The 53462-nt window shown below is 61.4% G+C and carries 41 protein-coding genes, 1 tRNA gene and 1 other RNA gene (1 of these 43 cut by a window edge); 34 read left to right on the top strand and 9 right to left on the bottom strand.

Going from position 1 to position 53462, the window contains the following annotated elements; genetic code table 11:
• Positions 1-350: 350 nt before the first annotated feature.
• Both ACJ8MK_RS20580 and ACJ8MK_RS20575 read right to left on the bottom strand, forming a co-directional pair.
• Positions 351-710: a TonB family protein gene (locus tag ACJ8MK_RS20580; protein ID WP_442518020.1), complete on the bottom strand. Its 360-nt coding sequence runs from the start codon at positions 708-710 to the stop codon at positions 351-353.
• 228 nt (positions 711-938) lie between these two features.
• Complete coding sequence (locus ACJ8MK_RS20575; RefSeq protein ID WP_442518019.1) at positions 939-1841, bottom strand: LysR family transcriptional regulator; 903 nt, start codon at positions 1839-1841, stop codon at positions 939-941.
• 140 nt (positions 1842-1981) lie between these two features.
• On the opposite strand from ACJ8MK_RS20575, the gene ACJ8MK_RS20570 reads away from it, so the two are divergent.
• From ACJ8MK_RS20570 to ACJ8MK_RS20545, 6 genes are all read left to right on the top strand, one after another.
• Complete coding sequence (locus ACJ8MK_RS20570) at positions 1982-3517, top strand: MFS transporter (protein ID WP_442518018.1); 1536 nt, start codon at positions 1982-1984, stop codon at positions 3515-3517.
• 41 nt (positions 3518-3558) lie between these two features.
• Positions 3559-4602 carry an HlyD family secretion protein gene (locus tag ACJ8MK_RS20565; RefSeq protein WP_033653981.1) on the top strand — a complete coding sequence of 348 codons (1044 nt, stop codon included), beginning with the start codon at positions 3559-3561 and terminating at the stop codon, positions 4600-4602.
• Positions 4599-6044: an efflux transporter outer membrane subunit gene (locus ACJ8MK_RS20560; RefSeq protein WP_442518017.1), complete on the top strand. Its 1446-nt coding sequence runs from the start codon at positions 4599-4601 to the stop codon at positions 6042-6044. Before ACJ8MK_RS20565 ends, ACJ8MK_RS20560 begins: the two co-directional genes overlap by 4 nt.
• On the top strand, positions 6025-6798 hold the full coding sequence (locus tag ACJ8MK_RS20555) for a siderophore-interacting protein (RefSeq protein WP_033653985.1): 774 nt from the start codon (positions 6025-6027) through the stop codon (positions 6796-6798). Before ACJ8MK_RS20560 ends, ACJ8MK_RS20555 begins: the two co-directional genes overlap by 20 nt.
• Positions 6799-6819: 21 nt before the next feature.
• Positions 6820-7263 carry a universal stress protein gene (locus ACJ8MK_RS20550; protein WP_033636596.1) on the top strand — a complete coding sequence of 148 codons (444 nt, stop codon included), beginning with the start codon at positions 6820-6822 and terminating at the stop codon, positions 7261-7263.
• Between the two features lie 71 nt (positions 7264-7334).
• Entirely contained in the window at positions 7335-7847 is a 513-nt protein-coding gene (locus ACJ8MK_RS20545) for an Mpo1 family 2-hydroxy fatty acid dioxygenase (RefSeq protein ID WP_101427605.1), read from the top strand.
• Between the two features lie 64 nt (positions 7848-7911).
• On the opposite strand, the gene ACJ8MK_RS20540 is transcribed toward ACJ8MK_RS20545, so the two are convergent.
• On the bottom strand, positions 7912-8082 hold the full coding sequence (locus ACJ8MK_RS20540) for a hypothetical protein (RefSeq protein ID WP_162846235.1): 171 nt from the start codon (positions 8080-8082) through the stop codon (positions 7912-7914).
• A 731-nt stretch (positions 8083-8813) separates the two neighbouring features.
• Between ACJ8MK_RS20540 and ACJ8MK_RS20535 the strand changes: the two genes are divergently transcribed.
• Positions 8814-9980: an MFS transporter gene (locus ACJ8MK_RS20535; protein WP_060424166.1), complete on the top strand. Its 1167-nt coding sequence runs from the start codon at positions 8814-8816 to the stop codon at positions 9978-9980.
• A 32-nt stretch (positions 9981-10012) separates the two neighbouring features.
• Here the strand turns inward: ACJ8MK_RS20535 and ACJ8MK_RS20530 are convergent, their stop codons facing one another.
• Both ACJ8MK_RS20530 and ACJ8MK_RS20525 read right to left on the bottom strand, forming a co-directional pair.
• Entirely contained in the window at positions 10013-10762 is a 750-nt protein-coding gene (locus ACJ8MK_RS20530; RefSeq protein ID WP_060423452.1) for an NAD-dependent epimerase/dehydratase family protein, read from the bottom strand.
• Between the two features lie 93 nt (positions 10763-10855).
• A complete protein-coding gene (locus ACJ8MK_RS20525; protein WP_033636600.1) occupies positions 10856-11719 on the bottom strand; it encodes a LysR family transcriptional regulator in 864 nt (287 codons plus the stop codon).
• Between the two features lie 114 nt (positions 11720-11833).
• Between ACJ8MK_RS20525 and ACJ8MK_RS20520 the strand changes: the two genes are divergently transcribed.
• The 4 genes from ACJ8MK_RS20520 (at position 11834) to ACJ8MK_RS20505 (ending at position 17654) form a co-directional block, all read left to right on the top strand.
• Positions 11834-12592 carry an SDR family NAD(P)-dependent oxidoreductase gene (locus tag ACJ8MK_RS20520; RefSeq protein WP_074027201.1) on the top strand — a complete coding sequence of 253 codons (759 nt, stop codon included), beginning with the start codon at positions 11834-11836 and terminating at the stop codon, positions 12590-12592.
• Between the two features lie 259 nt (positions 12593-12851).
• Complete coding sequence (bglF, locus tag ACJ8MK_RS20515) at positions 12852-14714, top strand: PTS beta-glucoside transporter subunit IIABC (RefSeq protein ID WP_172905248.1); 1863 nt, start codon at positions 12852-12854, stop codon at positions 14712-14714.
• 14 nt (positions 14715-14728) lie between these two features.
• Positions 14729-16132 carry a glycoside hydrolase family 1 protein gene (locus ACJ8MK_RS20510; protein WP_041037251.1) on the top strand — a complete coding sequence of 468 codons (1404 nt, stop codon included), beginning with the start codon at positions 14729-14731 and terminating at the stop codon, positions 16130-16132.
• Between the two features lie 151 nt (positions 16133-16283).
• A complete protein-coding gene (locus ACJ8MK_RS20505; RefSeq protein WP_373681961.1) occupies positions 16284-17654 on the top strand; it encodes a carbohydrate porin in 1371 nt (456 codons plus the stop codon).
• Here ACJ8MK_RS20505 and ACJ8MK_RS20500 read toward each other — a convergent pair whose 3' ends face one another.
• Positions 17655-18254, bottom strand: a complete 600-nt coding sequence (locus ACJ8MK_RS20500) for an HD domain-containing protein (RefSeq protein WP_033636604.1) — start codon at positions 18252-18254, stop codon at positions 17655-17657. It lies immediately after the preceding gene.
• Between the two features lie 97 nt (positions 18255-18351).
• On the opposite strand from ACJ8MK_RS20500, the gene ACJ8MK_RS20495 reads away from it, so the two are divergent.
• The 14 genes from ACJ8MK_RS20495 to dppF all read left to right on the top strand — a co-directional run bounded on the left by ACJ8MK_RS20495 (position 18352) and on the right by dppF (position 33784).
• Positions 18352-18816, top strand: a complete 465-nt coding sequence (locus ACJ8MK_RS20495) for a MarR family winged helix-turn-helix transcriptional regulator (RefSeq protein WP_041037249.1) — start codon at positions 18352-18354, stop codon at positions 18814-18816.
• A gap of 160 nt (positions 18817-18976) precedes the next feature.
• Complete coding sequence (locus ACJ8MK_RS20490; protein WP_016929533.1) at positions 18977-19402, top strand: organic hydroperoxide resistance protein; 426 nt, start codon at positions 18977-18979, stop codon at positions 19400-19402.
• Positions 19403-19628: 226 nt separating this feature from the next.
• Positions 19629-21323 carry a kdo(2)-lipid A phosphoethanolamine 7''-transferase gene (gene eptB / locus ACJ8MK_RS20485; protein ID WP_033650007.1) on the top strand — a complete coding sequence of 565 codons (1695 nt, stop codon included), beginning with the start codon at positions 19629-19631 and terminating at the stop codon, positions 21321-21323.
• Positions 21324-21450: 127 nt separating this feature from the next.
• On the top strand, positions 21451-22041 hold the full coding sequence (uhpA, locus tag ACJ8MK_RS20480) for a transcriptional regulator UhpA (RefSeq protein WP_033636607.1): 591 nt from the start codon (positions 21451-21453) through the stop codon (positions 22039-22041).
• Positions 22038-23582: a signal transduction histidine-protein kinase/phosphatase UhpB gene (gene uhpB / locus ACJ8MK_RS20475; RefSeq protein WP_033650008.1), complete on the top strand. Its 1545-nt coding sequence runs from the start codon at positions 22038-22040 to the stop codon at positions 23580-23582. The genes uhpA and uhpB overlap by 4 nt, the downstream gene beginning before the upstream one ends.
• 95 nt (positions 23583-23677) lie before the next feature.
• Positions 23678-25009, top strand: a complete 1332-nt coding sequence (locus tag ACJ8MK_RS20470; protein WP_041037243.1) for an MFS transporter — start codon at positions 23678-23680, stop codon at positions 25007-25009.
• Between the two features lie 120 nt (positions 25010-25129).
• A tRNA-Pro gene (locus ACJ8MK_RS20465) sits at positions 25130-25206 on the top strand.
• A gap of 36 nt (positions 25207-25242) precedes the next feature.
• Positions 25243-25371, top strand: a non-coding RNA gene (locus tag ACJ8MK_RS20460) — RtT sRNA.
• A gap of 426 nt (positions 25372-25797) precedes the next feature.
• Positions 25798-27489, top strand: a complete 1692-nt coding sequence (locus tag ACJ8MK_RS20455) for a glycosyl hydrolase family 18 protein (RefSeq protein WP_060429061.1) — start codon at positions 25798-25800, stop codon at positions 27487-27489.
• Between the two features lie 601 nt (positions 27490-28090).
• Complete coding sequence (gene dppA, locus ACJ8MK_RS20450) at positions 28091-29698, top strand: dipeptide ABC transporter periplasmic-binding protein DppA (protein WP_019452584.1); 1608 nt, start codon at positions 28091-28093, stop codon at positions 29696-29698.
• 170 nt (positions 29699-29868) lie between these two features.
• Entirely contained in the window at positions 29869-30888 is a 1020-nt protein-coding gene (gene dppB, locus ACJ8MK_RS20445) for a dipeptide ABC transporter permease DppB (RefSeq protein ID WP_033636611.1), read from the top strand.
• Positions 30889-30899: 11 nt separating this feature from the next.
• Entirely contained in the window at positions 30900-31802 is a 903-nt protein-coding gene (gene dppC, locus ACJ8MK_RS20440; protein ID WP_025304838.1) for a dipeptide ABC transporter permease DppC, read from the top strand.
• Between the two features lie 15 nt (positions 31803-31817).
• Complete coding sequence (gene dppD, locus ACJ8MK_RS20435) at positions 31818-32798, top strand: dipeptide ABC transporter ATP-binding protein (protein WP_004934132.1); 981 nt, start codon at positions 31818-31820, stop codon at positions 32796-32798.
• Positions 32795-33784 carry a dipeptide ABC transporter ATP-binding subunit DppF gene (gene dppF / locus ACJ8MK_RS20430; RefSeq protein ID WP_015376237.1) on the top strand — a complete coding sequence of 330 codons (990 nt, stop codon included), beginning with the start codon at positions 32795-32797 and terminating at the stop codon, positions 33782-33784. The genes dppD and dppF overlap by 4 nt, the downstream gene beginning before the upstream one ends.
• Positions 33785-34083: 299 nt before the next feature.
• On the opposite strand, the gene bcsG is transcribed toward dppF, so the two are convergent.
• Genes bcsG through bcsE form a run of 3 tightly spaced genes read right to left on the bottom strand, consistent with a single transcriptional unit; the run spans position 34084 to position 37494 of the window.
• Positions 34084-35739, bottom strand: coding sequence for a cellulose biosynthesis protein BcsG (gene bcsG / locus ACJ8MK_RS20425; RefSeq protein ID WP_442518016.1), 1656 nt, complete (start codon positions 35737-35739; stop codon positions 34084-34086).
• A complete protein-coding gene (bcsF, locus tag ACJ8MK_RS20420; RefSeq protein WP_004934139.1) occupies positions 35736-35939 on the bottom strand; it encodes a cellulose biosynthesis protein BcsF in 204 nt (67 codons plus the stop codon). Before bcsF ends, bcsG begins: the two co-directional genes overlap by 4 nt.
• The gene (gene bcsE / locus ACJ8MK_RS20415; RefSeq protein WP_442518015.1) at positions 35926-37494 is read right to left on the bottom strand and encodes a cellulose biosynthesis protein BcsE; all 1569 of its coding nucleotides are present in this window, start codon (positions 37492-37494) and stop codon (positions 35926-35928) included. Before bcsE ends, bcsF begins: the two co-directional genes overlap by 14 nt.
• A gap of 189 nt (positions 37495-37683) precedes the next feature.
• Between bcsE and bcsR the strand changes: the two genes are divergently transcribed.
• The 9 genes from bcsR to ACJ8MK_RS20370 all read left to right on the top strand — a co-directional run.
• Entirely contained in the window at positions 37684-37875 is a 192-nt protein-coding gene (gene bcsR, locus ACJ8MK_RS20410) for a cellulose biosynthesis protein BcsR (RefSeq protein ID WP_033649881.1), read from the top strand.
• A gap of 3 nt (positions 37876-37878) precedes the next feature.
• Entirely contained in the window at positions 37879-38619 is a 741-nt protein-coding gene (gene bcsQ / locus ACJ8MK_RS20405; RefSeq protein ID WP_049233737.1) for a cellulose biosynthesis protein BcsQ, read from the top strand.
• Entirely contained in the window at positions 38616-41219 is a 2604-nt protein-coding gene (bcsA, locus tag ACJ8MK_RS20400; RefSeq protein ID WP_049233739.1) for a UDP-forming cellulose synthase catalytic subunit, read from the top strand. Before bcsQ ends, bcsA begins: the two co-directional genes overlap by 4 nt.
• Before the next feature lie 62 nt (positions 41220-41281).
• Positions 41282-43588, top strand: coding sequence for a cellulose biosynthesis cyclic di-GMP-binding regulatory protein BcsB (gene bcsB, locus ACJ8MK_RS20395; protein WP_033653999.1), 2307 nt, complete (start codon positions 41282-41284; stop codon positions 43586-43588).
• Between the two features lie 5 nt (positions 43589-43593).
• Entirely contained in the window at positions 43594-44706 is a 1113-nt protein-coding gene (gene bcsZ, locus ACJ8MK_RS20390) for a cellulose synthase complex periplasmic endoglucanase BcsZ (RefSeq protein ID WP_039568333.1), read from the top strand.
• A complete protein-coding gene (gene bcsC / locus ACJ8MK_RS20385) occupies positions 44688-48161 on the top strand; it encodes a cellulose synthase complex outer membrane protein BcsC (RefSeq protein WP_442518014.1) in 3474 nt (1157 codons plus the stop codon). The genes bcsZ and bcsC overlap by 19 nt, the downstream gene beginning before the upstream one ends.
• Before the next feature lie 229 nt (positions 48162-48390).
• Positions 48391-50397, top strand: a complete 2007-nt coding sequence (gene hmsP, locus ACJ8MK_RS20380; protein WP_033636621.1) for a biofilm formation regulator HmsP — start codon at positions 48391-48393, stop codon at positions 50395-50397.
• Positions 50398-50670: 273 nt separating this feature from the next.
• Positions 50671-51957, top strand: a complete 1287-nt coding sequence (locus ACJ8MK_RS20375) for a dicarboxylate/amino acid:cation symporter (protein WP_060428425.1) — start codon at positions 50671-50673, stop codon at positions 51955-51957.
• Between the two features lie 260 nt (positions 51958-52217).
• Positions 52218-53462 carry the 5' portion of a M16 family metallopeptidase gene (locus ACJ8MK_RS20370; RefSeq protein WP_033636624.1) on the top strand. The gene runs 258 nt beyond the window's last position, so 1245 of the gene's 1503 nt are visible here — the first part of the coding sequence; it begins with the start codon at positions 52218-52220; its stop codon lies beyond the right edge, outside the window.

The following is a 53462-nucleotide window of genomic DNA, read 5'->3' as shown; positions in this document are numbered from 1 at the left end:
AAAAAGTATTTTCAAGAGATTAGAGGTATTGAAAACTCACATAATAAGGTAATTTAATGGAATCATACGTTCACAAGTATCTGTAAATCTATAACCCTATATTTCTTTAATTTGAGGTTGTTCCATAATTACATCAAGAGCTTAATACACGTATAGAAATGTGCATAGCCCCACCATAAGTTTATAATAAAATATTATTTGCCATATGGTTACATGAAAAATTCAACTCTTGTGATCGCCAATCAGTATCTCCCAATCTCTTCTGCGATTGCCAGCTCCGGTAAGGGTAATTTGCTTCTTTCCTTTTGTGATAGCACGGCTTGTGTGGGTAGAGAAAATTTAGCGTACGATCAGCGAAACGGAACCCCATTGCCATAGACTGAGTTGTGCGGTTTGGTGGTGAAGTTAAAAGTAAATTCACGATCCTTCACTGGCTGACCGCGTTCAAAGTGCCAGATTTTCATGGCAGTCAGCACCGGCTCGTCAAAGATCCCGGCGGGTTTCGCCTGCATAATACGCACATGGCTGACCGTGCCGTCGTGCTCGATATCATATTTCACCTTGATGATGCCATTGGTGTTTTTCAACAGGGCCTGTTCAGGGTAAACGGGAGCCGTTTTAATGAGAGCTTTGGGGGACGGTGCGGCACCGAGCGCCAGCGCAGGCGTCAAACACAGTAGCAAGGGGGCGACAAATGTATGTTTTCTCATGTCATAATCCATTGGTTAAAAAGATAGCAAATACAATGTAAGACCGTGAGTTCCTCCTAATAGAGCGGAACTCAAGATACTGATTTATTTAACTAATTGAATAATTAATGCTTTCATCGAATATACCGAGTATGCGCACGGCTTCGGCAAAATGCCATGTTACCGGCTTATCTGGCAGGCATATTTGGGTTCTGCCGCGAGCGTCCCTCTCCCCAATACACCACCCCCTCACTCCCGCTGCAAAAAGAACTGCTTGATGGTCTGCCGCAGCCAGCGGTGCGCCGGATCGCGATCCAGGCGCGGGTGCCAGGCCTGCACGATAAACACCGATTCCAGCTCGAGCGGCAGCTCGATCTCCGCCAACGGCAGGTGGATGTTGCTTACTCCCTGCAGCACGTGGCGCGGTAGCGGCAGGATAAAGTCTGATTTCATGGTTAGCATCATCGCCGAATGGAAGCCCGGCAGGGTCAGGGCGACGTTGCGCTGCAGGCCAAGATCGCGCAGCGCGTCGTCGATCGGCCCCTGGGTGCGCCCGCGGCGGGAGACGCTGATATGCGGGTAATGGGTCAGGGTTTCGGGCGTTACCCGGCCGATGATCGGGTGCCCCAGCCGCACCAACGCCTGAAAGGTGCTGGTGAACAGGCTCTGCGTCTTGATTTCCGGGTGCCAGTCGCGTGAGGAACCGATCACCAGATCCACCTTGCCGCTGCGCAGCGCGTCATCCTCGCCGTTGCTTTCGGCGATAAACTTCAGGCCGCTCAGCGGCGCCATGTCCCGCAGCGTCTCCAGCAAGCCGCCTGCCAGCGCGCCGATAAAAATGTCGTTGGCGCGAATGGTGAAGGTTCTGGTCAGCTTGCCGGGCTCGAAGGATTCATTCGGCGCGATCAGCGCGGCGGCCTGCTCGATGATCTCGCCGAGCTGGCGTTTCAACTCCAGCGCACGCGGCGTCGGCACCAGATGCTTACCGGCTCTGACCATGATAGGGTCGTCGAACTGCCGGCGGATGCGCCCCAGAATGCGGCTCATCGCCGGCGCGCTCAGATTCATCTTTTCGGCGGCGCCGCTCACGCTCCCTTCTTCCAGCAGCAGATTCAGCGCATAGATCAGGTTGAAATCAATTTTTTGCGGCATGGCCTCTCCGGTAATGGTGCGCTCTATGGATTGCGTTTTGTGCAACTAGTTAATTACATCATTTCATTTTAAACAATCGAAGTAAGCCCGGATACTGCCCACGACAACAAAGATTGAGGCTGAAACAGCAGGAGTGGGGAATGGTTGAGGTGTCTGTTACGCCGCACCACAAAAATCGATGGCTCGCCAGCGCCGGCGAAATCAACGGCCGCACCTGGCTGGGGTTGTTCGGCGTGTTTTTGGCGGTGATGGCCAGCGGCGTGGGGGAAAACGCCGGCAAGTTCGCGCTGGCGGATATACAGGGCGGCATGCTGCTGAGCTTCGATGCCGGCAGCTGGCTGACCACCTGTTATGTCACCGGCTTTGTGATCGGTTCCGGGTTCACGCCCTGTTTTTGGCCGACCTTTTCGCTGCGCCGGGTGGCGTTGACGATGTGCGGCATTTACCTGGCCGGTGGACTGCTGACGCCCTGGTTGGGAGAACAGTATGGCGCGCTGCTGGCGGTGCGCAGCCTGCAGGGCTTCGCCGGCGGCGCGTTGCCACCGATGCTGATGACGGTGGTGCTGCGTTTTATGCCGCCGCTGATCAAGGTGCTGGGGCTGGGCGCCTATGGCTGGGTCTCCGCCTGGAGCGCCACGCTGGGCGCCACTGCCGCCGCCTTTGCCTTTCACTGGGGCTGGAGCGGGTACTTCTATTGGAACCTGCCGCTGATGGCGATCGCCGCTGTGTGTATCGGCTACGGTCTGCCGCAGGATCCGTTGCGGCTGGAGCGCCTGCGGCAGTTCAACTGGCGCGGCCTGCTGCTCGGCGGCATGGCACTCGGCATGCTGACGATGGGCATCTCACAGGGGGAGCGCCTCGACTGGCTGAACTCGCCGCTGATCTACGTTTTATTGTTGGGCGGCATCGGGCTATTGGCATTATTTCTGATGAATGAATGGTATCACCCGCTGCCCTTTTTCAATTTGCAGCTATTAAGCAAAAGGAATTTGTCTTTCTCCTTAATTACGCTGGGTGGCGTGCTGTTAATTATGGTGTCACTGGTCAATATTACGTCGGGATATTTAGCCGCGATTCAGGGCTATCGTCAGGAGCAAACTTCCGACTTAATGCTGTGGGTGGCGTTGCCGCAATTAATTACGCTGCCGATTGTCGCCATTATTTGCAATACGCCGCGGGTGGATTGCCGCTGGGTGCTGGCGATCAGCCTGCTGTTGATGGCCACCGCCTGCGTGCTGGCCGCCCAGCTGACGCCGGAATGGAACGGCGACACGTTTCGCGTTATCGCGCTGTTGCAGGCGGTCGCTCAACCGATGGCGATCATCCCCCTGCTGATGCAGGCGACCGGCGGGCTGTTGCCGACCGACGGGCCGTTTGCGGCGGCCTGGTTCAACGCGGTGAAGGGTTTCGCCGCCACCGCGGCCGGCGGCGCCATCGCGCTGCTCAGCCGGCAGCGCGGGGACTATCACGCCGGCACGATCGCCGACGGCTTTGGCTCGGCGTACAGCCGCGCATCGGGGTCGGCGGAGCAGTTGGCGCAGCTTGCCGCCCGGCAGGGCCACGTGCTGGCCAGCGCCGATCTTTATCTGTTGGTTGCCGGCCTGGCGTTATTACTGACCGCGCTGATTTTATTTATGCCGACCCGTATTTATCCGCCGCGTTCGGTCGCCGCCTGACATTTTATCATCAGAAATAAATATTAAGTGGAGTCACTTTTATGGCTAACAAGAAAGTCGCCGTCGCCGTATTGGCGGTTACCGTCATTACGCTGGGGTTATTAATCAATAAATTCTTTATTAAAGAAACACAGCAGAATACCAACGACGCCTATATTCGCGCCGATATCTCGCGTATTTCTCCGCAGATTGCCGGTGAAATTGCGCAGGTGTTGGTCAGGGACAACCAGTGGGTCAAACAGGGGGAATTGCTGGCGGTGATCGACCCGCGTGAATTCAACGTCGCGCTGGCGCAGGCGACGGCGCAGGAGCAATCCGCCCGCGCCCGGCAGGACGACGCCAGGGCTAACCTCACCCGCCAGAGTGCGCTGATCGCCGCCGCGCAGGCGGAGCGGCAGGCGGCGCAGGCGGAGCTGGCGTTTGCGCGCCAGGAGCAGAACCGCTACCAGAGAATGGCCAGCAGCGGCGCGGGCTCCCAGCAGGCGGCGCAGCAGGCGACAACGCGGGTGCACACGCTTTCCGCCAATGTGGCGCAGGCGGAGGCGACGCTCAAAGCGGCGCGAAACATGGAGCAGGTGCTGCAAGCCAAGCTGGCGGACAGCGATGCCGAGCTGACGCTGGCGCAGGCCAAGAAAGCGATGGCCGAGCTGAACCTGTCTTACACCCGTATCACCGCGCCGATCGGCGGCGTGGTCGGCAAGAAAAGCCTGCGGGTCGGGGAGTTCGTCAAACCGGGCGATGCGCTGCTGGCCATCGTGCCGCAGGACAAGCTGTACATCATCGCCAACTACCAGGAAACCCAGCTGGAAAACATTGCGCACGGGCAGTCGGTGGACATCCATATCGATACCTTTCCCGGCCAAACGCTGAAAGGGCAGGTGGACAGCATTGCGCCGGCTTCCGGCGTCAGCTTCGCGGCCGTGGCGCCGGAGAACGCCACCGGCAACTTCACCAAGATCGTTCAGCGCATCCCGGTGAAGATCGTGTTTGATAGCAACAAGGAGCACGCCGCCTTGCTGAGCGCCCTGCGCGTCGGGATGTCCGCGGACGTCAGCATCAATACGCTGGACGGAGGCCTGCAATGAACAGAGCCGTGATCCCGCTGCTGTTGATTGCGCTGAGCGGCTGCCGGGCGGTAGGGCCGGACTACGCTCGGCCGCAGAACGCGCTGCCCAATAACTGGGGCGAGCAGGCCGGCGGCGGGGCGCTGCCGGTGGCCTGGTGGTCGATATTCAACGACGCGCCGCTGTCGCAACTGGTGCAGCGCGCGGCGGCCGGCAACCTGGATCTGCAGCTCGCCACGGCGCGCATGCAGCAAAGCCGCGCCCTGCTGGGCGTGACCGAGGCGGCGCTGATGCCGGATCTGAGCCTGGACGGCGCCTATCAGCGCCAGCGCGCCACCTCGGTGGGCAGCATGGATCCGTCCGGCAACGGCGGAGAGGCAGATTATAACCTCTGGCGCGGCGGATTCAGTGCCAGCTGGGAGCTGGACATGTGGGGCAAGCTGCGTCGCGCGTCGGAAAGCGCGCGCGCCGGCTTCGCCGCTTCGCAGGAGAATCGGCGCGCGCTGCTGACGTCGGTGACGGCGGAGGTGGCGAGCGATTATCTGCGCCTGCGTGCCACGCAGCAGCAGCTGGCGGTGGCGCAGGAAAACCGCGCCACGGCGCTGCGCACGCTGCAGCTGACGCAAAGCCGTTATCAAAGCGGCGCGGGCAACGAACTGGATATCGATCAGGCGCAGGTGCAGTTGGCGCAGGTGGATGCCCTGCTGCCGACGCTGGTCGATCGGCAGGAACGCTTGATCAACGCCATCAGCCTGCTGTTGGGCGAGCGGCCTGGCGCGCTGAAAGCGATGTTGTCGCCGACGGGGCCGCTGCCGACGCTGGCGCGCGCGGTGCCGATGGGCGTGCCGTCGGATCTGGCGCTGCGCAGGCCGGATATTCGCGAAGCGGCGGCGCGTTTGCATCAGGCGACCGCCGAGATCGGCGTCGCCACCGCCGACTACTATCCGCGCATCACGCTGACCGGCAACGCAGGCTATCAGGCGCTGGCGCTGGCGGATATGGGCAGTTGGTCCACGCATACCTTCGCCATCGGCCCCACCCTGTATCTGCCGCTGTTCGACGGGGGGAAAATCACCCAGCGGGTGCGCCTGAGCGAATACCGGCAGCAGGAAATGGCCATCGCCTACCAGCAAACGGTGCTGTGCGCCTGGCACGAGATCGACGACGCGCTTTCCGGCTATCGCGCCCAGCAGCGCCGCCAGACGCACCTGGCCGAGGCGCTGGCCGCCAACCGGCACGCGTTTGTGCTGGCGCGCGACAGCTATCTGAACGGCGCCAGCGATTTTATCCATGTTCTGAGCACGCAGCGTGCGCTGCTGGATCTGCAGTCCGCGCAAATTGTTTCTCAGGAGGAGACGGCGATCGCCGTGGTGAATATCTATCGAGCGCTGGGCGGCGGCTGGGAACACACCTACCCGTCTGCGGCGCCACAGGAGAAGGCTGATGCACAACACGCTGAATAAAATTGTCGATGAGATGCTGGAAAGGGACACCCGCCGCAAACGGGAGGCCCGGGTGAGCGCCGTGCGGCAAGTCACCGCCCGGATCCGCCGCATCACGTTGAGCGGCGACGATGTGGATAAGTTTATCGCCGATCCGCGCGCGCAGGAACCGGCCAGCTGGGTCAAGGTGTTCTTCCCGTGGCGCGACACGCTGGCCGGACGGGCTTACACCCTGAGCGGCATCGACAAACTCGCCCGCACCTTCGATATCGACATGGTGCTGCACGGCGAAGGCCCGGCGTCGAACTGGGCGCGTGACGCGATGCCGGGCGACAAGCTGGGGTTCGCCGGCCCTTGCTCCGGCGGCTTTCGTCTGTTGCCGCAAACCCGCTGGCTGCTGTTGCTGGGCGATGAGACCGCGCTGCCCGCTATGCGCACCATCCTCGCCTCGCTGTCTGCCCCGTTGCCGGTGCTGTGGTTCGCCGAAGTGGGCGATGCGCAGGAGATTCAGGACGTCGATTACTCCTTTTTGCAGGTGAACAGCTGGCAAATCCGCACCCGACATTTCGACAGTGTGATGAACAGCCCGCTGGTGCAGGCCGTCAGCCATTGCGAGCTGCCGCCCGGCGAAGGGCAGGTGTGGCTGGCCTGCGAACACCAGGTCGCCGCCTATCTGAAGGCGCGCTTTATCAACGAAATGGGCATTTCCCGCGCTGCGCTGTTTGCCAAGGGTTATTGGAAAAAGGGCGAAGCCAACTTCAAGGGTGCGATTTAACTCGGGCGAATGAGGGTTGTTATGATTGAGAGAGTGTTATTGGCGGTGGACTGTTTTGAACACAGCGGCAATGCCCTGGATTTTATGGCGCGTCTGCAAGGCAGCATCGGCGGCGTGATCGTACTGACGGTGGTAGACAATGCCTTCACGCTCAGCCGCAGCGGCCTGCGTTTCGACAGCGACGAGCGCGAGGAATATCCCGCCGCCCAGCGCGAAGAGGCACTGGCGGAAAAGCAGGTCGGGCAGGTGACGCGGGCGCTGAAACAGATGGGCTTCAACGCCCAGGGGCTGCTGGCCGCCGGGGCGCCCATCGAGGTGATCCCGGAACAGATGGCGCTGTTTAACTGCGATTTGCTGATCATCTCGCACCGCCACCTGTCTTCGTTGGGGCGCTGGCTGAACGCCTCCGTCACGCGCGGCCTGCTGGATGAGATTGGCCAACCGGTATTGGTGATCCCGCGCTAAGCTATGGGTAAGGGCAGCCGCATGCGGCTGCGCGCGTTCGGCGACGAAGGCCGAACATACCGGAGGTCAACATGCGAAGCCTGGAAGATCAACTTGCCGCTTATGCCGCCTACCACCGCGATGCGCGCAATATCGCCACGCATTTTATCGGCATCCCGCTGATCGTCGTCAGCCTGCTGGCGCTGCTCTCCCGGCCGGCGTGGGGGGCGGGATGGCTGCCGTTTTCGCCGGCCTGCGCGGTGGTTATCGTCGCGGCCCTCTATTACCTGCGGCTGAGCCTGCGCCTTGGCGTCATGATGCTGGCGTTGCTGCTGCTGTGCCTCGGGTTCGGCGCCTGGGTGGCGTCGTTGTCGACGGCGGCGTGGCTGAGCATCGGCATCGGCGGTTTCGTCATCGGCTGGCTGTTTCAGTTTGTCGGGCATTTCTGGGAGGGGCGAAAACCGGCGTTTATGGACGACGTGACGGGCCTTATCATCGGCCCGCTGTTCGTGCTGGCGGAAGCCTGCTTCCTGGCCGGCGGGCTGCGCGAACTGGCGCGGAACATCGAACTGCGTGCGGGCAAAGTGCGCAATGCAAAGCGCTAAACGAGGCGATTCCGATAGCCAGATGAAGAGCCTCTTTCAAAGAAAGAGGCTGAATGGGTTCAGATTAGGCGTGTTGGATCAATTTCCAGGTGACGCCTTTGCCGCCATAGGGGGGCATGATATTGCCTTTGGCGATTGGCGCTGTGGTTGAGGGTTTGCCAACCACTTCCCAGACACCGCTTTCCGGGCATTTCTGTCCTGTTGAGGCGGTAGTACCAATAGGTGACTTAGACATACGATCTTTCCTTAATCAAAGCGGCGCCACCATAGCGCCGGGCATAAAGATATTTACATGTTCGCTTATATATTCAACCCATAGGGGAGAATATGGAAGATAGGCATATTTTCTCTTTCTTATTTGGATTCTTTGACTTTTTTATTTACGTTTTTAATTTTTAAATATCAACTTATTTATCATTTTAATCTATGAATTGTAATTATTTGTGAATTTAATTGTTTTGGAAGCTATCTGTAAAATGTTTTCAATTTCATTATGTTAGTTTCTTTTTGTGTATTCTGATATCAATGGTGTTTATTTGGCTTATATAATTCATTTCAGAATTATATAAGAATTGATTTTGTTGGTTACATTCATTGCGTGTATATCAGTGAGTTGGTAGGGCAAGGGTTTTCCATGCTATCGCCGATAACGCATAATCAGTAAGGAATATCGTTGGTTTTTCATTGGATTTATCCGGGCATGGTATGCGGAGGTTAAATACCCCAAGTGCAGAGTGATTCCCCTCGGCGCTTATCCTTCAGACGCATTAACGCCATTCTCCGCACGCATCGCCGCGATCGCGGTAAAGCAACCTTGATGCCCAATGCCGATCTCACCTCCTCACTTTTAACAAATTTGCAAAAGTCTTTTAGCCTCCCGCCTGCTTATCTTTGGTGTGATCAATGTCATACTTTCGGCATCTTAACTGTTCCCGCGCTTCGGCAGCGGTAAACCGGAGTTGTTGCATGAAAGTGAATTATCCCTTGTTAGCGCTGGCGGTAGGGGCGTTTGGCATCGGCACCACCGAATTCTCTCCCATGGGCTTGCTGCCGACCATCGCCAAAGGGGTGGACGTCTCCATTCCGATGGCTGGCATGTTGATCAGCGCCTACGCCGTCGGCGTGATGGTCGGCGCGCCGCTGATGACGCTGCTGCTGTCGCACCGGGCGCGCAGAAGTGCGCTGATTTTCCTGATGGCGATCTTTACCCTGGGCAACGTGTTGTCGGCCATCGCGCCGGATTACACCACCCTGATGTTGTCGCGCATCATCACCAGCCTGAACCACGGCGCCTTCTTTGGCCTCGGTTCGGTGGTGGCCGCCAGCGTGGTGCCGAAAGAGAAACAGGCCAGCGCCGTGGCGACCATGTTTATGGGCCTGACCATCGCCAATATCGGCGGGGTGCCCGCCGCGACCTGGCTGGGTGAAACCATCGGCTGGCGCATGTCGTTCCTGGCGACGGCCGGGCTGGGCGTGATCGCCATGCTGGGGCTGTGGTTCTCGTTGCCGAAAGGTAGCGCCGGCGCGCGCCCTGACGTGAAACGCGAGCTGTCGGTGCTGGTGCGGCCGCAGGTGCTGACCGCGCTGCTGACGACCGTGCTGGGGGCGGGCGCGATGTTCACGCTCTATACCTACATCTCGCCGGTATTGCAGCACATCACCGAGGCTACGCCGCTGTTCGTGACGACCATGCTGGTGTTGATCGGCGTCGGTTTCTCCATCGGCAACTACCTCGGCGGCAAGTTCGCCGACCGTTCCGAGAGCGCGACGCTGAAGGGCTTTTTGCTGCTGCTGGTGGCCATCATGCTGCTGATCCCGCTGCTGGCGCGCAGTGACATCGGCGCGGCGGTGAGCATGGTGATTTGGGGCGCGGCGACCTTTGCCGTGGTGCCGCCGCTGCAGATGCGCGTGATGCGCGTGGCCAGCGAAGCGCCGGGGCTGTCGTCTTCGGTCAACATCGGCGCTTTCAACCTGGGCAATGCGCTGGGCGCCGCCGCCGGTGGCGCGGTGGTCTCCGCCGGTTTGGGCTACAGCTTCGTGCCGGTGATGGGGGCGATTATCGCCGGATTGGCGCTGCTGCTGGTGTTGTTCACCAGCCGCACCGCCGCAAAAGTCGTTTACGCCAACGGCTAAATACGCAGATGCGGCGGGCCTGCTCGCCGCACCTACTCAAAGCCGAGCAGGCTGAACGCATCGTCCTGCGGGGCGTAACCCAGCAGGCGACGGGTCTCTTCCAGCGATAAACGCGTGTAGCGGTTATTGGAAACCCCGTGCACCACCGCATATTGCACCCCTTCGACGCGAATGCAGCGTTCCAGCAGATCGGCGGCGTCGCGATGGCTGAGGAACGCGCTCATGTCGCGAGCGCTGAGCCGATCGCCCGGGCTGAGGGTGGTGAAGTTGGCGATGCGTACCGACAGGGCGGAAAGCCCTTCCTGATGGGCGAAGTAGGCGGCGATGCCTTCGCCGAAGGCTTTGCTGGCGCCGTACAGGTTCTTCGGCTTCGGCGCGTCATCCGGGCGGATTTGGTAATCGAGCGGATAGCCTTCCACCGCCTGCGCGCTGCTGGCGAACACCACCCGGCGGCAGCCGGCGTCTTTCGCCGCGCGGAAGATATTGAAGGTGCCGAGAATGTTGTTGTCCATCAACGAACCGCAGAAGTCGGCATCGGGGGAGGGATCGGCCGCCAGATGCAACACGGTGTCGATATTGGCGCAGGCCGCGCGGCAGGCATCGAGATCGGCGATGTCGAAGCTGATGACTTCGTCGCCCGGCTGCCGATCGCTCAGCAGGCTGATGTCTCGTTCCGCCAACCGTAGCGGGTAGCGATCGCCCATCGCCAGACGAAACGCCGTGGCTACCCGGCCGCCGGCGCCGGTGATCAGAATCCGTCCTACATCAGTACGCAACACCATGATGACTGCCATCCCTACTCTCGATTACGCGTTGACCAGTAATAATCCCCCGCGTGACTTTTGTCCAGTATTTATATTAGTCATTCTGATGCTTTATGCCGGTAATGGGCACGTTTTGCCGAGCGTTTCGACCAGGAAATTCATCACCGCGCGCACGGCAGCGGTGCGCGCTAAATCGGGATATGTCACCAGCCAAAGCTCGCGCGTTGGCGCGGCATTGGCCGTGGGCAACGGGACCAGATCCGGATCGCCATCGGCGACGAACGTCGGCAAAACGGCGGCACCCAGCCCTGAACGCGCCGCTTGTTGCAGTGAAAACAGATCGCTGGCCTGAAAGACCACCGGACGCCCCTGCAACAGCTGTTGCAGCCATTGCTGATGTGGCTGCTGTTGGTAGTGATGGTCATAGGCGAGAAAGCGGCGCGCCGCGTCGGGCAGTGCGGCGTGCTCGGGTGCGGCATACAGCGCGTAGCGCATCATGCCGATGCGCTGCGTCAGCAGCTCTGGCTGCTGCGGGCGCACCATGCGCACGGCGATGTCGGCTTCGCCGCGATCCAGCTCGGCGAGCGCCGATTCACCCGACAGCGTGACGACGATCTGTGGAAAAGCCTGGTTAAATGCGGCAATGCGCGGCGCGAGAATATGCGCGGCGATCGACGGCGGCGCACTGATGCGCACGCCGGCCTGGGGCGTTGCGCCGGCGCTGCGCGCATGGCGGGCAATAGCCTGGCTTTGCGCCTCGATCTCCGCCGCCAGCCCGGCAATCGCCTGTCCGTCCTGGGTCAACGGCGTGCTGCGCGGCAGCCGTACGATCAAACGCAGGCCGAGCGCCTGTTCCAGCGCCGCTACGCGTCGCCCGACGGTGGCGTGATCGCAACCCAGCTCCCGCGCTGCCGCCGACAACGAACCGGTGCGCGCCAGCGCCACGAAGTGTTTTAAATCCTGCCAGTCAAACATCGGTGAATTCCTGCACATTGATGATGCGGTTTTCGGGAATATTCACACGAATAACGGCGTGATTCAATGTGTGAACGTTTCCTCTTAAATTGAATTATTCAATTAAGGTTTCTTATGAATATGCAATTACAGCAACGCACGGCATTGGTCACGGGTGCCAGCGAAGGGATCGGTGCCGGCATGGTCAGGGTATTGGCCGCTCAAGGGGTCAAGGTAGTGGCCACCGCACGACGCGGTGACCGGCTGCAGGCCTTGGCGGATGAGGTGGAACGGCAAGGGGCGGCGCGTCCGCAGGCGATCGTTGCCGATGTGACCGAGCCTGAGGCTCTCGTCCGTTTGGCGGCGCAGGCGCTGCGCCAGGTGGGGACAGTCGATATTCTGATCAACGCGGTCGGCGCGTTTCACCCCACGACGTTGAACGACAGCGATCGCAGCTGGCATGAAGCCTTTGCTTTGAACTTCACACCGGCTCGGCGGTTAACTCAGGCGCTGTTGCCGGCCATGCAGGCGCAAGGCTGGGGCCGGATTATCAACATCAGCGGCTCGATGGAGCCGCGCAGCCTGAGCGCCGCCAGCGCCGCCAAGGGCGCATTGCATCTGTGGGCCAAAGGATTGGCCGGCGACGTGGCTGCGCAGGGGATTACCGTCAATACGCTGCAACCCGGGCGTATCAACAGTGAACAGATCCGCGAGCGCTTATACGCTTGTGATAAAGCGCGCCAGGCGTTCATTGCGCAACATATCCCGATTGGCTACTTCGGCGAACCGGAAGACATGGCGTATCTGGCGGCGTTTCTTTGCTCCCCGCTCGCGCGATATATCACCGGCGCGGTGATCCCGGTAGATGGCGGCATGCATTATTTCGCGCATTGAGGCCGTTTTGCCTCCGTGATCACAGTTCGGCAATTTGCCGGTGCAAAGCCTTGCGCCGGCAAAATCCGCGGTGTTAACGTCATAACTCAACCGATTTAGGGTTGTTACTGCTACGGCAGGCAAAACCTAAACCTCGCGTTTCTGTTCCCCGATGGGGCAGAGGCCGCGAGGTTTAGGTTTTTTTTTTGCGCCGAATTCCGCCTCAGCGCCAGGCCAGTGCGGGGGGGAGCGGCAGAACGCGAAGTCTAAGGATAACCGTATGAAATATGACACATTAGCCAGTGAGATTTTGGCCGGCGTCGGTGGCCGCGACAATGTGAAAAGCCTGGTGCACTGCGCCACCCGCCTGCGTTTCAAGCTGCGCGATGACACTCGCGCCAACGCGGCAGCGCTGAAGAAAAATCCTGGGGTCATTATGGTGGTGGAGAGCGGCGGCCAGTTCCAGGTGGTGGTGGGCAACCACGTGGCGGAGGTGTTCGACGCGGTCAACCGGGTTGGCGGATTGGCCGACGGCGCGCCGAGCGACGACGCGGGCGGCAAAAAAGACAACCTGCTCAGCCGCTTTATCGATCTGGTGTCCGGCATTTTCACCCCGCTGCTCGGGGTGATGGCCGCTTCGGGGATCCTGAAAGGCTTCCTGGCGCTGAGCCTGGCCTGCGGCTGGCTGCTGGAGAGCGGCGGCACCTTCAAAATGCTGTTCGCCGCCAGTGACTCGCTGTTCTACTTCTTCCCGATCATGCTCGGCTACACCGCCGGGAAAAAATTCGGCGGCAACCCCTTCGTCACCATGGCGATCGGCGGCGCGTTGACGCATCCGCTGATGATGGCGGCGTTCGAAGCGGCGCAGCAGCCGGGGGCGGTGCGCGAGTATTTCTTCGGCATTCCGCTGACCTTCATCAACTACAGCTCGTCGGTGATCCCGATCATCTTCGCGGCCTGGGTATCCTGCCGCCTGGAGCCGCTGTTTAACCGGGTGATCCACAGCGCGCTGCGCAATTTCATCACGCCGCTGCTGTGCCTGGCGATCACCGTGCCGTTGACCTTCCTGCTGATCGGCCCGGCGGCGACCTGGCTCAGCCACCTGCTGGCCAACGGCTATCAGAGCATTTACGCCTTTAACCCGATCGTTGCCGGCGCCTTTATGGGGGCGATGTGGCAGGTGTGCGTGATCTTCGGCCTGCATTGGGGACTGGTGCCGTTGATGATCAATAACCTGAGCGTGCTGGGGCGCGACACCTTGGTGCCGCTGCTGTTGCCGGCGGTGATGGGGCAGGTCGGCGCCACGCTGGGCGTGATGCTGCGCACCCGCGACGCCAAACTGCGGGCGCTGTCCGCTTCTGCCATCGGCGCCGGGATTTTCGGCATCACCGAACCGGCGGTGTACGGCGTCACGCTGCCGAACAAACGCCCGTTCATCTTCGGCTGCATCGGCGGCGCGCTGGGCGGTGCGGTGATCGGCTACTTCCAGACCTCGGTCTACTCGTTCGGCCTGGTGAGCGTCTTCACCTTCGCGCAGATCATCCCCGGCGGCGGCATCGACGCCACGGTATGGGGCGCGATCGGCGGCACCCTGCTGTCGTTCGTGTTCGCCGCGCTGGCCAGCTACCTGTTCGGCGTCGCGCCGGCGGAAGAGACGGCGCAGCCTGAAGCTGCCGCGCCGCTTAACCGCAAACAGGCCATCCTCAGCCCGATCGCCGGCGACATCGTGCCGCTGGATCAGGTGAACGACGCGACCTTCGCCAGCGGCCTGCTGGGGAAAGGGGTGGCGATCGCGCCGCAGCAGGGGCGCGTGGTGGCGCCGGTGAGCGGCAGCGTGGCGTCGCTGTTCAAAACCAAACACGCCATCGGCATCGAATCGGACGACGGCGCGGAGATTCTCATCCACGTCGGCATCGATACCGTGAAGCTGGACGGGGCGCATTTCACCGCCCACGTGCGGGAAGGCGAGCGGGTCGCCCCGGGCGATCTGCTGATCGAGTTCGACCAGGCGGCGATCCATGCCGCCGGCTATGACACCACCACGCCGATCATCATCAGCAACAGCGATGACTACGTGGACGTGTTGACCAGCGGCCTGTCTCCGGTGCAGGAACAGGCGCCGCTGCTGACTTTATTACGTTAATTGAGGAGCAAGCGATGAACGGCAAGTTTCCGCAACATTTTCTGTGGGGCGGCGCGGTAGCGGCGAACCAGGTAGAAGGCGCGTATCAGGCCGACGGCAAGGGGCTGTCGACCTCCGATCTGCAGCCGCAGGGCATCTTCGGCGCCATCACGCCGCGCACGGCGGGCGACAGCGGCATCAAGGACGTGGCGATCGATTTCTATCATCGTTACCCGGAGGATATCGCGCTGTTCGCCGAAATGGGCTTCAAGTGCCTGCGCACCTCGATCGCCTGGACGCGTATTTTCCCGCAGGGCGACGAAGAGACGCCGAACGAAGCCGGGCTGGCGTTCTACGATCGGCTGTTCGACGAGATGGCGAAGTACGGCATTCAGCCGTTGATCACGCTGTCGCACTATGAGATGCCTTACGGCCTGGTGAAGCACTACGGCGGCTGGGGCGATCGGCGCACCATCGATTTCTTCGAACGCTATGCGCGCACCGTGTTCGAACGCTACAAGCACAAGGTCAAACACTGGCTGACCTTCAACGAGATCAACATGTCGCTGCACGCGCCCTTCACCGGCGTCGGCCTGCCGCAGGAGAGCGACAAGAGCGCCATCTATCAGGCGATCCATCATCAGCTGGTGGCCAGCGCCAAAGCGGTGAAAGCCTGCCACGAGATCGTGCCGGAGGGCAAAATCGGCAACATGCTGCTGGGCGGCATTCTGTATCCGCTGAGCTGCAAGCCGGAAGATCTGCTGGAAACCCAGCGGCAAAACCGCGACTGGCTGTTCTTCGGCGACGTGCAGGCGCGCGGCTATTACCCGGCCTATATGCAGCGCTTCTTCCGTGAAAACGGCATTCAGGTGGCAATCACCGAGGAAGATCGGCAAACGCTGCGCGAAACTATCGACTTCATCTCGTTCAGCTACTACATGAGCGGCTGCGTCACCGCCGATCCGGAGCAGTACGAGACGGCGCGCGGCAACATTCTCGATATGGTGCCGAACCCGCATCTGGCCAGCTCGGAGTGGGGGTGGCAAATCGACCCGATCGGGCTGCGCTACCTGCTCAACGTGCTGTACGACCGCTATCAGAAGCCGCTGTTCATCGTCGAGAACGGGCTGGGCGCCAAAGACCGCGTCGAAGCCGACGGCAGCATCCACGACGACTACCGCATCAACTACCTCAATGACCATCTGGTGCAGGTGGCGGAAGCGATCGACGACGGCGTCGAGGTGATGGGCTACACCAGCTGGGGGCCGATCGATCTGGTCAGCGCCTCGAAGGCCGAAATGTCGAAGCGCTACGGCTTCATTCACGTCGACAGGGACGATGCCGGCAACGGCAGCCTCGCGCGCCGCCGCAAGAAGAGTTTCTTCTGGTATCGCGATGTGATCCACAGCAACGGCGCCAGCCTGAAAGACCGACGCTAACCTCTAAGCCCGGCGGCAAGCGCCGGGCGTTAACCTAACGTTATTCGCTGCTGTTCATGATGGGAAATTCTCTCCCAGGGAATGCTGTTGCCCGCAGTCAGCCGTTATGCGGAGAAATATAATAATGATGAAAAGCTTATTACCTCGTTCCATGACCCTGGCGGCGCTGGCGCTGCTCTGTAGCCAGGCGCAGGCGGAAACGCTGCAAACCGGCAAGGACGTCGAAGCCCCCACCGCCAAGTGGGAAGGGGTGGCGCTCGGCTTTGAACCGCCGCAGTCCGGGCTGTTGGGGGATATGCTGGGGATCAGGCCGATCCTGGAGGATCACGGTTTCCACTATAACCTCGGCTACCTCAGCCAGCTGTCGTATAACGCCGGCGGCGGTTATAACCACGATAAACAGGCGTCGTACATCGACCAATTCTCGCTGACCTTCAGCCAGGATTTGCAGGCGCTGACCGGCATTCCGGACGCGGCGATCGAAGGCAATATCGTCAACCGCAACCATGACAACAACCTGACCCGCGATCGCTTGCAGGATCCGCGCGTCGGCCTGACCGATCTGTCGCAGGAGAGCTTTGGCGGGCAGTCGATTACCCGCCTGGGCTGGCTGACCTTTAGCCGGTCCTTCCTCGATCGCCGGCTGCAGTGGCGCATCGGCATGATGAACAAGGTGCAGGATTTCGATCAGATCATCCCCTGCGATTTTCAGACGCTGACGCTGTGCGGCGGCAAGTCTGCCAACTCGTTGACCTGGTACAACTGGAACGTGCATTACTGGGGCACCACGCTGCAATACAAGCTGACCGACGGCCTGACCCTCAAGGGCGGCGTGATGGAGCAGAACCCGAGCGCCCCCAGCCGCAGCCACGCCTGGAGCTGGTCCACCAAGGGCAGCAAAGGCTTCCTGTTGCCGATGGAGCTGGAGCTGAAAACCCACGCCGTCAACCAGCTGCCGGGGGTGTATAACCTGGGCGTGCTGTTCACCAACGCGCGCCAGAGCGATCTTTATGAAGGGGTGTCCGGTGGGCCGGGCGCCAGCGATCCGCAGGGCTATCGCAGCCACGATCGCACCTGGTTCCTGTATACCGGTTTCAACCAGCAGGTGACGCGCCATGCGGACGACATAAACCGCGGTCTGAGCGTGTTTTACAGCCTGGGGCTGGGGGATCAGCGCAGCAACTACCTGCACTGGTCTACCTCGACCGGCATTCGCTATCGCGGGCTGTTCGATGCGCGGCCGGACGACTGGCTGGGGCTGGGCGTCTCGGTGGTGAAGCTGAGCGACCGCTATAAAGATAATCAGCGTTATCTCAACCAAATCAACGGCGTCAGCGATTATCACGATCCGAGCTACCGGCCGGTGCCGGGGCACTCGGTGACGGCGGAGCTCTATTATCGCGTGAACGTCACGCCGTGGTTGCAGCTGCAGCCGGGCCTGCAGTACTGGCATCACCCGGCGGGCGTCAGCGAAACGCAGGACGCCTGGGTGACGGCGTTGAAAACGGTGGTGACCTTCTGATCAGGCCGCGTCGCTCTCGCGGTAGCGCCGGCGGGCGTGTTCGAACCAGCTGGCGGGCACGTTGTGCGGCGGCTGCTGCAAGCGGAGCAGCCCTTGCTCAACGATATGGCTGGCCTGGCGCCACAGCGTCGGGTCGCCTTCGGTCAGCACCTCCAGCAGACGCTGTTTCTCGATCAGGTAGGTCTGAGCGAAGTGGCTGTCATAGTCCAGCAGCGAGCGGGTGTTGTCGATCAGATCCGCCAGCTTGATGGTTTTGGCCTGCGGCGATGCGCCGGCGCTGTGGCGCCGATCGCGGTTTTTGCGCTCGAAGCGGTTGCCGTCCTCGGCGCGGCTGACGTTGGTTAGCATCCGCACCAACTCCGCCACTTTCGGCCCGAAGTGGCTTTCGATATCGCCGAGGGTGGTGGGCGTGTCTTCCACCGTGTCATGCAGCCAGGCGGCCGCCAGCATCTCTTCGGTGTGCGGCACGCTGCGCACCAGTTCCATCACCGCCTGTGGGTGGACGATGTACGGATCGTCGGTGTATTTGCGGCGCTGATCGATGGCCGCATGCGCCTTGGTGGCGTAGCGACGCGCGCGTTCTACAAGCGTGTTCGTCATTTCCTTTCCCTCCGAGCATCCTCTGCATAAAAAAAAGGTAGCATACCTCACAAGAAATAGCTTGCGATTACATCGTGCGCTATCTATATTCAGACACATGAAAAGCACCGATACCGAACAACCCCACGCGAAGCATCTGCTGCAGCTCGATCAGCAGCTCTGTTTCGCGCTGTACTCCGCCAACCTGGCGCTGCACAAAGTCTACCGCAAGCTGTTGAGTCAGCTCGAACTCACCTACCCGCAATACCTGGTGATGATGGTGCTGTGGGAGCGCGATCGGGTGACGGTATCGGATATCGGCGAGCGGCTGTTCCTCGATTCCGCCACGCTGACGCCGCTGCTGAAGCGGTTGGAAACCGCCGGTTTGCTGGTGCGTTATCGCGCCACCGCCGACGAGCGGCAGGTGATCATTGCACTCACCGAAGCCGGCCGCGCGCTGCGCGAGCGGGCGCAATCGGTGCCCGAGGCGGTGATGTGCGCCACCGACTGCAGCCTGGACGAGATCGTCTCGCTCAAACAGCAGCTGGAAAAGCTGCGCGGCAGCCTGATCGATCAGATTTGACCCGCCGCCGCCGGACGCAAGAACGGCAGGGGTGGTCTACACTGGTTAATAAGTGTCAAAAATAAGTAGTGCGCGATTTAATCGCAAAAGATAAATATGTGACCGGCTTTACCTCGTGGAAGCCGTAGTCATCTCGCCAACCAGCAAGAAGGAATGAACGATGTCTATTGAGAAAGTGGTTTACCGCGCTCACGCCACCGCAACCGGCGGCCGCGACGGCCGTGCGACCTCCTCCGACGGCGTGTTGGACGTGAAACTGGGCGTGCCGAAAGAGATGGGCGGCGCCGGCGGCGAAGTCACCAACCCCGAGCAGCTGTTCGCCGCCGGTTACTCGGCCTGCTTCCTCGGCGCGCTGAAGTTTGTCGCGGCGAAAGAAAAGGTTAAAATCCCGGCCGAAGCGAAGATCGACGGCACCGTCGGCATCGGTGAAATCCCGAACGGCTTCGGCATCGAAGTGCAGCTGGATATCTCGCTGCCGGGCGTCGAGCGCAGCGTGGCGGAAGATTTGGTGAAAAAGGCGCACGTGGTGTGCCCATACTCCAACGCCACCCGCGGAAATATCGATGTGACTCTGAACGTTAAGTAAGATTTTTATCCTTATCGCGAAAAAAATGGAGGGTTTGACCCTCCATTTTCTTATCTGCCCCGCTTGAAAGCCGTTTGCAAAAAGCGTAAAAATTGCCCGTTTTGTGAGAATTCTCTTGATTATTACCCGCAAAATAACGCTTATTGCCGGTTGGCTGAACCAGAAGCCCTAATAAGTGTCTGACTGATCCAGAACCGCTACACCGTCCCCGGAGCCACCGCGTTACATGAACAAAGTTAAATCGCTATCACAGCAGAATTTATCGTTATTGTTAGCGATCTATATCGGCATATTTCTCAACCTGTCCGTTTTTTATCGTCGTTTTGATTCGCTGGCGCACGGCATTCAGGGGATTAAGGTGATTTCGGCGGTGACGGAAGTCATCGCTATCGTCCTGTTCACGTTCTTCATCATGCGGCTGGTATCGCTCGGCGGCCGGCTGTTTTATCGCATCGTCGCTTCGCTGCTGGTGTTGATTTCGGTTGCCGCCAGCTACTACATGACGTTTTTCAACGTGGTGATCGGCTACGGCATCGTGGTGTCGGTGATGACCACCGACATCGATCTGTCGAAAGAGGTGGTCGGCCTGCACTTCGTGCTGTGGATGGTGGCGCTCAGCGCCTTGCCGCTGCTGCTGATCTGGAAAAACAGCCTGCGTTACACCCTGATAGAACAGCTGAAAACCCCCGGTCATCGCATCAAGCCGCTGCTGGTCTTGCTGGCGGTGGTGGCGCTGGTCTGGCTGCCGCTGCGCATGCTGGACGACGAGCAGAGCGTGCAAGAGAAGCTCTCCAACGTCGATCTGCCGAGCTACGGCGGCGTGGTGGCGCACTCGTATCTGCCGTCCAACTGGCTGTCGGCGCTGGGGTTGTTTGCCTATACCCGCTATGACGAAAGCCAGGATCAGAGCACGATGTTCGATCCGGGCAAACACTTCACCTACGTACCGCCGGCGGATATCGACGACACCTACGTGGTGTTCATCATCGGCGAGACCACGCGCTGGGACCACATGGGCATGCTGGGCTATGAGCGCGATACCACGCCGCGGCTGTCTAAAGAGAAGAATCTGGTGGCGTTTCGCGGCGAGTCGTGCGACACCTCCACCAAGCTGTCGCTGCGCTGTATGTTCGTGCGCGAAGGCGGCACCGAAGACAACCCGCAGCGCACGCTGAAAGAGCAGAACGTGTTCGCGGTACTGAAGGATCTGGGCTTCTCTTCCGAGCTGTTCGCCATGCAGAGTGAGGTGTGGTTCTACAACAACACCGAGGTGAACAACTATTCGTTCCGCGAGATGATCGCGTCCGAGAAGCGCAACGACGGCAAGGCGGTCGACGATATGCTGTTGGTGGACGAAATGAAGGAGTCGCTGGCGCGCTATCCGAAGGGCAAACACCTGGTGATCCTGCATACCAAAGGCTCGCACTACCTGTACTCGCAGCGTTATCCGCGCAGCTATGCGCGCTATCAGCCGGAGTGCATGGGGGTGGACGATTCCTGCACCAAGGCGCAGCTGATCAACGCCTTCGACAATACGGTGCTGTATACCGACAGCTTTATCGCCAATGTGATAGACCAGGTGCGCGACAAGAAGGCCATCGTGTTCTATGCCGCCGATCACGGCGAATCGATCGGTGAAAACACGCACCTGCACGGTACGCCGCGCGAGATGGCGCCGCCGGAGCAGTTCCGCGTGCCGATGATCGTATGGGCGTCGGACAAATTCCTTGAGAACCCGCAGCACCTCAGCGCCTTTGAGCAGCTGCAGGCGCAGCAGCGCATCGGCAAAACGCATCGCCACGTCGAGCTGTTTGACACCATCCTCGGCTGCCTCGGCTACACGTCTCCCGATGGCGGCATCGTGGATAAAAACAACTGGTGCCATCTGCCGCAGGATAAAACGGCACCCGCTAGCCTGTAGTAACCCCTCCCGCCGGGTGCCTGCCTTGCGCACCCGGCAATTTCACCCAATACATTCTCTTCATCAATTATTCCGGTGTGTGCATACGGTATACTTGCGCACTTCCCCCTGTTAACCGGAGATTTCCATGACCCTGCGCGTGGCGTTTATCGACGATCATGACATTGTGCGTTCGGGCTTCGTGCAGTTGCTGTCGCTGGAAGCCGATATTCAGGTGGTGGGCGAATTCAGCGGTGCGGCGCAGGCGCGCGCCGGCCTGCCGGGGCTGGAGGTGGACGTTTGCATCTGCGACATTTCGATGCCGGACGGCAGCGGGCTGGATCTGTTGGCGGACATTCCCTCCGGCATCCGCGTGGTGATGCTGTCGATGCACGATAACCCGGCGCTGGTGGAAATGGCGCTGGATCGCGGCGCCGGCGGCTTTCTCTCCAAGCGCTGCAAGCCGGAAGATTTGATCACCGCGGTGCGCACCGTCGCCGGCGGCGGCGTTTACCTGATGCCGGAAATCGCGCAGCAGCTGGCGCGGGTGAGGGTCGATCCGTTGACCCGCCGCGAGCGCGAGATCGCGCTGTTGCTGGCGCAGGGCCAGGAGGTGCGCGAGATCGCCGCCGCCTTGGGGCTGTCGCCGAAGACGGTGCATGTGCATCGCGCCAATTTGTTCGCCAAGCTGGGTATCAACAATAACGTCGAGCTGGCCAGACGGATGCTGAACCTGTGACGCAGCGCCTGATCACCCAGCTGGCGCTGTTTTTCATCTACGCCGCCAGCGCGTTTTGCCTGTGGGGCATCGGCACCGCGCTGATCGACCCGCCCTGGCAGGCGCTGCTGCTGTTCCCGTTCGGCCTGCGCATGGGCATTTTGCTGCAGAGCCCATACCGTTTCTGGCCGGGGATCCTGCTGGCCGATCTGCTGCTGATGGCGCTGCTGGCGGATCAGTTCGGCTACGGCCCGGCGCTGTGGGCGTCGGTGGCGGTGCTGGTGTTGACGGTGCTGCTCAGCCTGCTGGCCTCGCCGTGGCTGTTGCGCCATCAGCAGAGCGACAGCGAATGGCGCTGGCCACTGTTGCAGGGCGCGGTGGTGGGCGCCGCCGCCTTGCTGCAGGCGCTGGTGTGGCAGCTGGTGAGCGGTGAAGGCGCCCGCGCGCTGCTGCTCGGCCTGACCGGCGGTTTTACCATCGCACCGACCTGCCTGCTGTTGTGGCACTATCTGGCGCGCCAAATCTGGGTGCCGCTGGAGCCGGGGCTGATCCACAAGCCGGTGGAGCTGCGTCTGGGCCATCTGGCCAGCTACCTGCTGCTGTTTGCGTTCAGCATCTGGCTGCAGCAGCAGGTGAACGCCGCCGAGCTGCGGCGCTTTGCGCCTTTCTGCCTGGCCATTCCTATCGTGTTCATGTCTTACCGCTACGGCTGGCAGGGCGCGCTGTTGGCGACGCTGCTCAACGGCGTGGCGCTGATGGTCAACGAGCCGCCGCAGCCGGAGTCGCACCGCGATCTGCTGCTGTCGCTGCTGGCCCAAAGCCTGACCGGGCTGCTGCTGGGCGCCGGTATTCAGCGCCAGCGCGAGCTGAATCAGCAACTGCGGCTGCGGCTGGCGGAGAACCGCCAGCTGGCGCGGGCGCTGGTGACGGCGGAGGAGCAAACCCGGCGCGAGGTGGCGCGCGAGCTGCACGATGAAGTGGGGCAGACCATCACCGTGATCCGCACCCAGGCCAGCATCGTCAAACGCCTGGCGCCGGAGCCGGCGGTGGTCGGCTGCGCCGACGCCATCGATGCGTTGGCGCTGCGGGTCTACGACGGGGTGCATGATGTGCTGACTCAACTGTGGCCGGCGGCGCTGAACAACCTGCCGCTGTCGGCGGCGGTGGCGGCGATGCTGCGGGAGTCGCTGCCACAGGACGCGTCGCTGGTGAGCAGCCTGCAGTGGCAGGTGCCGGACGAGCTGCTGGATGAAACGCTGAAAATCACGCTGTACCGGGTGTGCCAGGAAGGGGTGACCAATGTGTGCCGCCACGCCGGCGCCAGCCGCCTGGAGCTGGATGCGCGCCTGCAGCCGCGCAAAGGCGCCGCGCCGCAGATCGCCCTGACCATCCGCGACAACGGCGTGGGTTTCGATGCGGAAAACCATCAGCCGGGGTATGGCCTGCGCGGCATGCAAGAGCGCATCAGCGCCCTCGGCGGCAGCCTGCGGTTCACCGCTGAGGGGGGCGCCTGTTTGAGTGTGATCTTGCCCACAGTTTCGCCGGCGCAAACGCAAAACTAGGAAAAACTCCTAACCGCGTCGGGAATCCGGCGTAAGCCTCCCGCGCGCGCGCGGAGCATCATAGCGGCACTTTATTCAATCCTCTGAGGTTCCACATGTGGTCTTTCCTTAAAAGCCGCCCGGACGCGCCGCAGGTCACCGATCAACGGCAGATCGACGCCAGCTACAAATACTGGCGCATCCAGCTGATGTGCACCATGTACATCGGCTACGCCGCGTTTTACTTCACGCGCAAAAGTTTCAACTTCATCATGCCGGCGATGCTGAGCGATCTGGGCCTGACGATGTCCGACGTCGGCATCCTCGGCACGCTGTTCTACATCACCTACGGCTGCTCGAAATTCATTTCCGGCATGATCAGCGATCGCTCCAACCCGCGTTACTTTATGGGGCTGGGCCTGATCATGACCGGGGTGCTGAATATCTTCTTCGGCCTCAGTTCGTCGCTGCTGATGCTGGGCACGCTGTGGATCCTCAACGCCTTCTTCCAGGGCTGGGGCTGGCCGCCGTGCTCCAAAATCCTCACCAGCTGGTATTCGCGCTCCGAGCGCGGTGGCTGGTGGGCTATCTGGAACACCTCGCACAACGTCGGTGGGGCGCTGATCCCGCTGCTGGTAGGCTTTATCTCGCTGCACTTCAGCTGGCGTTACGGCATGATCATCCCCGGTATCATCGGCGTGGTGCTTGGCCTGCTGATGTGCTGGCGCCTGCGCGACAAGCCATCCACCCTGGGGCTGCCGAGCGTCGGCAAATGGCGCAACGACGCCATGGAGCTGGTGCAGGAATCGGAAGGCCAGGGGCTGAGCAACCGCGAGATCATCAAACGCTACGTGCTGACCAACAAGTACATCTGGCTGCTGGCGGTCTCTTACGTGCTGGTGTACATCGTGCGCACCGCGATCAACGATTGGGGCAACCTCTACCTGACGCAGGAAAAGGGCTATTCGCTGATGACCGCCAACTCGGCCATTTCGCTGTTTGAAGTGGGCGGCTTTATCGGTTCGCTGGTGGCCGGTTGGGGTTCCGACAAGTTGTTCCGCGGCAACCGTGGCCCGATGAACCTGATCTTCGCCATCGGTATCTTCCTGTCGGTGGCGGCGCTGTGGTTGATGCCGGGCGTGACCTACCTGCTGCAGGCCTGCTGCTTCTTCGCCATCGGTTTCTTCATCTTCGGCCCGCAGATGCTGATCGGCATGGCGGCGGCGGAGTGCTCGCACAAGGATGCGGCGGGCGCGGCGACCGGTTTCGTCGGCCTGTTCGCCTACCTGGGCGCGGCGCTGTCCGGCTACCCGATCGCGCGGGTGATGGAGATCTGGCACTGGAACGGCTTCTTCGTGGTGATTTCCATCGCCGCCTGCCTGTCGGCGCTGTTCCTGCTGCCGTTCCTGCGCGCGCAGACGCCGGCGCTGAAACCGGCCAAAGCCTGAGCAAAATACGCTGCGCAGCCCCCGGCGCAGCGCATTATGGCGCTTTTATCACCACTTGAAATGCAGGGGCAAAAAAGTGATTGACGCCTATAACCGCCAGCAGTAAGATGCGCCCCGCATCGGCGAGTAGCGCAGCTTGGTAGCGCAACTGGTTTGGGACCAGTGGGTCGGAGGTTCGAATCCTCTCTCGCCGACCACCATTCGAAAAACCTGCTTTTTAAAGCAGGTTTTTTTTCGCCTGTCGTTTATGAGGATGAGCACCTCCGCAGGAGGTTCGAGCCTCGCGAAGCGAGACAACGTTGCTTTGGCAACGGCCCGCAGGGCGCGCATCAACGATGCGCGTAATCCTCTCTCGCCGACCACCATTCGAAAAACCTGCTTTTTAAAGCAGGTTTTTTTTTCGCCTGCGGTTTATGAGGATGAGCACCTCCGCCGATATGGCCGGCTTCGCTTTATGGCGTGCCTCAATCTACCGTCCTCGTGAAATATATTTATCCTTTACGCTTAATTAACTCACACTCCTTATTCCCTTTAGGTTCTTATTTCCATATTTAAATAAATTCATGCTTGCCGAATAAAACCCGGTTGATAGCGCTCTTGTTTTCACGTTTTTTTTACCTATAGTCTGAATGGACAACGCGGGATATGTTATTCCCGCCGCGTGGAAAATACCGTGATTATTTATTAACGTTAATCTTCGTGGATTATTGCGGAATCATTTCGCTCCGGCAATGCGTGGCGACGATTAACTCTTTTATGTTTATCCTCTCGGAATAAAGGAATCAGTTATGCGCAAATTTAATAAACCGCTGTTGGCGCTGGTGATCGGCAGCACGCTGTGTTCCGCGGCGCAGGCCGCCGCGCCGGGCAAGCCGACCATCGCCTGGGGCAACACCAAGTTCGCCATCGTCGAAGTCGATCAGGCGGCCACCGCTTATAATAATCTGGTGAAGGTAAAAAATGCCGCCGACGTTTCGGTCTCCTGGAATTTATGGAATGGCGACACCGGCACGACGGCAAAAATTTTATTAAATGGCAAAGAGGCGTGGAGCGGCCCTTCAACCGGCGCTTCCGGTACGGCGAATTTTAAAGTGAATAAAGGCGGCCGTTATCAAATGCAGGTGGCGTTGTGCAATGCCGACGGCTGCACCGCCAGCGACGCCACCGAAATTGTGGTGGCCGACACCGACGGCAGCCATTTGGCGCCGTTGAAAGAGCCGCTGCTGGAAAAGAATAAACCCTATAAACAGAATTCCGGCAAAGTGGTCGGCTCTTATTTCGTCGAGTGGGGCGTTTACGGGCGCAATTTCACCGTCGACAAGATCCCGGCGCAGAACCTGACCCATCTGCTGTACGGCTTTATCCCGATCTGCGGCGGCAACGGCATCAACGACAGCCTGAAAGAGATCGAAGGCAGCTTCCAGGCGTTGCAGCGCTCCTGCCAGGGTCGCGAGGACTTCAAAGTCTCGATTCACGATCCGTTCGCCGCGCTGCAAAAAGCGCAGAAGGGCGTGACCGCCTGGGATGACCCCTACAAGGGCAACTTCGGCCAGCTGATGGCGCTGAAGCAGGCGCATCCTGACCTGAAAATCCTGCCGTCGATCGGCGGCTGGACGCTGTCCGACCCGTTCTTCTTTATGGGCGACAAGGTGAAGCGCGATCGCTTCGTCGGCTCGGTGAAAGAGTTTCTGCAGACCTGGAAGTTCTTCGATGGCGTGGATATCGACTGGGAGTTCCCGGGCGGCAATGGCGCCAACCCGAACCTGGGCAGCCCGCAAGACGGGGAGACCTATGTGCTGTTGATGAAGGAGTTGCGGGCGATGCTGGATCAGCTGTCGGCGGAAACCGGCCGCAAGTATGAGCTGACCTCCGCCATCAGCGCCGGCAAGGACAAGATCGACAAGGTGGCTTACAACGTCGCGCAGAACTCGATGGATCACATCTTCCTGATGAGCTACGACTTCTACGGCGCCTTCGATCTGAAAAACCTGGGGCATCAGACCGCGCTGAATGCGCCGGCCTGGAAACCGGACACCGCCTACACCACGGTAAACGGCGTCAATGCGCTGCTGGCGCAGGGCGTCAAGCCGGGCAAGATCGTGGTCGGCACCGCCATGTATGGCCGCGGCTGGACCGGGGTGAACGGCTACCAGAACAACATTCCGTTCACCGGCACCGCCACCGGGCCGGTTAAAGGCACCTGGGAGAACGGCATCGTGGACTACCGCCAAATCGCCAACCAGTTCATGAGCGGCGAGTGGCAGTACACCTACGACGCCACGGCGGAAGCGCCTTACGTGTTCAAACCTTCCACCGGCGATCTGATCACCTTCGACGATGCCCGCTCGGTGCAGGCCAAAGGCAAGTACGTGTTGGATAAGCAGTTGGGCGGCCTGTTCTCCTGGGAGATCGACGCGGACAACGGCGATATTCTCAACAGCATGAACGCCAGCCTGGGCAACAGCGCCGGCGTTCAATAATCGGTTGCAGTGCGTTGCCGGGGGATATCCTTTCGCCCCCGGCTTTTTCGCCGCCGAAAGTTTTTTTACGCCGCACAGATTGTGGGCCTGCCCGGCGCAAAACGCGCTCATCGGACTCACCCTTTTGGGTAATCCTTCAGCATTTCCTCCTGTCTTTAACGGCGATCACAAAAATAACCGTTCAGATATTCATCATTCAGCAACAAAGTTTTGGCGTTTTTTAACGGAGTTAAAAACCAGTAAGTTTGTGAGGGTCAGACCAATGCGCTGAAAATGTCCGCTTAGCATAAATTTTCATGCTGCAAGTGTTAACAAAAGGTTTTTTTTATGTTTGTTTGCTGTTTCTCACAGTCTGCGTAAATCCCCACTGGTTATATTGACGACACCCCAAACAGTTGGCAACTTGATAGCCTCAGGGGTAAGAGCGAGAGTTGTTTGAGTGAATTCCACGCGCTCAGACGTCCCCGCCGCGATGCGTTCCATCCGGCATTCTCTCCTCGTACACCTTCTGCCTTCGGGCGCCGATCGCACAGGCCACGCAATAAAAAATACAGGTCTGGCGGCAATGACACACATCACATCACACAATGGAGCACTAACGATGACACGTTCCTTGGGTAAATCGGGGGTTCTGAAATTCGGCATTGGGCTGATCGCGCTGACCGTGGCGGCCAGCGTACAGGCCAAGACGTTGGTTTACTGTTCTGAAGGTTCCCCGGAAGGGTTCAACCCGCAGCTGTTTACCTCCGGCACCACCTACGACGCCAGCTCGGTACCGATCTACAACCGCCTGGTCGAATTCAAAATCGGCACCACCGAACTGCAGCCGGGCCTGGCTGAGAAGTGGGACGTCAGCGAAGACGGCAAAACCTACACCTTCCACCTGCGCAAAGGCGTGAAGTGGCAGAGCAGCAAAGACTTCAAACCGACGCGCGATTTCAACGCCGACGACGTGGTGTTCTCCTTTGAACGCCAGTTGGATGCGAACAACGCCTATCACAAAGTGTCAGGCGGCAGCTACGAATACTTTGAAGGCATGGACATGCCTAAGCTGATCGCCAAGATTGAAAAAGTGGACGACAACACCGTGCGCTTTGTGCTGAACCGCCCGGAAGCGCCGTTCCTGGCTGACCTGGGCATGGACTTCGCGTCCATCCTGTCCGCCGAATACGCCGACGTGATGATGAAAGCCGGCACGCCGGAGAAGGTCGACCTGAACCCGATCGGCACCGGCCCGTTCCAGCTGCTGCAATACCAGAAAGACTCCAAGATCCTGTACAAGGCATTCGACGGTTTCTGGGGCACCAAGCCGAAGATCGATCGCCTGGTGTTCTCCATCACGCCTGACGCCTCCGTGCGCTACGCCAAACTGCAGAAAAACGAATGTCAGGTGATGCCGTACCCGAACCCGGCCGATATCGCCCGCATGAAGCAAGACAAGTCCATCAACCTGATGGAACAGCCGGGCCTGAACGTGGGCTACCTGTCGTTCAACGTCGAGAAAAAACCGCTGGATAACCTGAAGGTGCGTCAGGCGTTGACCATGGCGGTCAACAAGCAGGCGATCATCGACGCGGTTTATCAGGGCGCGGGCCAGGCGGCCAAGAACCTGATCCCGCCGACCATGTGGGGCTATAACGACGCGGTGCAGGATTACGCTTACGATCCGGCCAAGGCGAAAGAGCTGCTGAAAGAAGCGGGCATGGCCGACGGTTTCAGCATCGACCTGTGGGCGATGCCGGTACAGCGTCCTTACAACCCGAACGCACGCCGCATGGCGGAAATGATCCAGGCCGACTGGGCCAAGATCGGCGTGAAAGCCAAAATCGTGACCTATGAGTGGGGTGAATACCTCAAGCGCGCCAAAGCGGGCGAGCACCAGACGGTGATGATGGGCTGGACCGGCGACAACGGGGATCCGGACAACTTCTTCGCCACGCTGTTCAGCTGCGCGGCGGCGAAAGACGGCTCCAACTACTCCCGCTGGTGCTACAAGCCGTTTGAAGATCTGATTCAACCGGCGCGCGCCGAATCCAACCACGACAAGCGCATCGAACTGTACAAGCAGGCGCAGGTGGTGATGCACGATCAGGCTCCGGCGCTGATTGTCGCACACTCCACCGTGTACGAGCCTGTGCGTAAGGAAGTGAAAGGCTACGTCGTGGATCCGCTCGGTAAGCATCACTTCGAGAATGTCTCTGTAGACTGATTTCGACTGCTTTACCGGAGACGCACGAATGGACTTGCAGGGGCGCAACAGGTTTGCGCCCCTGCTGACCAGTCTCCGGCGTATGGCCGTCGAATCGTTCAAAGGCATGTGAGCGTTAATAAGCCTGGCGGACGATGAGCTGCCGGGCATTGATACAGAGAGTTCGGGATATGTTGCAGTTCATACTCCGACGTTTGGGGTTAGTTATCCCAACGTTTATCGGCATTACATTGCTGACTTTTGCATTCGTCCATATGATCCCCGGCGACCCGGTGACCATCATGGCCGGGGAACGCGGTATCTCCGCCGAGCGCCACGCGCAGCTGATGGCGGAAATGGGGCTGGACAAGCCGCTCTATCAACAATATTTCTCCTACGTGTCCAACGTGCTGCAAGGCGATCTGGGCACCTCCCTCAAAAGCCGCATCTCCGTCTGGAGCGAGTTCGTTCCGCGCTTTCAGGCCACGCTGGAACTGGGCATTTGCGCGATGATCTTCGCGGTGCTGGTAGGCATCCCGGTCGGGGTGCTGGCGGCGGTCAAACGCGGCTCGGTCTTTGACCATACCGCGGTGGGTATCTCGCTGACCGGCTATTCGATGCCGATTTTCTGGTGGGGCATGATGCTGATCATGCTGGTGTCGGTGCAGCTTAACCTGACGCCGGTGTCGGGGCGCATCAGCGACACGGTCTTCCTCGACGACAGCCAGCCGCTGACCGGCTTCATGCTGATAGACACCCTGATCTGGGGCGAGCCGGGCGACTTCGTCGACGCGGTGATGCACATGATCCTGCCGGCCATCGTGCTGGGCACCATCCCGCTGGCGGTGATCGTGCGCATGACCCGTTCCTCGATGCTGGAGGTGTTGGGCGAAGACTACATCCGCACCGCGCGCGCCAAGGGCGTGAGCCGCATGCGGGTGATCGTCGTTCACGCGCTGCGCAACGCGCTGCTGCCGGTGGTGACGGTGATCGGGCTGCAGGTCGGCACCATGCTGGCCGGCGCCATTCTGACCGAAACCATCTTCTCCTGGCCGGGGCTGGGCCGCTGGCTGATCGACGCGCTGCAGCGCCGCGACTACCCGGTGGTGCAGGGCGGGGTGTTGCTGGTCGCCTGTATGATCATTCTGGTTAACCTGCTGGTAGACGTGCTCTACGGCGTGGTCAACCCGCGTATTCGCCACAAGAAATAAGGGGCGCTCTCATGTCTCAAATCACTGAGTCTGCAGTTAAAGGTGCGCCGAAGCCGATGACCCCGTTTCAGGAGTTCTGGCACTATTTCAAGCGCAATAAAGGGGCCGTGGTCGGCCTGGTGTATATCGTTCTGATGCTGGTGATCGCGCTCGGCGCCGGCGTGCTGGCGCCGCATGCGCCGGCGGATCAGTTCCGCGACGCGCTGCTCAAGCCGCCGGTGTGGCAAGAGGGCGGCAGCTGGCAATATATCCTCGGCACCGACGACGTGGGCCGCGACGTGCTGTCGCGCCTGATGTACGGTGCGCGCCTGTCGCTGCTGGTCGGCTGCCTGGTGGTGGTGCTGTCGCTGATCATGGGCGTGATATTCGGCCTGCTGGCCGGTTACTTCGGCGGCGTGGTGGACGCGATTATCATGCGCGTCGTCGACATCATGCTGGCTCTGCCGAGCCTGCTGCTGGCGCTGGTGCTGGTGGCGGTATTCGGGCCGTCGATCGTCAACGCCTCGCTGGCGCTGACCTTCGTCGCCCTGCCGCACTATGTGCGTCTGACGCGCGCAGCGGTGCTGGTGGAGGTGAACCGCGACTACGTCACCGCTTCGCGGGTGGCGGGCGCCGGCGCGCTGCGCCAGATGTTCGTCAATATTCTGCCTAACTGCCTGGCGCCTTTGATCGTGCAGGCTTCTCTCGGTTTCTCGAACGCCATTCTGGACATGGCCGCTCTCGGCTTTCTGGGCATGGGCGCGCAGCCGCCGACGCCGGAGTGGGGCACCATGCTCTCCGACGTGCTGCAGTTCGCGCAAAGCGCCTGGTGGGTGGTGACCTTCCCCGGCGTGGCGATCCTGCTGACGGTGCTGGCATTCAACCTGATGGGGGACGGTTTGCGTGACGCTCTCGACCCCAAACTCAAGCAGTAACAGAGGACGAGAGAGATGGCGTTATTGAATGTAGACAAGCTTTCGGTGCACTTCGGTGACGAAGGCACCCCGTTCCGCGCGGTAGACCGCATCAGTTACAGCGTGGAGCAAGGTCAGGTGGTCGGCATCGTCGGTGAATCCGGCTCCGGCAAATCCGTCAGCTCGCTGGCGATCATGGGCCTGATCGATTTCCCCGGCAAGGTGATGGCCGACAAGCTGGAGTTCAACGGCCAGGATCTGCGCAAGATCTCCGAAAAAGAGCGCCGCCAGCTGGTGGGCTCCGAAGTGGCGATGATCTTCCAGGATCCGATGACCAGCCTGAACCCGTGCTATACCGTCGGTTATCAGATCATGGAGGCGCTGAAGGTGCACCAGGGCGGCAACCGCCGCACTCGCCGCCAGCGCGCTATCGACCTGCTGACCCAGGTGGGCATTCCCGATCCGGCCTCGCGGCTGGACGTATACCCGCACCAGCTTTCCGGCGGCATGAGCCAGCGCGTGATGATCGCCATGGCCATCGCCTGTCGGCCGAAGCTGCTGATCGCCGATGAGCCGACGACCGCGCTCGACGTGACCATCCAGGCGCAGATCATCGAACTGCTGCTGGATCTGCAGCAGCGCGAAAACATGGCGCTGCTGCTGATCACCCACGATTTGGCGCTGGTGGCGGAAGCCGCGCACCACATCATCGTGATGTACGCCGGCCAGGTGGTGGAATCCGGCAAGGCGGCGGAGATTTTCCGCGCCCCGCGCCACCCCTATACCCAGGCGCTGCTGCGCGCGCTGCCGGAGTTCGCCGCCGACAAGGCGCGGCTGGCTTCGCTGCCGGGCGTGGTGCCGGGCAAATACGATCGCCCGACCGGCTGCCTGCTCAACCCGCGTTGTCCCTACGCCAACGAGCGCTGCCGCAACGAGGAGCCGGAACTGCGCAGCATTCCCGGCCGTCAGGTTAAATGTCACACACCGCTGGATGATGCGGGGAGGCCGACCGTATGAGCCAGAATCAACCTTTACTGCAGGCGATTGACCTGAAGAAGCATTACCCGGTGAAAAAGGGCCTGTTCGCGCCGGAGCGGCTGGTCAAGGCGCTGGACGGCGTCTCCTTCACCCTGGAGCGCGGCAAAACGCTGGCGGTGGTCGGTGAGTCGGGCTGCGGCAAATCGACGCTCGGCCGTCTGCTGACGATGATCGAAGTGCCGACCGGCGGCGAGCTGTACTATCAGGGGCAAGATCTGCTGAAGCCGGACGTCTCGGCCGAGAAACTGCGCCGCCAGAAGATCCAAATCGTGTTCCAGAATCCTTACGGATCGCTCAACCCGCGCAAGAAGGTCGGGCAGATCCTCGAGGAGCCGCTGTTGATCAATACCTCGCTCAGCGCCGCCGAACGGCGGGAAAAAGCGCTGGAGATGATGGCGAAGGTCGGCCTGAAGACCGAGCATTACGACCGCTACCCGCACATGTTTTCCGGCGGCCAGCGTCAGCGTATCGCCATCGCCCGCGGGCTGATGCTGAACCCGGACGTGGTGATCGCCGATGAGCCGGTGTCGGCGCTGGACGTGTCGGTGCGCGCTCAGGTGCTGAACCTGATGATGGATCTGCAGCAGGAGCTGGGGCTGTCCTATGTGTTCATCTCGCACGATCTGTCGGTGGTGGAGCACATCGCCGACGAGGTGATGGTGATGTACCTCGGCCGCTGCGTGGAAAAGGGCAGCAAAGAGGCGATCTTCAACAATCCGCGCCATCCGTACACTCAGGCGCTGCTGTCGGCGACGCCGCGATTGAACCCGGATATGCGCCGCGAGCGCATCAAGCTGACCGGCGAGCTGCCCAGCCCGATGAATCCGCCGCCGGGCTGTGCGTTCAATGCCCGCTGCCGCCGCGCCTTCGGCACCTGCGTTCAGCTGCAGCCGCAGCTCAAACAGTACGGTGAGCAGATGGTGGCCTGCTTTGCGGTCGATCAGGACGAACATCCGGGGGCGTGAAGCGCCGGATTTTCCTGCTTAAACCAAACGCCGGCACAGCGCCGGCGTTTTTTATTATTCAATCAAAGGGTTGGTCAGTAGACGATCGTGACAACCCGTCTTTTAAATTATGCTCTTAACGTCATTCTGACAAAACGTTATATTTTTAAGAATCTTCGTATGATAATAATAATCGAATAATAGAATTCAACGGGTTGCTGTTAATAAGTTTATTTCGGCCGATAGCGTTCGCCATTTTTATTATAAAAACCCAATAAAAAAGCACGCCGGCGGCGTGCTTTGGGTGAATGAGGCCGCGCTTATTGCGGATATGGCACCCAGTCGCCGCCGTTCAGGCGAATGTAGGGCTTGCCCTGATACAGCATCACGACGGCGTTGTCGTTTTCGGAGATGACCGGGGTCTGCGGCAGCCCCTGGGTCAGCGCCTGCCAGTCGACGCTGGGTTCGCTGAAGACCTTGCCGTCCACCAGACGCGACACCAGTTCAGACAGCGCCAGATAGCTGCTCGGCGTTTTGATCTGCAGCGGGCTGCCCTGATGCGGCGCCTTCATGCCCACCAGTTTGATGCCGACCGGCGTATGAGTGATATTCGGGCTGGGAATGTCGCGCAGGCCGGACATCTGCATCTTGTCGCCCACTAACGCCGCGCCGTGTTCCGGCACGATCACCACCACCACTTTGCGGCCGGATTTCTCCAACTGATCGAGGAAGGTGTTCAGCTGATCGAACAGCTTCTGCGCGCGCGGCGGGTAGTCGGCGCTCTTGTTGGAGCCGACGAAGCGGTTGCCGTCGTGCAGCGGGATGACGTTGAAGAAGGTGGCGGTGCGGCCGTCACCGCCTTTTTGCTGCTGATCCAGCCAACGGGTCAGCAATTCGAGATCGTTATAAATCGGCTCGCCGTCGAACGACGTCAGCTCGTTGCCGATGCCGGCCTGCGACATCAGCGGCGCCTGCATGTCGCCCTGTTCACGCAGCTCTTTCAGGAAGTTGCCGAACACCCCGGAGTGATCGAGCATCAGCTGTTCCTTGAAGCCGAGCTTCGCCAGGTTGTCGAACAGGTAACATTGCTGGTTCACCGGCTGATACAGATCGCGATGCGAAAGCTGGCCGCAGCTGGCGCGCAGCAAACGGATGGCCGCCGGGCCGCTGTAGGCGGTGGCCGAGTTGAAGTTGTCGAACATGATGTCCATCTTCGACCACAGCGGGTGATTTTGCAGGTTGACCGCGTCCATATCGGCCCAGGCCAGCGAACAGATGTTGATCACCAGCAGATCGAACGGCTGGGCATCGGCGGGCAAGCTGGCCGGGAACGCGGTGGTGCGGCCTTTTTCTCGCTCGTAGAACTGGTTCAGGTAGGCCGTCAGGTTGGCGCTGGTCGGCGGCAGGCTGTCTGCCGGCGCAGCATCCCCCGCCGCCGGCGCAGACGTGGCCGGCGTATTGGCGCCGCCGGCCGCGGCCGTGGAGGTCGCGGGCAGCAGCGAGACTGCCGGCCCGGCGATGTTGACAATATTGAGCCACACCAGCGCCGCCACGGTGAACACCGTGACGCGCACCCACTGCACGACGAACAGGTAGGCGATAAACAGCACGAAGGCCGCGCCGATCATTTGCCAGTTGATAAAGCGGCCGATCAGCTCCAGCAGGTACTGGGCGCTGAAGCCGGCCAGCTGCGAACCCTGGCTGAGAATGCTGTTGATGCCCGGCAGCCAGGTGTCGTGGTAGAACAACGCGATGCCGATCGGAATGGCGAGGTAATGGCGCCAGCGATGCAGGCGCTGCGACGGGATCGGCATCAGCAGAAACGCCATGAACACCAGGTTCGGCAGCGCGTGGAAATTCAGGTAGCCGAACCACAGCAGGGCGAATTTGGCCAGAAAGTAGAGGTTCCAGCCGCCCAGCCCGCGCCAGTAGCGCCACAGAGCGTTATCGGATTGCGTCTTCGAGTTTGGATTCATGGCTGCTTCTTACGTTTAATCTGAGATGAGGAGCCTGTGCGCACCCACAAACCGGCGGATTTCAAATAGCGCGGCGATAACAACAGGTTTTGCCAGTATTGACGCAAATGCGGAAAACGCCGGTGAAAGGCGTAGCCCAGCGGGATGAAGATCAGCGCGCACAGCAGGATCAGTTGCACGATGTCGTTAAGGTTCAGCATGCGGTTCCTCCTGCGGGCCAAGCGTCAGCGTGAAGGCGACCGGCTGCCGCCGTTCTGCGGGCGCCTCGGCCGCCGTCTCGCGGGGGCGCGGCGCGGCGCCGGCGGTGCCGGTGGCCGAAATCTGCCAGCGCCCCTGGGCCATACGTTTGATTTCCGAAATGATATCGACGTCCTGATGCCACACCACCCGGTTGCTGAAGGCTTCATCCACCGGCAGGCGGAAGATGAACTTCAGCGCGGTATCCAGATCGTTGATGCGGCAGGTGGAGAGAAACAGCACCAGCCGCCCCTGCACCACGGTCATCACGTCGCCGAAGCGCCGCAGGTGGCACAGGGTCATCGCCTGTTCGGCGCGCAGGCCGGTGGCCGGCCGCAGCGCCACCATCACGCCTTTGCCGTCCTCGGGCAGCAGCGTGTTACCCATCAGCGAAAGCACCGCCTGGCTGAACGGTTCCGGCCGCATATAGCCTTTAAGCTGCAGCGGGCGCAAGCCGGCCAGCAGCGCATCGATGTCGGCGGGCACATGGCGCGAGAAGCGCTGCCCCTGAATACCCTCGAGCATGGTCAGAAAACGCGACAGCGGCGCGACGTGCGGCACGATCAGGTTGGCGCCGCAGGCCAGCAGCAGCCGCTCGTCGCTGTAGCGCAGGCTGGCACTCATCTCGCGCACCGCGATTTTCAGGCCGTTGCCGCGGCTGCGGCGCAGGGTGTGGATCTGGTGCGCCAGGTGATCGATTTGGTCGCTTTGGTACAGCGCGAAAATCAACGTCGCCGAGAGTCTCAGCATGCCGTGCTGCGCCAGTTCGTCGTTGCTCTCCAGCAGTTGCCAGTTGGCGGACAGCGGCGGCGCGCCTTCCAGGATGCTGCGCTCGGCCAGATACAGGCCTTCATCGCTGCGCAAGGCGGTGGGGGAGGGTTGGCTGTTTTCATCCTCACCCTGCCAGCCGCCTTCCGCGGCGTACAGCGTCAGCAGCTGATTGGCGTTGATGCCGTTTTCGGTGCTCCACCAGTTCACCAGATATTGCGCGCTGTCCTGTTGCCATTGCAGGCTGGACAGGCCGTTCAGGATGCGATGCTGCGCGCTGAGCTGCCCTTTGAGCTTATTGATGCCGCCGCCGTGGCTGAGGATCAACAGCGTGCAGCCCTGCCGCCGCAGCCAGGCGGCGAGGGCGCGCGTCCACTCACGCAGCTCTTCGGTGGTGAAGGTTTGCCACAGGCTGGCGTGGGCCAGCAGGATAAGTAAGCGATTTTGCGGCCGCAGGGCGCGCATCAGATCGTCGCTCAACTGCGTCAGCGCGGCTTTTTTCTCCGGTAATTGATACAGCGGCAGCTTCTGCAACGCGGGCGAAGCCAGCTCGGCCAACAGGCGATCGGGTTTGTCGCCGCTGCAGATCAGGGCGACTTTGCGGGTGGCCGGCTGGGCGGCAATGACCTGGCGACACAGCAGCGCGGCGTCGCTTTGCCTGTCGATATTGATCCAATAAAGCCCGGGGGCCTGCATCACCGACAGCTCTTCCCAAATCTGCCGAATGCCTAGAGAAAAAGAGTGCGCCATAGGATGTGTTCTACTTTCGTTGAAAGCCGACTAAAGGCGTTTATATATAAAGATAGCCATTTTTACTCTGGCAATAACAAATCTCCTACGCTCTGCAACAATATTTGTTGAGAATCATCTTATTGCCTCTCTCTTTTTGTATCGTTGCTATAGTTAATTAACATAGCCTATTTTCGCCAAGGCGGAAGAATGAATAACGCACCCACCCATTTTCGTGCAGCGGCGCCTGGGGAGAGCCAGGATGACCTGCAGGCGCTCAGCCAGGCTTTTTCATTGCCGAAATTAAGCTATGTCGATATTTCCCGGCAGGAGCGGTTAACGCAAATGATGACGCGCTGGCCACTGTTGGCCGAATTGGCGCAGACCACGGGGAGCCATTGATCTATGCCGGTGATCGCGCTGCAAGGGTTGCGGGGTGGAATGGGGACGACGTCGGTCACGGCGGCGCTCGCCTGGGCGTTGCAGCAGCTGGGTGAGTCGGTGTTGGCGATCGATTTCACGCCGGATAATCTGCTGCGCCTGCATTTCAACACGCCGTTCGAGCTGGCGCGCGGCTGGGCTCGCGCGGAGCGGGATGGCGGCGGCTGGCAGGAAGGCGCGCTGCGTTATTGTGAAAACCTCGACTTTCTGCCCTTTGGCTGCCTGAATGCGGCGGAACGGCTGGAAGTGCAGCGTCAGTGTCGGGAGCAGCCGGAACGCTGGCGCGACAATGTGCGCCAACTGATCGCCGGCGATCCGCAGCGCTGGATCCTGCTGGATGTCCCGGTTGGGGACGGCGTGCTGGCGCAGCAGGCGCTGCAGCTTGCCGACTGTGTGTTCATGCTGTTGAACCCCGACGCCAATTGCCAGGTGCGGCTCCATCAGCAGACACTGCCGAACGACTGCCGTTTCCTGGTCAATCACTACTCCTCCGCCAGCCAGCTGCAGCAGGATCTGCATCAGCTGTGGCTGCAAACGCTGAGCGGCCTGTTGCCGGTGGTGATCCACCGCGACGAAGCGTTGGCGGAAGCGCTGGCGGTCAAACAGCCGTTGGGTGAGTACCGCCCCGAGAGCCTGGCGGCGGATGAAGTGCTGACGCTGGCCAACTGGTGCCTGATCAATCTCAAACGGGGCGTTGCGCCATGAGCCGGGTATTGAGCCTGCTGCTGGTGCCGCCGGTGCGTCAGGCGGTGCAGACGCGCTACCGCGGCTATCGCCGCAATGGCGCATCGGCGCTGACCGCCTTTTTCGCCACGCTGCTGGTGGCGTTGGGCTGGCTGCTGCTGCGCTTCGAGTCGCCGGCCTGGCAGCGCGTGCGTACCGGCCGCGCTTACTGGTTCCCGCATCTGTCCGCCGAACGCCCGCGCCCGGCGGATGCGCTGCGTTATCTGCTGCAAGGGCTGTGGCTGCTGCTGTTTCGCAGCGGCCGCGCGCCGGTGCAGCGCGACTATTTCGCCGGTTGGCGCCGCCTGCAGCAGCGCTATGCCGACTGGCTGCAGGGCCTGCCGCAGCGGCTGAAGAACGCCGGCGTGGAACAGCGCTCGGTGGAGCGCCTCGGCCGCATGAACCGCGGCATGCGGCGCGCGCTGTTTATTCTGGTCAGCGTGCTGGCGGCGATCCTCGCCATGCTGTGCATCTCGCAACCGTTCGATCTGCCGGCGCAGTTCGTGTTCGTCCTGCTGCTGTGGGGGATCGCGATGGTGGTGCGCCGGGTGCCGGGGCGTTTGCCCGCGCTGATGCTGATCGTGCTGTCGCTGACCGTCTCCTGTCGCTACCTGTGGTGGCGCTATACCGCCACGCTGAACTGGGACGACCCGCTAAGCCTGGTGTGCGGCCTGTTGCTGCTGGTGGCGGAAACCTACGCCTGGGTGGTGCTGGTGCTGGGCTATTTCCAGACCATCTGGCCGCTTAACCGCCAGCCGGTGCCGCTGCCCGCCGATAGCGCCACCTGGCCGACCATCGATCTGATGGTGCCGACCTACAACGAAGATCTCGGGGTGGTGAAGCCCACCATCTACGCGGCGCTGGGCATCGACTGGCCGAAAGAGAAGGTGAATATCTATATCCTTGATGACGGCAACCGCCCCGAATTCCGGGCGTTCGCCGCCGAAGTGGGGGTGAAATACATCGCCAGGCCGACCCACGAACACGCCAAGGCCGGCAACATCAACAACGCGCTGAAGCAGGCCACCGGCGAGTTCGTGGCGATTTTCGACTGCGACCACGTGCCGACGCGATCCTTCCTGCAGCTGACCATGGGCTGGTTCTTCAAAGACAAAAAGCTGGCAATGCTGCAGACCCCGCACCATTTCTTCTCGCCGGATCCGTTCGAGCGCAACCTCGGCCGCTTCCGCCAGACGCCCAACGAAGGCACCTTGTTCTACGGGCTGGTGCAGGACGGCAACGACATGTGGGATGCGACCTTCTTCTGCGGCTCTTGCGCCATCCTGCGCCGCAGCGCGCTGGACGAAATCGGCGGCATCGCGGTGGAAACCGTCACCGAAGACGCCCACACCTCGCTGCGCTTGCACCGGCGCGGGCACACCTCGGCCTATATCCGCATTCCGCAGGCCGCCGGGCTGGCGACCGAGAGCCTGTCGGCGCACATCGGCCAGCGCATTCGCTGGGCGCGCGGCATGGTGCAGATCTTCCGGCTGGACAACCCGCTGCTGGGCAAGGGGCTGAAACTGGCGCAGCGCCTGTGCTACGCCAACGCCATGCTGCACTTCCTGTCGGGCATTCCGCGGCTGATCTTCCTCACCGCGCCGCTGGCGTTTTTGCTGCTGCATGCTTACATCATCTTCGCGCCGGCGCTGGCGATCGCGCTTTACGTGCTGCCGCACATGATCCACGCCAGCCTGACCAACTCGCGTATCCAGGGGAAATACCGCCATTCGTTCTGGAGCGAAATCTATGAAACGGTGCTGGCCTGGTATATCGCGCGGCCGACGACGGTGGCGCTGTTCAATCCGCACAAGGGCAAATTCAACGTCACCGCCAAGGGCGGGCTGGTGGAGGAGGAGCACGTCGACTGGGTGATCACCCGGCCTTACATGTTCCTGGTGATCCTGAACCTGGCCGGGCTGGCGTTCGGCGTCTGGCGGTTGGCCTATGGCCCGACGGACGAGGTGATGACGGTGATCATCAGCCTGGTGTGGGTGCTGTACAACATGACGATTCTCGGCGGTGCGGTGGCGGTGGCGGTGGAGGCCAAGCAGGTGCGTCAGGCGCACCGCGTGGAAATCGCCATGCCGGCGGCGATCGCGCGCGCCGACGGCCATCTGTATCCCTGCACGCTGCGCGATTACTCCGACGGCGGCGTGGGCATTGAGATGCGGGTGGAAAACGCGTTGAAAGACGGCGACAAGCTCTCGCTGCTGCTCAAGCGCGGCCAGCAGGAGTACAGCTTCCCCTGCGTGGTGACGCGCGCCTTCGGCAACAAGGTGGGGGTGCGCCTGGTCGACCTCTCCACCCGCGAACACATCGATTTCATTCAGTGCACCTTCGCCCGCGCCGATACCTGGGCGCTGTGGCAGGACGGGTTCCCCGAAGACCGGCCGATCGAAAGCCTGCGCGACGTGCTGGCGCTGGGCTTCCGGGGGTATGTGCGCATGGCGGACTACGCGCCGCCGCTGGTGCGCGGTCTGCTGGTCGGGGTCACCTCGCTGACCGCCTGGGTCGTGTCGTTTATTCCGCGCGGCGTCGGCAGGGATCCGACCTTGGGTCAACAAGAAACAGTGGGTTAGCTGCGAGTTCAACCGCCCGCTCACTCGCCCGGTGAACAGGCTCCAACATTGATGATGATACGATGACGAGAAAAATAACCTGGTTAACTGCTCTGGCCTTAGGCATCAGCACCCTGTCGCAGGCCGAAACCGCCACCGCGCCGACCGTGGCGGCCCAGCCGCCGATCGCCGCGGCGGCCGATACGGCGATCGCGCCACCGCCGGCCGCCGCGCCGCAGGATCCGAATGCGCCGGTGCGCGACGTGTCGCTGTCGTTTGCGCAGATAGCGCCGCCGCCGGGCACCTTTGTTCTGCGCGGCACCCGGCCGGACGGGCAGATCGAATTCGGCGTGCGCAGCGACGAGGTGGTCTCGCAGGCGATGCTCGATATGGAGTTTACGCCGTCGCCGGCGCTGATCCCGGTGGAGTCGCACGTCAAGGTCTACCTGAACGACGAGCTGATGGGCGTGACCACGATCGCCAAGGAGCAGCTGGGCAAGCCCAATCGCATCCAGATGGCGATCGATCCGCGCTATATCACCGATTTTAACCGCGTTCGGCTGGTGTTCGTCGGCCATTATCAAAATATCTGCGAAAACCCCGCCAGCACCTCGCTGTGGCTCGACGTCAGCAAGTCCAGCGCGCTGAAGCTGCGTTTCCAGACGCTGCCGGTGAAAAACGAGCTGTCGCACTTCCCTGAGCCGTTCTTCGACAGCCGCGATAATCGGCCGCTGACGCTGCCGATGGTGTTCGCCGGCCAGCCGGATCTCGCCCAGCAGCGTGCGGCGGGCATTCTGGCGTCCTGGTTCGGCAGCAAGGCGCAGTGGCGCGGGCAATCCTTCCCGACGCTGTACAACGCGCTGCCGACGCAGCACGCCGTGGTGTTCGCCACCAACTCGCAGCGCCCGGATTTCCTGCGCGATTATCCGGCGGTCAACGGCCCGACGGTGGAGATGATCAGCCACCCGGACAATCCGTACGTCAAACTGCTGTTGATTCAGGGGCGTGACGACAACGATTTGATCACCGCGGTGAAGGGCATCGCGCAGGGCAACATCCTGTTCCGCGGCCAGAACGTAACGGTGGACAAGGTGGAACAGCTGGCGCCGCGCCAGCCGTACGACGCGCCGAACTGGGTGCGCACCGATCGGCCGATGACCTTCGCCGAGCTGCAGCAGTACGCCGAGCAGCTGCAAACCAGCGGCATCGAGCCCGGGCCTATTTCGCTGACCATGAACCTGCCGCCGGACCTGTTCCTGATCCGCAGCACCGGCATTGACATGCACCTGAAATACCGTTACACCGCGCCGCGCATTCAGGACGGTTCGCGGCTGAGCGTCAGCCTGAACAACCAGTTCGTGCAGGCTTACTCGCTGGTGCCGGAGCACGAGCAGGGCGCGCAGCTGCTGCGCCTGCCGTTAACGCAGGGGCTGCTCGATTCCGACAAGAACGTCAATATCCCGGCGTTGCGGCTGGGGGCCACCAACCAGCTGCGCTTTGACTTCGACTACACCACGCTGCTGGCCAGCGGCGCGGAAGGGCGCTGTGAAACCTACTCCTTCACGCAAAACCACGCGGTGATCGACGGCGCGTCCACCATCGATTTCTCCGGCTACCGCCACTTTATGGCGATGCCGGATCTGCGCGCCTTCGCCAACGCCGGCTTCCCGTTCAGCCGCCTGGCGGATCTGTCGCAAACGCTGGTGTTGGTGAATCAGAAACCGCAGCCGGCGCAGGTCAGCGCGCTGCTGAACGCGCTGGGCGTGATCGGCGCGCAAACCGGCTACCCGGCGCTGGCCTTCACGCTGAGCGATGACTGGTCGCAGGCCAAGGATCGCGACGACGATATCCTGATGGTCGGCACCATTCCGCCGGAGCTGCGCGACGACAAGAAAATCAGCCTGCTGGTGGACGCGACCCAAAGCTGGGTGAAACAGCCGACGCGGCAGCCGCCGCTGCCCAGCGCGGAAGCGCTGGCGGAGGATACCCGGCCGGACAGCAAGACCGCCGTCAGCTCCGAGGGGGCGATGTCGGCGATCATTGGCGTGCAGTCGCCGTTCAACGACCAGCGCAGCATCGTGGCGCTGTTGGCGGACAGCCCGCGCGGCTATGAGCTGCTGAACAATGCCCTGCTGGACAGCGGCAAGCGCGCCGCGGTATTCGGCTCGGTGGCGGTGATCCGCGAATCGGGGGTCAACAGCCTGCGCGTCGGCGATATTTACTATGTCGGCCACCTGCCGTGGTGGGAGCGGCTGTGGTATGCCCTCTCTACCCATCCGGTGCTGCTGGCGGTGATCGCGGTGGTGCTGGTGGTGATCCTGGGGCTGATGCTGTGGCGTGGCCTGAAGGCCTTCAGCCGGCGTCGTCTGGCGCCTGAAGATCGGGATTGACGGCGGTGAACGCCATGCTGCAACGCCTGTCGCTCGGCATGCTGCTGCTGTGCGCCTTCAGCGCCGCGGCGGCCTGCGAGTGGCCGGGCTGGCAACAGTACAAGCAGTTCTACATCAGCCCGCAGGGGCGGGTGATCGATCCGAGCAGCCCGAACAAAATCACTACCTCCGAGGGGCAGAGCTACGGCCTGTTCTTCGCCCTGGTGGCCAATGACCGGCCGACCTTCGATCTGCTGCTGGCCTGGACGGAGAACAACCTGGCGGCGGGCGATCTCAGCGCCCGTTTGCCCGCCTGGCTGTGGGGCGAGAGCGACGACAAACAGTGGAAGGTGCTGGACGCCAACTCGGCGTCGGACGCCGATCTGTGGATCGCCTATAACCTGCTCGAAGCCGGCCGCCTGTGGAAAAGCCGGCGCTATCAAACCCTGGGGACGCTGCTGCTGCAACGCATCGGCCGCGAGGAGGTGGCCGACATTCCCGGCCTGGGCCTGATGCTGCTGCCGGGCAAAGTCGGGTTCGTGACGGACGATCGCTGGCGGCTGAATCCCAGCTACCTGCCGCCGCAGCTGTTGGCGCGTTTTGCGGCGCTGAACGGCCCGTGGCGCGCGATGCGCCAGGTCAATCAACGGCTGTGGCTGGACACCGCGCCGCACGGTTTCTCGCCGGACTGGGTGGTGTGGCGGGTCGGCGCCGGCTGGCAGCCGGATCCCGTCAAGCCGAACGTCGGCAGCTACGACGCCATTCGGGTTTATCTGTGGGCCGGCATGCTGGCGGACGACGATGAATACAAGGCGGCGCTGCTCGAACGTTTTCAGCCGATGGCGCAGCTCACCGCCAAACAGGGCGTGCCGCCGGAGAAAACCGATACCGCCAGCGGCAAAACCACCGGCGGCGGCCCGGTCGGCTTTTCCGCCTCGATGTTGCCGATGTTGGCGACGCAGGCTGAGGCGCTGGCGACACAGCGGCAACGCATCAGCGAACATCCGCCGGGGGACGACGCCTATTTCAGCGCCTCGCTGACGCTGTTCGGCCAGGGGTGGGATCAACAACGTTATCGCTTTAATCGTCAGGGTGAATTGCAACCCTCGTGGGACGGCCAATGCACAACTTCAAAATAAACTGGCTGAATTTGATTCCGCTGAGCCTGGCGATGCTGCCGCAGGCGCGCGCTGCGGAAGCCGTGGCCCCGGAGCAGTGGCTGCTGGAACAGGTGCGCATTGGCGAGGCCGGCAACAAGGACGATCTGGTGCGCCAGTCGCTGTACCGGCTAGAGCTGATGGATCCGAACAACCCGGACGTGATCGCCGCGCGCATGCGTTTGGCGCTGCGGCAGGGCAATATGGCGCTGGCGCAGCAGCAGTTGGATAAGCTGAAAACCCTCGCGCCGCAGTCCAGCGCCTATCGCCAGGCGCAAATGAACATGCTGCTGACGCAACCAGAAACCCGGCAGAAGCTGCAGCAGGCGCGCCTGATGGCGACCGCCGGCCGGTTGCCGGAGGCCAAGGCGCAGTACGATGCGCTGTTCCACGGCGAGCCGCCGACGCTCGATCTGGCGGTGGAATATTGGCGGCTGGTGGCGCGTTTGCCGGGGCAGGAGGCGAAAGCGTTGAAGCAGCTGCAGGCGCTGGATCAGCAATATTCCGGCAACGTGGCGCTGCGCATGTCGCTGGCGCGCATGCTGTTCAGTCAGAACCAGGACGCGCAGGCCTATGAGCTGCTGCAGAAGATCGCCGCCGATCCGGCCGGGCGCGGCGATGCCGCCGATCTGTGGTTGGACAAGGTCAAAGCGATGCCGGTTAGCGCGCAAAGCGTGGCGGCGCTCAACCGTTTCCTCGGCGTGTTCGATACCGGCGATCAGGCGACCAGCGCCCGCGAAGAGCTGGCCAGACAGCAGAAACTGTTGGCCGATCCGGCGTATCAGGCGCGGGTGCGCGGCCTGGCGCAGGTGGATAAAGGCGGCAGCCGGGCGGCCATTCCGGCGTTGCAAAAGGCGCTGGCGGCGACGCCGAACGACGCCGAGGTGCTGGGCGCGCTCGGCCAGGCCTATTCGCGCGCCGGCAACCGCCCGCAGGCGTTGAAGCTGTTCCGCCAGGCGCTGGCCGCCGACACGAACGGCTACGACAGCGGCAAGTGGCAAAGCCTGATCAAGAGCACCAGTTACTGGCTGGCGATAGACGAAGGCGACAAGGCGCTGAAGGCCGGCAATCTTGCGCTGGCCAGGCAGAAATACCAGCAGGCGCGCCAGCTCGACGACCGCGACGGCGATGCGTTTATCGGCCTGGGCGATGTGGCGGTGGCGAGCAAGGATGACGCTGCGGCGGAAGGGTTTTATCAGCAGGCGCTGCGGCGCGATCCCGGTAACGGCAGCGCGCTGCGCGGCCTGGTGAATCTCTATCAACGCCAGTCGCCGGAAAAAGCGCTGGCCTACCTCAACGGCCTGCCGCGCAGCCAACAGGCCAAGCTGCGCAGCACCCTCGACGGGCTGCGGCTCGATATGTTGAAGCAACAGGCGGAGACGCTGGCGGCGCAGCAGCAGTGGCAGCAGGCGGCGGAAATCTATCGCCGCGCCCAGCCGATGGATCCCGACGACGTTTGGCTGACCTATCGCTATGCGCAGGCGCTGCGTCAGGCCGGGCAGCCGCAACAGGCGGACGCCTTATTCCGGCAGCTGGCGCAGCGTCAGCGCGCCAATCCGCAGTTGGCCTATGCCTATGCGCTCTACCTTTCCGGCAGCGATCGCGACGACCAGGCGCTGGCGCAGCTCAATACGCTGCCTGCGGCGCAGTGGAACGACAACATGCGCGAACTGGCGCAGCGGCTGAAAATGCAGGCGGTGATTGCACATGCCGAAGGGCTGCGGGCGGCCGGCGACGAACCGGCGGCGGAAGCCTATCTGCGCCGGCAGCCGGCGGACACCCGCATCGATTTGCTGCTGGCCGACTGGGCTCTGGCGCGCGGGGAGTATGCGGCGGCGCTGGGCGACTATCAGCGGGTGAAACGGCGCGAACCGAACAACCCGGATGCGCAGCTGGGCGAGATCGAAGCCTATGTGGCGCAGGGGGATCTGGACGCGGCGCGCCAGCGGCTGAAAACCGAACCGCAGCCGCAAGACGCTTCGCTCAACAGTCAACGGCGGGTCGCTAACGCCTGGGGCGCGGTCGGCGATCCGCAGCAGGCCGAAGCTATCTTCGGCCGGCTGAAAACGGCGGCGGCCGCGGAGCCCGTGGGGCAGACCAAGGCGCTGATCTACCGCGACGCCGCCCGTCTGGAACGGGCGCAGCGGCAGCCGGAGCGGGCGCAGCAGGATTACCGCCAGGCGATGGTGGCCGGCGGCATCACGCCGACGCTGCCGCAGGATAATGACGGCTACACCTATTTGACGCGCAATAACCCGAGCGACGACTGGCTGAAACGCGGCATCCGTTCCGAGGCCGCGGATCTGTACCGGCAGCAAGACGTGAACGTCACGCTCGATCACGATTACTGGCGCTCGAGCGGCACCGGCGGTATTTCCGACTTCAATGCGCACGACACCATGCTGCAGGTGGACATGCCGCTGTATGACGGGCGCGCCTTTTTGCGCACCGACACCGTGCAGCTGGACGCCGGCCGCTTCTCGACCGACGGCAGTGGCAAATACTACGAGACCTTCGGCACCTGCAATACGCAAGGGTGCCGCGGCGATGAACATCAGAAATCCACCGGCACCAGCGTGGCGGCCGGCTGGAAAAACGACCGCTGGGCCGCCGATATCGGCACGACGCCGATGGGCTTCGAGGTGGTCGACTGGACCGGCGGCCTGGCCTACAGCGGCGACTGGAACCACATCGGCTGGACGCTGGCGGCCTCGCGGCGGCCGATCTCCAGCTCGCTGCTGGCGTTCGGCGGCGCCAAGGATCCGAACACCGGCACCACCTGGGGCGGCGTGCGCGCTACCGGCGTCAGCCTGAGCGCCAGCTACGATCGCGGCGAGGCGAACGGCGTGTGGGCCGATCTCAGCGCGCACCAGATTACCGGCAAGAACGTGGCGGATAACCAGCGGCAGCGGTTGATGGCCGGCTACTACTACAAGCTGATCAACGAAGACAATCGCCGTCTGAGCGTCGGGCTCAATACCATGCTGTGGCACTACCAGAAGGATTTGAGCGGCTATTCGCTGGGGCAGGGCGGCTATTACAGCCCGCAGCAATATCTGTCGCTGTCGCTGCCGGTCAACTATCGCCAGCGCACCGAGAACTGGTCGTGGGAGCTGGGCGGTTCGGTTTCGCTGTCCCATTCGAAAACCGACAGCCAGCGCCGCTATCCGCTGCAGGGGCTGATCCCGGATTCGCTGCCCGATAAGTTCGCCGTCGAGGACGGCAGCTCCTCAAGCGGCGTCGGTTATACCCTGCGGGCGATCGTCGAACGCCGTCTCAGTTCGCACTGGACGCTCGGCGCCGGTATCGACATTCAACAGGCGAAGGACTATACGCCGAGCCACGCGTTGATTTATCTGCGCTATTCCCTGGCCGGCTGGCAGGGGGATCTCGATTTGCCGCCGCAGCCGCTGACGCCTTACGCCGACTTCAAGTAGCCGGGAGGGGAAAGATTCGGAGTGTCGGACACCGGGGAGTTTTGTTACCCTGTGTCCGGGTCGCGTTTGTTCGCTTTAGGAAAAGACTGAAACCCGCGATTTTCTTGGTTTTGCCTGCGGCATAGCCAGATAAAAACAGCCGATGATCGAGTATAATCAGCCCGGTTCGAGGGGGCGGGTGAGAGTCAGCCCCCTTTTTTGTTTCAGCCCGATTTCACGGAGAGCAGGTTTGCGGGTCAGGCGTTCGTTAACGATTAAGCAGATGGCGACGGTGTCCGGCGTGGCGCTGGTCACGATCTGCATCTTTATCGTGATCCAGTTATTCCACTTTGTGCAGCAGCGCAGGGATGACTACGCCCAGCAACTGGAGAATATCGCTCAATCCGTGCGCCAGCCGCTGGCGGAAGCGGTGCTGCGCATGGACGTGCCGGAAGCCAAAAAGGTGCTGAACACGCTGTTGCCGGTCGGCATTCTCAGCCGGGCGGATATCGTCTTGCCGAACGAGTTTCAGGCACTGCACGCCAATTTCCCGCCGGAGCGGCCGGTGCCGACGCTGATCGCCCGGCTGTTTGAGCTGCCGATCCAAATTTCCGTGCCGCTCTATTCGCTGGAGCGGGTGCCGGCCAACCAGCAGCCGCTGGCCTATCTGGTGCTGCAGGCCGATTCGTTCCGCATGTACCAGTTTATCCGCAGCATTTTGTCGACCATGCTGTCGACCTACCTGCTGTTGGCGCTGATCCTGTCGGTGGCCATCACCTGGTGCATGAACCGGTTGATGGTGCATCCGCTGCGCGCGATGGCCAAAGAGCTGGAAAACATCTCGCAGGACGAAGCGCCCTACCACCAACTGATGCTGCCGACGCTGCACCAGGACGACGAGCTCGGCCTGCTGGTGCGCAACTACAACCGCAATCAACAGACGCTGGCCAAGGCGCATGCCGACATGAGCCGCCTGAGCACCCGCCATCCGGTGACCGAACTGCCGAATCCGGCATTGCTGAACGCGTTGCTGGAACAGCATATCGCCTCCAGCCTGCGCCCCGAGCGTTTTAACCTGCTGGTGATCGGCATCGAGACGCTGCATGAAGCCTCGGGCGTGATGAGCCCGGCGATGCGTGAAGCGCTGCTGTTGGCGCTGGCGAAGAAGCTGCGCGGCTGCATCGACGAAAACGGCGTGCTGGCGCAGCTGAGCAATACCGAATTCGCCATCCTGGCCAAGGGGACCGAGCGGCCGTTCCACGCCATGCAGCTGGCGCGACGCATCATGGCGGAGATCAACGCGCCCTTGACCCTGGAAGGTCTGGCGCTGCGGCCCAACGCCAGCATCGGCATCGCGCACTACCTCAATCAGGGGGAAAGTGCGGAACAGCTGCTGCGCAGCGCCACCTCGGCGATGATGTCCGCCCACCGTGAAGGAAAAAATCAGATCCTGTTCTTCGAGCCCAGCCTGACGGAACGCACGCAGAAGCGGCTGACGCAGGAGAGCGAGATTTTGCACGGCATCGAGCAGCGGCATTTTACGCTGTTCCTGCAGCCGCAGATCGACATGCAGTCCAACGAGGTGATCGGCGCCGAAGCGCTGCTGCGTTGGCAGCAGTATGACGGCAGCTATACCCTGCCGGCCGACGTTATCCCGCTCGCGGAAGAGCTGGGCGTGATCGTGCCTCTCGGCAACTGGGTGCTGGAAGAGTCCTGCCGCATCTTGGCGGACTGGCAGCAACGCGGCATTGCGCTGCCGCTGGCGGTCAACGTTTCCGGTATACAGATGCAGCATGAGGCGTTCGTCCCGCATCTGAAAAACCTGCTGGCGCAGTATCGGATAGACCCGCGCAAGCTGCTGCTGGAGATCACCGAGACGGTGCGCATCGACGATCTCGACCGCGCGCTGGCGCTGCTGCGCGAGCTGCACGATCTGGGATTGTCGATCGCGCTGGACGACTTCGGCATGGGCTACTCCAGTCTGGAATACCTGAACCGCTTGAAATCCCTGCCGATCGATTTGATTAAAATCGACCGCAGCTTCATTCAGGGGCTGCCGGCCGACGATGCGATGGTGCGCATCGTTAGTGCGATCTCCGAAGTGCTGGCGTTGCCGGTGATGGCCGAAGGCGTGGAAAACGCCGAGCAGCGCGACTGCCTGCTGCAGCACGGCATTCGCAGCGGGCAAGGATTCCTGTTCGCCCGGCCGCTGCCGCGCGCAGCGTTCGAAGCCGAGTTTTGCCGCGCGGCGCCGTAAGCGGCGCGTTGCCTTTCCGGTACTTTTCCCCGTCCGAAAATCGCTATTTCTCCTCTACCTCTTTTGCGTTAGTGCAAACAAAGCATTACGCAATTTTCAGCTTTGCACCCCGACTGACGCGTTTCAGCTCTTAAATTCACATCAACCCGCAGGGACGGGTGCAACAAATTATTTCCATGTTGTTAAGTGGGTGTTATTTTCCGCGCAAGCAATGAACAGGCTGGATTTTTAGACTGCTGCCTGGTGCGTGTCTTCCCCCCATAGGATGTTCATATGAAAACAACGATCTTTAAGAGCCTCTATTTTCAGGTGCTGACGGCGATCACGCTGGGTATCCTGCTTGGCCATTTCTACCCTGACCTCGGCGCCGAGATGAAACCTCTGGGCGATGGCTTCGTCAAACTGATCAAGATGATTATCGCCCCGGTGATCTTCTGCACCGTGGTGACCGGCATCGCCGGCATGGAAAGCATGAAAGCGGTGGGCCGCACCGGCGCCATCGCGCTGTTGTATTTTGAAATCGTCAGCACCATCGCGCTGATTATCGGCCTGGTGATCGTCAACCTGGTGCAACCGGGCGCCGGCATGAACGTCGATCCCGGCACGCTGGACGCCAAGGCGGTGGCAGTCTACGCCGAACAGGCGCAGCAGCAGGGCATCATTCCGTTCCTGCTGGACATCATCCCCGGCAGCGTGATCGGCGCGTTCGCCAGCGGCAACATTCTGCAGGTGCTGCTGTTCGCGGTGCTGTTCGGCTTCGCCCTGCATCGCTTGGGTGAAAAGGGGCAGCTGATCTTCAACGTGATCGACAGCTTCTCGCGGGTGATTTTCGGCATCATCAACATGATCATGCGCCTGGCGCCGCTGGGGGCCTTCGGCGCCATGGCGTTTACCATCGGTAAATACGGCGTTGGCACCCTGGTGCAACTCGGCCAGCTGATCGTGTGCTTCTATATCACCTGTATCCTGTTCGTGGTGGTGGTGCTGGGCAGCATCGCCCGCGCCAACGGCTTCAGCATCTTCAAATTCGTCAACTACATCAAAGAAGAGCTGCTGATCGTGCTGGGGACCTCGTCGTCCGAGTCCGCGCTGCCGCGCATGCTGGATAAAATGGAGAGGCTGGGCTGCAAGAAATCGGTGGTGGGCCTGGTGATCCCGACCGGGTACTCCTTCAATCTGGACGGCACCTCTATTTACCTGACCATGGCCGCGGTGTTTATCGCGCAGGCGACCAACACCCACATGGACATCATGCATCAGATTACCCTGCTGGTGGTGTTGCTGCTCTCCTCCAAAGGGGCGGCGGGCGTGACCGGCAGCGGCTTTATCGTGTTGGCCGCCACCATCTCCGCCGTCGGCCACCTGCCGTTGGCCGGCCTGGCGCTGATCCTCGGCATCGACCGCTTCATGTCGGAAGCCCGCGCGCTGACCAACCTGGTGGGCAACGGGGTGGCGACCGTGGTCGTGGCGAGGTGGTGCGGCCAACTGGATGAGAAACAGCTGAAAGCCACGCTGAACAACAAAAACGCCGGCGCGGACAAAACGCTGCCTTCCGCCTGATATTGACGGCGAATCACCGGCCGCAGCCGCGGCCGGTGAGGTTTTCCCCCTGCCTCGTAACGATTTCTTGCATTAAAAACCCCGCTATCTATTATTTTTCACTCTAATGAGTGACATCCGCAAAGGCGCGCGGTCTAACACGATGGTACACTTTCTGCTTTCCGCCCCACTGTGAAACTCAGGGCGTATTTTTATGATTCCATTGAATGGAATACACGCATTTGCATAAGAAATTGGATAGTCATTAAGTAGGGGTTCACATGCAGGGCACCAGAATTCATCTTATAGTTGGTGGGCTGCTATTGGCTGCAGCCAGTAGCAGCGTGCAGGCTGAAGCACTACAACCCGATCCTGCCTGGCAGCAGGGGGCGCTGGCCAACGGGTTTTCATGGCAAATTCTCGATACGCCGCAGCGGCCAAGCGACCGCGTGGAACTGCGGCTGATCGTCAATACCGGCTCTCTGGTGGAGTCTTCGCAACAGACCGGCTTCGCCCAGCTGTTGCCGCGGCTGGCGTTGACGCGCAGTGAAAGCTTTACCGCGCCGCAGCTGCGCGCCCTGTGGCAGCAGAGCGTGGATAACGAGCGGCCGCTGCCGCCGGCTATCATCTCGTATGATTTCACCATGTATAATCTCAGCCTGCCGAATAACCGGCCTGACCTGCTGAAAGAAGCGCTGGCCTGGCTGGCGGACACCACCGGCAAACTGGCGATCGACGAGCATACGGTGCACGCGGTGATGAACTCCACCATCAATCCGGTCGGCACGTTCCCGCCCAATACCCAAGACGTCTGGTGGCGTTACCGCCTGAAAGGCTCGACGCTGCTGGCGCACGATCCGGCGCAGCCGGCGAAACGGCCGGTCAACCTCGAACAGCTGAAGAAATTCTATCAACAGTGGTATACCCCGGATGCCATGACGCTGTTCGTTGTCGGCAAGGTCGACAGCCGCAGCCTGGGCGAGCAGATCAACAAGGCGTTCTCGCCGCTGCAGGGCAAACGTGAAACCCCGGCCCCGATGCCGACTCTGACGCCGCTGCCGCAACAGCCGGTGAGCCTGATCAGCGAGCAGGTGAAACAGGATACGCTGTCGATCATGTGGGATTCGCCGTGGCATCCGATTCGCGATTCGCAGAGCCTGCTCCGTTACTGGCGTGGCGATCTCGCCCGCGAGGCGCTGTTCTGGCATCTCCAGCAGACGCTGGAAAAAAGCGACCAGAAGAGCCTGCATCTGGGCTTTGACTGCCGCGTGCAGTACCAGCGCGGGCAGTGCGCCATCCATTTGGATACGCCGAACAACAATCTTAACGGCAGCCTGGGCTTTATCGCCCGCGAGCTGGCCAACGTGCGTGACAACGGCCTGTCGAAAGAAGAATTCGATGCGCTGCTGGCGCAGAAAAACGATCAGCTGAGCAAGCTGTTCGCGACCTACGCCCGCACCGACACCGATGTGCTGATGAGCCAGCGCCTGCGTTCGCAACAGAGCGGGGTGGTGGATATCGCGCCG

It is taken from the genome of Serratia sp. CY38905 (assembly GCF_052168875.1).
GTDB lineage: Bacteria > Pseudomonadota > Gammaproteobacteria > Enterobacterales > Enterobacteriaceae > Serratia > Serratia sarumanii.
The sequence above is the reverse complement of the archived record's forward strand: the minus strand, read 5'-3'. Positions and strand labels throughout refer to the sequence as shown.

What these genes read in the sequence shown, in the direction of transcription:
- dppA (WP_019452584.1), top strand. Translation starts at nt 28,091, where the DNA reads ATGACACGTTCCTTGGGTAAATCGGGGGTTCTGAAATTCGGCATTGGG.
- ACJ8MK_RS20540 (WP_162846235.1), bottom strand. Translation starts at nt 8,082, where the DNA reads ATGTCTAAGTCACCTATTGGTACTACCGCCTCAACAGGACAGAAATGC.
- dppB (WP_033636611.1), top strand. Translation starts at nt 29,869, where the DNA reads ATGTTGCAGTTCATACTCCGACGTTTGGGGTTAGTTATCCCAACGTTT.
- dppC (WP_025304838.1), top strand. Translation starts at nt 30,900, where the DNA reads ATGTCTCAAATCACTGAGTCTGCAGTTAAAGGTGCGCCGAAGCCGATG.
- dppF (WP_015376237.1), top strand. Translation starts at nt 32,795, where the DNA reads ATGAGCCAGAATCAACCTTTACTGCAGGCGATTGACCTGAAGAAGCAT.
- bcsE (WP_442518015.1), bottom strand. Translation starts at nt 37,494, where the DNA reads ATGGCGCACTCTTTTTCTCTAGGCATTCGGCAGATTTGGGAAGAGCTG.
- ACJ8MK_RS20455 (WP_060429061.1), top strand. Translation starts at nt 25,798, where the DNA reads ATGCGCAAATTTAATAAACCGCTGTTGGCGCTGGTGATCGGCAGCACG.
- ACJ8MK_RS20510 (WP_041037251.1), top strand. Translation starts at nt 14,729, where the DNA reads ATGAACGGCAAGTTTCCGCAACATTTTCTGTGGGGCGGCGCGGTAGCG.
- ACJ8MK_RS20490 (WP_016929533.1), top strand. Translation starts at nt 18,977, where the DNA reads ATGTCTATTGAGAAAGTGGTTTACCGCGCTCACGCCACCGCAACCGGC.
- bcsQ (WP_049233737.1), top strand. Translation starts at nt 37,879, where the DNA reads ATGCCGGTGATCGCGCTGCAAGGGTTGCGGGGTGGAATGGGGACGACG.
- ACJ8MK_RS20560 (WP_442518017.1), top strand. Translation starts at nt 4,599, where the DNA reads ATGAACAGAGCCGTGATCCCGCTGCTGTTGATTGCGCTGAGCGGCTGC.
- ACJ8MK_RS20470 (WP_041037243.1), top strand. Translation starts at nt 23,678, where the DNA reads ATGTGGTCTTTCCTTAAAAGCCGCCCGGACGCGCCGCAGGTCACCGAT.
- bcsG (WP_442518016.1), bottom strand. Translation starts at nt 35,739, where the DNA reads ATGAATCCAAACTCGAAGACGCAATCCGATAACGCTCTGTGGCGCTAC.
- bcsR (WP_033649881.1), top strand. Translation starts at nt 37,684, where the DNA reads ATGAATAACGCACCCACCCATTTTCGTGCAGCGGCGCCTGGGGAGAGC.
- bcsA (WP_049233739.1), top strand. Translation starts at nt 38,616, where the DNA reads ATGAGCCGGGTATTGAGCCTGCTGCTGGTGCCGCCGGTGCGTCAGGCG.
- ACJ8MK_RS20570 (WP_442518018.1), top strand. Translation starts at nt 1,982, where the DNA reads ATGGTTGAGGTGTCTGTTACGCCGCACCACAAAAATCGATGGCTCGCC.
- ACJ8MK_RS20505 (WP_373681961.1), top strand. Translation starts at nt 16,284, where the DNA reads ATGACCCTGGCGGCGCTGGCGCTGCTCTGTAGCCAGGCGCAGGCGGAA.
- bglF (WP_172905248.1), top strand. Translation starts at nt 12,852, where the DNA reads ATGAAATATGACACATTAGCCAGTGAGATTTTGGCCGGCGTCGGTGGC.
- ACJ8MK_RS20565 (WP_033653981.1), top strand. Translation starts at nt 3,559, where the DNA reads ATGGCTAACAAGAAAGTCGCCGTCGCCGTATTGGCGGTTACCGTCATT.
- ACJ8MK_RS20555 (WP_033653985.1), top strand. Translation starts at nt 6,025, where the DNA reads ATGCACAACACGCTGAATAAAATTGTCGATGAGATGCTGGAAAGGGAC.
- bcsF (WP_004934139.1), bottom strand. Translation starts at nt 35,939, where the DNA reads ATGCTGAACCTTAACGACATCGTGCAACTGATCCTGCTGTGCGCGCTG.
- ACJ8MK_RS20575 (WP_442518019.1), bottom strand. Translation starts at nt 1,841, where the DNA reads ATGCCGCAAAAAATTGATTTCAACCTGATCTATGCGCTGAATCTGCTG.
- dppD (WP_004934132.1), top strand. Translation starts at nt 31,818, where the DNA reads ATGGCGTTATTGAATGTAGACAAGCTTTCGGTGCACTTCGGTGACGAA.
- ACJ8MK_RS20535 (WP_060424166.1), top strand. Translation starts at nt 8,814, where the DNA reads ATGAAAGTGAATTATCCCTTGTTAGCGCTGGCGGTAGGGGCGTTTGGC.
- ACJ8MK_RS20530 (WP_060423452.1), bottom strand. Translation starts at nt 10,762, where the DNA reads ATGGTGTTGCGTACTGATGTAGGACGGATTCTGATCACCGGCGCCGGC.
- ACJ8MK_RS20375 (WP_060428425.1), top strand. Translation starts at nt 50,671, where the DNA reads ATGAAAACAACGATCTTTAAGAGCCTCTATTTTCAGGTGCTGACGGCG.
- ACJ8MK_RS20500 (WP_033636604.1), bottom strand. Translation starts at nt 18,254, where the DNA reads ATGACGAACACGCTTGTAGAACGCGCGCGTCGCTACGCCACCAAGGCG.
- bcsB (WP_033653999.1), top strand. Translation starts at nt 41,282, where the DNA reads ATGACGAGAAAAATAACCTGGTTAACTGCTCTGGCCTTAGGCATCAGC.
- bcsC (WP_442518014.1), top strand. Translation starts at nt 44,688, where the DNA reads ATGCACAACTTCAAAATAAACTGGCTGAATTTGATTCCGCTGAGCCTG.
- ACJ8MK_RS20495 (WP_041037249.1), top strand. Translation starts at nt 18,352, where the DNA reads ATGAAAAGCACCGATACCGAACAACCCCACGCGAAGCATCTGCTGCAG.
- ACJ8MK_RS20550 (WP_033636596.1), top strand. Translation starts at nt 6,820, where the DNA reads ATGATTGAGAGAGTGTTATTGGCGGTGGACTGTTTTGAACACAGCGGC.
- ACJ8MK_RS20545 (WP_101427605.1), top strand. Translation starts at nt 7,335, where the DNA reads ATGCGAAGCCTGGAAGATCAACTTGCCGCTTATGCCGCCTACCACCGC.
- uhpA (WP_033636607.1), top strand. Translation starts at nt 21,451, where the DNA reads ATGACCCTGCGCGTGGCGTTTATCGACGATCATGACATTGTGCGTTCG.
- eptB (WP_033650007.1), top strand. Translation starts at nt 19,629, where the DNA reads ATGAACAAAGTTAAATCGCTATCACAGCAGAATTTATCGTTATTGTTA.
- ACJ8MK_RS20525 (WP_033636600.1), bottom strand. Translation starts at nt 11,719, where the DNA reads ATGTTTGACTGGCAGGATTTAAAACACTTCGTGGCGCTGGCGCGCACC.
- ACJ8MK_RS20520 (WP_074027201.1), top strand. Translation starts at nt 11,834, where the DNA reads ATGAATATGCAATTACAGCAACGCACGGCATTGGTCACGGGTGCCAGC.
- ACJ8MK_RS20580 (WP_442518020.1), bottom strand. Translation starts at nt 710, where the DNA reads ATGAGAAAACATACATTTGTCGCCCCCTTGCTACTGTGTTTGACGCCT.